The sequence below is a fragment of the Pseudofrankia coriaricola genome (assembly GCF_032027725.1).
Taxonomy (GTDB): domain Bacteria; phylum Actinomycetota; class Actinomycetes; order Frankiales; family Frankiaceae; genus Pseudofrankia.
In genome coordinates, this window is the sequence record NZ_JASNFO010000105.1 from 1 (window position 1) to 49,110 (window position 49,110).

At 73.2% G+C, this 49,110-nt stretch carries 32 protein-coding genes, 1 rRNA gene and 1 pseudogene; 9 read left to right on the forward strand and 25 right to left on the reverse strand.

The window, feature by feature from the left end; all coding sequences use genetic code 11:
• A pseudogene (locus QOZ89_RS39985) lies at positions 1 to 359 on the reverse strand (maturase); the annotation flags it as partial.
• Positions 360 to 906: 547 nt separating this feature from the next.
• Positions 907 to 2,109, reverse strand: coding sequence for a group II intron maturase-specific domain-containing protein (locus QOZ89_RS39990; RefSeq protein WP_083418737.1), 1,203 nt, complete (start codon positions 2,107 to 2,109; stop codon positions 907 to 909).
• Positions 2,110 to 2,591: 482 nt separating this feature from the next.
• Between QOZ89_RS39990 and QOZ89_RS39995 the strand changes: the two genes are divergently transcribed.
• Genes QOZ89_RS39995 through QOZ89_RS40005 form a run of 3 tightly spaced genes read left to right on the forward strand, consistent with a single transcriptional unit; the run spans position 2,592 to position 5,673 of the window.
• Positions 2,592 to 2,942 carry a hypothetical protein gene (locus tag QOZ89_RS39995; protein ID WP_198543269.1) on the forward strand — a complete coding sequence of 117 codons (351 nt, stop codon included), beginning with the start codon at positions 2,592 to 2,594 and terminating at the stop codon, positions 2,940 to 2,942.
• A gap of 26 nt (positions 2,943 to 2,968) precedes the next feature.
• The gene (locus QOZ89_RS40000) at positions 2,969 to 3,448 is read left to right on the forward strand and encodes a DUF5372 family protein (RefSeq protein ID WP_131804014.1); all 480 of its coding nucleotides are present in this window, start codon (positions 2,969 to 2,971) and stop codon (positions 3,446 to 3,448) included.
• Entirely contained in the window at positions 3,448 to 5,673 is a 2,226-nt protein-coding gene (locus QOZ89_RS40005) for a recombinase family protein (protein WP_312629306.1), read from the forward strand. The genes QOZ89_RS40000 and QOZ89_RS40005 overlap by 1 nt, the downstream gene beginning before the upstream one ends.
• Before the next feature lie 9 nt (positions 5,674 to 5,682).
• Here the strand turns inward: QOZ89_RS40005 and QOZ89_RS40010 are convergent, their stop codons facing one another.
• The 7 genes from QOZ89_RS40010 to QOZ89_RS40040 all read right to left on the reverse strand — a co-directional run bounded on the left by QOZ89_RS40010 (position 5,683) and on the right by QOZ89_RS40040 (position 17,060).
• Complete coding sequence (locus QOZ89_RS40010) at positions 5,683 to 8,646, reverse strand: ABC transporter substrate-binding protein (protein WP_312629308.1); 2,964 nt, start codon at positions 8,644 to 8,646, stop codon at positions 5,683 to 5,685.
• A 262-nt stretch (positions 8,647 to 8,908) separates the two neighbouring features.
• Positions 8,909 to 11,974, reverse strand: a complete 3,066-nt coding sequence (locus tag QOZ89_RS40015; protein WP_083418229.1) for an ABC transporter substrate-binding protein — start codon at positions 11,972 to 11,974, stop codon at positions 8,909 to 8,911.
• Positions 11,975 to 12,208: 234 nt separating this feature from the next.
• The gene (locus QOZ89_RS40020; protein WP_071047242.1) at positions 12,209 to 12,958 is read right to left on the reverse strand and encodes a VOC family protein; all 750 of its coding nucleotides are present in this window, start codon (positions 12,956 to 12,958) and stop codon (positions 12,209 to 12,211) included.
• Between the two features lie 2 nt (positions 12,959 to 12,960).
• Entirely contained in the window at positions 12,961 to 13,239 is a 279-nt protein-coding gene (locus QOZ89_RS40025; protein ID WP_312629313.1) for a hypothetical protein, read from the reverse strand.
• A gap of 131 nt (positions 13,240 to 13,370) precedes the next feature.
• The gene (locus tag QOZ89_RS40030) at positions 13,371 to 13,811 is read right to left on the reverse strand and encodes a hypothetical protein (protein WP_312629315.1); all 441 of its coding nucleotides are present in this window, start codon (positions 13,809 to 13,811) and stop codon (positions 13,371 to 13,373) included.
• Between the two features lie 138 nt (positions 13,812 to 13,949).
• Complete coding sequence (gene thrS, locus QOZ89_RS40035) at positions 13,950 to 15,941, reverse strand: threonine--tRNA ligase (protein ID WP_071047244.1); 1,992 nt, start codon at positions 15,939 to 15,941, stop codon at positions 13,950 to 13,952.
• A gap of 249 nt (positions 15,942 to 16,190) precedes the next feature.
• Positions 16,191 to 17,060: a TetR/AcrR family transcriptional regulator gene (locus QOZ89_RS40040; RefSeq protein WP_274536497.1), complete on the reverse strand. Its 870-nt coding sequence runs from the start codon at positions 17,058 to 17,060 to the stop codon at positions 16,191 to 16,193.
• Positions 17,061 to 17,497: 437 nt separating this feature from the next.
• Here QOZ89_RS40040 and panB point away from each other — a divergent pair, with 437 nt between their 5' ends.
• A complete protein-coding gene (panB, locus tag QOZ89_RS40045; RefSeq protein ID WP_241841535.1) occupies positions 17,498 to 18,565 on the forward strand; it encodes a 3-methyl-2-oxobutanoate hydroxymethyltransferase in 1,068 nt (355 codons plus the stop codon).
• Positions 18,566 to 19,316: 751 nt separating this feature from the next.
• On the opposite strand, the gene QOZ89_RS40050 is transcribed toward panB, so the two are convergent.
• Both QOZ89_RS40050 and npdG read right to left on the reverse strand, forming a co-directional pair.
• Positions 19,317 to 20,084, reverse strand: a complete 768-nt coding sequence (locus QOZ89_RS40050) for a helical backbone metal receptor (RefSeq protein WP_116271435.1) — start codon at positions 20,082 to 20,084, stop codon at positions 19,317 to 19,319.
• Positions 20,085 to 20,379: 295 nt separating this feature from the next.
• Complete coding sequence (npdG, locus tag QOZ89_RS40055; protein WP_071047246.1) at positions 20,380 to 21,060, reverse strand: NADPH-dependent F420 reductase; 681 nt, start codon at positions 21,058 to 21,060, stop codon at positions 20,380 to 20,382.
• A gap of 680 nt (positions 21,061 to 21,740) precedes the next feature.
• Here npdG and QOZ89_RS40060 point away from each other — a divergent pair.
• Positions 21,741 to 21,956, forward strand: a complete 216-nt coding sequence (locus QOZ89_RS40060) for a hypothetical protein (protein ID WP_071047247.1) — start codon at positions 21,741 to 21,743, stop codon at positions 21,954 to 21,956.
• 319 nt (positions 21,957 to 22,275) lie between these two features.
• Here QOZ89_RS40060 and QOZ89_RS40065 read toward each other — a convergent pair whose 3' ends face one another.
• Positions 22,276 to 23,469, reverse strand: a complete 1,194-nt coding sequence (locus tag QOZ89_RS40065; RefSeq protein ID WP_071047248.1) for a tyrosine recombinase — start codon at positions 23,467 to 23,469, stop codon at positions 22,276 to 22,278.
• A 419-nt stretch (positions 23,470 to 23,888) separates the two neighbouring features.
• Between QOZ89_RS40065 and QOZ89_RS40070 the strand changes: the two genes are divergently transcribed.
• Both QOZ89_RS40070 and QOZ89_RS40075 read left to right on the forward strand, forming a co-directional pair.
• Positions 23,889 to 24,557 (forward strand): hypothetical protein, encoded by a 669-nt coding sequence (locus QOZ89_RS40070; RefSeq protein WP_071047249.1) that lies wholly within the window; start codon positions 23,889 to 23,891, stop codon positions 24,555 to 24,557.
• A 2-nt stretch (positions 24,558 to 24,559) separates the two neighbouring features.
• The gene (locus tag QOZ89_RS40075) at positions 24,560 to 25,453 is read left to right on the forward strand and encodes a PKD domain-containing protein (RefSeq protein ID WP_071047250.1); all 894 of its coding nucleotides are present in this window, start codon (positions 24,560 to 24,562) and stop codon (positions 25,451 to 25,453) included.
• A gap of 234 nt (positions 25,454 to 25,687) precedes the next feature.
• On the opposite strand, the gene QOZ89_RS40080 is transcribed toward QOZ89_RS40075, so the two are convergent.
• The 6 genes from QOZ89_RS40080 to QOZ89_RS40105 all read right to left on the reverse strand — a co-directional run bounded on the left by QOZ89_RS40080 (position 25,688) and on the right by QOZ89_RS40105 (position 33,099).
• Positions 25,688 to 26,251: an NUDIX domain-containing protein gene (locus tag QOZ89_RS40080; protein ID WP_071047267.1), complete on the reverse strand. Its 564-nt coding sequence runs from the start codon at positions 26,249 to 26,251 to the stop codon at positions 25,688 to 25,690.
• Between the two features lie 170 nt (positions 26,252 to 26,421).
• Positions 26,422 to 28,158 carry a CTP synthase gene (gene pyrG, locus QOZ89_RS40085; RefSeq protein ID WP_071047251.1) on the reverse strand — a complete coding sequence of 579 codons (1,737 nt, stop codon included), beginning with the start codon at positions 28,156 to 28,158 and terminating at the stop codon, positions 26,422 to 26,424.
• 516 nt (positions 28,159 to 28,674) lie between these two features.
• Positions 28,675 to 30,420 carry a DNA repair protein RecN gene (gene recN, locus QOZ89_RS40090; protein ID WP_312629329.1) on the reverse strand — a complete coding sequence of 582 codons (1,746 nt, stop codon included), beginning with the start codon at positions 30,418 to 30,420 and terminating at the stop codon, positions 28,675 to 28,677.
• A gap of 258 nt (positions 30,421 to 30,678) precedes the next feature.
• Entirely contained in the window at positions 30,679 to 31,611 is a 933-nt protein-coding gene (locus tag QOZ89_RS40095) for an NAD kinase (protein ID WP_071047253.1), read from the reverse strand.
• A complete protein-coding gene (locus tag QOZ89_RS40100) occupies positions 31,608 to 32,693 on the reverse strand; it encodes a TlyA family RNA methyltransferase (RefSeq protein ID WP_312629332.1) in 1,086 nt (361 codons plus the stop codon). The genes QOZ89_RS40095 and QOZ89_RS40100 overlap by 4 nt, the downstream gene beginning before the upstream one ends.
• Positions 32,694 to 32,706: 13 nt before the next feature.
• The gene (locus QOZ89_RS40105; RefSeq protein WP_312629334.1) at positions 32,707 to 33,099 is read right to left on the reverse strand and encodes a hypothetical protein; all 393 of its coding nucleotides are present in this window, start codon (positions 33,097 to 33,099) and stop codon (positions 32,707 to 32,709) included.
• A 579-nt stretch (positions 33,100 to 33,678) separates the two neighbouring features.
• Here QOZ89_RS40105 and QOZ89_RS40110 point away from each other — a divergent pair.
• On the forward strand, positions 33,679 to 34,017 hold the full coding sequence (locus QOZ89_RS40110; RefSeq protein ID WP_071047268.1) for an SCP2 sterol-binding domain-containing protein: 339 nt from the start codon (positions 33,679 to 33,681) through the stop codon (positions 34,015 to 34,017).
• 211 nt (positions 34,018 to 34,228) lie between these two features.
• Here the strand turns inward: QOZ89_RS40110 and QOZ89_RS40115 are convergent, their stop codons facing one another.
• Positions 34,229 to 35,449 carry an HAD-IIA family hydrolase gene (locus tag QOZ89_RS40115; protein ID WP_397428939.1) on the reverse strand — a complete coding sequence of 407 codons (1,221 nt, stop codon included), beginning with the start codon at positions 35,447 to 35,449 and terminating at the stop codon, positions 34,229 to 34,231.
• A gap of 118 nt (positions 35,450 to 35,567) precedes the next feature.
• A complete protein-coding gene (locus QOZ89_RS40120) occupies positions 35,568 to 35,999 on the reverse strand; it encodes a tetratricopeptide repeat protein (protein WP_071047256.1) in 432 nt (143 codons plus the stop codon).
• A 588-nt stretch (positions 36,000 to 36,587) separates the two neighbouring features.
• Here QOZ89_RS40120 and QOZ89_RS40125 point away from each other — a divergent pair.
• A complete protein-coding gene (locus QOZ89_RS40125; RefSeq protein ID WP_312629337.1) occupies positions 36,588 to 37,973 on the forward strand; it encodes a DUF1015 family protein in 1,386 nt (461 codons plus the stop codon).
• Positions 37,974 to 38,229: 256 nt separating this feature from the next.
• Here the strand turns inward: QOZ89_RS40125 and QOZ89_RS40130 are convergent, their stop codons facing one another.
• The 5 genes from QOZ89_RS40130 to rrf all read right to left on the reverse strand — a co-directional run.
• Positions 38,230 to 39,483, reverse strand: a complete 1,254-nt coding sequence (locus tag QOZ89_RS40130) for a hypothetical protein (protein WP_312629339.1) — start codon at positions 39,481 to 39,483, stop codon at positions 38,230 to 38,232.
• Between the two features lie 3,318 nt (positions 39,484 to 42,801).
• Positions 42,802 to 44,217 (reverse strand): thioesterase domain-containing protein, encoded by a 1,416-nt coding sequence (locus QOZ89_RS40135; RefSeq protein WP_312629341.1) that lies wholly within the window; start codon positions 44,215 to 44,217, stop codon positions 42,802 to 42,804.
• Between the two features lie 308 nt (positions 44,218 to 44,525).
• The gene (gene argG / locus QOZ89_RS40140; protein ID WP_312629343.1) at positions 44,526 to 45,851 is read right to left on the reverse strand and encodes an argininosuccinate synthase; all 1,326 of its coding nucleotides are present in this window, start codon (positions 45,849 to 45,851) and stop codon (positions 44,526 to 44,528) included.
• 510 nt (positions 45,852 to 46,361) lie between these two features.
• Entirely contained in the window at positions 46,362 to 46,973 is a 612-nt protein-coding gene (locus tag QOZ89_RS40145; protein WP_198543104.1) for an HD domain-containing protein, read from the reverse strand.
• Positions 46,974 to 49,011: 2,038 nt separating this feature from the next.
• A 5S ribosomal RNA gene (rrf, locus tag QOZ89_RS40150) occupies positions 49,012 to 49,110 on the reverse strand; the annotation flags it as partial.

Below are 49,110 nucleotides of genomic sequence, written 5' to 3' on the forward strand. Positions count from 1 at the left end.
TCGTAGTACGCCTCCAGCAGGAGACGCACGGCCTCGGCGACCAGCTTGTCCGACCAGGTAGGCAGGCCCAGCGGGCGTTTCTTCCCGTTCTTTTTCGGGATGTGCACCCGCTTCACCGGTTTCCATCGGTAGCGCTCGCGGCGCATCGCATGGATGATGCGTTCGATGGTCGCCAGCGACATGCCGTCCACGGTCTCCCCGGTCACCCCGGGCGTCATCGCCCCCTTGTTGGAGTACAGACGCCCGTAGGCGAGCAGGTATAGGTCCGGGTTGAACAGCTGTCGGTACACCCGCTCCAGCGGCAGCCCTCTCCTTCCACGTTCACGGAGGACACCCAGGACCGTTTCGGCGCTCTGCATTACGCATACCTCCCGTCCTTGTAATGTCCAGCCACCTGTTCCCCTTCGCCCTGTCGGCATCTTTCATGCCGTCCCTGGTGGGGCGTGACTCCCACGACTACTATGGGAACTCCGTCACCTTAGGGCTCGCGCCCCTTAGGCGATCCCGTGGTACGTCCCTGCTGTACGTATCGAGCGCGACTTAGGCGTTCCACTCATCTCCTTGAATGCCCTCGCAGGGCATCGCCCACGTCCCGGAGGTTGCACCAGCCCACGGGTTCTGGCCAGCGCAGGTCGTGGCATCGGTTTCAGACGTCTTTCCGATGGGTCCGCACATCTACCGTCTGGAGATTGGAATTCAGGCAATCCAGCTTTCGCCATATCACGCGGGTTCAACGGCGGCCCGCCTTCGACGCCTTCGCGACGCCCGCCGTCTCCTGGCATGCTGCTGTCCCCCTCACCTTTCGGATCAAGGTAAGCCAGCGAACCCAAGGATCCTCCTCCGAATCCATCCCAGCTGCGCTGGGGATACAACAGAGCGCCTCACGGCGCACACCGTGCGTGCGCCTCACGACGCACACGGCTCAAGCAAGCCCGAAGGACTCGCAGGCTGCGAAGGTGCCGTTTCGACGTGCCCGTCGGTGGGTAGCCGTCGGGCGCAATGGGTGTGCACGAGGCGGTGAGCGGTGGATGCGCCCGGCGTGCCGGATTCGGGGCTGAGGGCGATCGCTTTTCGGCTGATCGCCTTTCGTGTCCCGGCAAGCCACTGTTCCCATTCCTGGGGGCTGTTGGGCTCGCTTCCGGCGTGCAAGAGCAGTCCTCGGCAGATTGGGCAGCGGCCGTGCTGCTGTGAGAGCAGCCGTAGGTTGCCCGGACTGAGCGGAGGTTTGCTCTTGCGTCGCCGTTCATTCCAGTACTCGCTCAGGTTCGGATCATCCGGGGATGCCGTTCCAGGAACGAGATGATGCCGGGCGATCGTCGTCCAGGAGAACTTCTGGAGGTAGCCGCCGGTTGCGCGGTCACCGAAGACCCAGCGGTCCTGCCTGGTGCGGTTGAAACGACCGAAGTACTGTTTGACGATCCAGTCCCTCGGCTTCTTCGGGTGGCTGTGCTTGGCCCACTTGTAAGTAAGCTTCCACATATGCGTATCCAGCGCGCTGAAAGACGCACTGGAGACACCCGACCGGTAGTATGCGGCCCATCCTTTGATAATCGGGTTCAGGCGACGGGTGACCGCTTCCGCGTTCATCCCTCGCAGGTCCCGCATCTCCGTACTAAGCCGCGCCCGGATTCGCTTCATGGCCGCCTTGCTCGGCCTGGTCAGCAGCTTGCCGTTGGAATAGCGGCGGATATGAAACCCAAGGAAGTCGAAGCCCTCCGAGATATGGACGACGCGCGTCTTGTCCTCGTTGAACCTCAGCCCTCTGGGCTCCAGCCACCCCGCAAGCCGGGCCTTGACCTCTTCGGCCTGCTCACGTGAGTGACACAGGGCGACCAGGTCGTCGGCGTACCTGACCAGGGCCGGGGAATCGCGCCTGAGCTTCCCGGCAGCAACACCGTTGGTCTCGTAGCGCACCCCGGCCGCCGCCTCCATCCCATGCAGGGCCACGTTCAGTAGGCACGGACTGATCACGCCGCCTAATGAACAGCGCTGGGTTATGCGCAGCGTTGGCTGTCGTTCCTGGTGAGGGCGCTGGTGGGGCTCGGGCGCTGCGCATAACCTGTCATGCGCGCGAAGAAGCCGCACACCTCGTCGACCCGTCGTCGACACGCCATCGTCAGGTCCAGGCGGCGAAGTACCTCACCAGGCGGCGCCAGCGGCGCCGTACCAGACCTTCGTCGAGTCCTTGTGGCCCTGGTGCCGTGACTCCGCGTCCAAACCTAAACGGACAAACCAACCATTACGGCCGGCCTCCGGTCATGCAGGCCCGGCACGATACCGATCCGCCGATCAGGATCGTCGGCGCGTTATGCGCAGCGATCCGCCCCCCAACCGAGCCCTCACCAGGCCCGACAGGCCAGCGCTGCGCATAACCCAGCGCTGTTCATTAGGCGGCTTATGCACAGCTGCACATAAACCGCCCTGAGGAGTGCCCTCCTCGGTCGGCGCGAACCGGCCGCGGTCGACCACACCTGCCTTGAGCCACCCGGCGATCTGCTCCCGTGCGGGGAACGTGCCAAGCTGCCGCAGCAGATGATCGTGGTCGATGCGGTCGAACGAGTCCACGGCACACTACTGGCATCGAGAACGTTGTGGCCGCGTTTCGTGCCTATGCGCGCGGTGACCTGTGCGCGACGGCGGCGATTGGATTGCTGGTCGCGCATGCGTGCTGGCTTTTCCGGCCGGATTTCGTCGATGGTTTTGTCGCGACGTCCGATGGATTCGCCTGGGTGGACTGGGCTGGCGCGGTAGCGGCGCTGGACGCCGGTCGGCTGCCGTGCTCGGCGGGCGAGGGCACGGTGCTGCGGGTCGCCGCGAGCATCACGGAGGGCATACCGGTGGATCTGCGGACTCTCGCTGGCCTGGACGGCCGGGCGCTTGGCCTGGTCGCCCGGGCGGTGCTCGCCGCCGGTGGCGACGGGGCGGGGGCCGCGTCGTGGTGAGCACGGGGCCGGTGACCGTGGCGCGGGTGACCCGTCCGGGTCATCCGTTCGAGGGCCGCGAGCTGCGGGTGCTGGGCCGGATGCGCCGGCACGGCGCGCTGGAGCTGATCCTCGAGCTGCCGGACGGCAGCAAGTCGATGATGCCGGCCGCCTGGACGGACCAGGCCGAGCCGGCCGCCGACGGCGGGGGCACCCCGGTCGGGGAGCCGACGCTCGGCCGGATCTGCGACCTGCTCGAGTTGACACGGGTTGTGGCTGGCCTGTTGCCTTCCGCCGTGTCGGGGGTTGTCGACGTGGATATCAGGGAGAAGGTTGAGGCCTGTCCGAGAAAGGAGGCCCCCGATGCCGTGCCGGCCAGAGCCGAGCCTTCCGTTGCCGGGGCTGCCCGCGGGCGTCCCCGACGTGGCGGTGCGGCTGCCGGCCGACGCGGTCGCGGCGGCGGTGGCGCTGCTGGGCCGGCTGATCGCGGCAGTGGCGCGGCCCTGTTCGACGGCGGCGAGCAGTGATGACGGACCTCGGTAAGATCAGCGGGCCGCATCTGCGGCGGGGCGCGGTCGTCTACCTGCGTCAGTCGAGCCTCGCCCAGGTCGAGCGCAACCGGGAGTCCACCGCCCGGCAGTACGACCTGGTCGACCGCGCGGTCGGCCTCGGCTGGCCCAAGGCCCGGGTCACAGTGATCGACGCTGACCTCGGGATCAGCGGTGCCTCGACGGCGGGCCGGTCCGGGTTCGCCGAGCTGACCGCGCAGGTCGCGCTCGGCGAGGTCGGGATCGTGCTGGTCCTCGAGGTCTCCCGGCTCGCGCGCAACAACGCTGACTGGTACCGGCTGCTGGATCTGGCCGGGATGACCGACACCCTGATCGCCGACGCCGACGGGGTCTACCACCCGGCGATGTTCAACGACCGGATGCTGCTGGGGCTGAAGGGCACCATGTCCGAGGCCGAGTTGCACATCCTGCGCGCCCGGCTCGACGGCGGGATCCGCAACAAGGCCGCCCGCGGCGAGCTGCGCCGCCCGCTGCCCGTCGGCCTCGTCTGGGCCGAGGGGCCCGGTGAGGTGCGCCTGCACCCGGACGAGGCGGTCACTGGGGTGATCGCCGCAGTCTTCGGCCGGTTCGGCGAGGTCGGCTCGGTCCGCAAGGTCTGGCTCTGGCTGCGCGAGGAGAACCTCAAACTGCCGCTGCAGCGCAACGGCTACGCCACGGCCGCCGGCGGCGAGGTCGAGTGGGTCGAGCCGACCTACCACGCCGTCCACACGATCCTGACCCACCCGGCCTACGCCGGCGCCTACGTCTACGGCCGCACCCGCAAGCATCGCTACGTCGGCCAGGACGGCACCGTGCGCACCCGCCACAAGGCGCTGCCCCGCGACCAGTGGGCCGTCCTGATCCGCGACCACCACGAAGGGTTCATCGACTGGGACACCTACGAGGCCAACCAGGCCCGCATCGGCGCCAACATCCGCCCCGAGGCCCACCAGCCCGGCACCGGCGCCGTCCGGGAGGGCGCTGCCCTGCTGCAGGGCCTGGCGACCTGCGGGACCTGCGGCCGCAAACTGACCGTGTTCTACCAGGGCCCGGCCAAGGCCACCCCGGGCTACTACTGCCAGGGCCCCGCCACGATCGTCGACGGCCGCGGCACCCGTCACCTGCACATCGGCGGGGTCGCTCTGGACGCCGCCGTCGCCGACGCGTTCCTGACCGCGCTCGCCCCCGCCGCGCTGACCGCCTGCCTCACCGCCGCCGAACAGCTCGAACACCAGCACGACGCCGCCCTCGACCAGCACCGCCGCCAACTCGAACGCGCCCGCTACCAGGCCAGCCGCGCCGAACGTCGCTACCAGGCCGTCGACCCCGACAACCGGCTCGTCGCCCGCGGGCTGGAGGCCGTCTGGGAGAAGGCCCTGACCGAACTCGCCGCCGCCGAGGCCGAGCTCGCCCGCCGCGAACAGGCCCGCCCTCGCACCCTAAGCCCCGACGAACGGGCGGACATCCTCGCGCTCGGCCAGCACCTCGACCAGGTCTTCACCGCCCCGACCACCACCGACCGCGACCGCAAACAGCTGCTGCGGACCCTGATCGACGAGGTCAAGGTCACCGTCGAGCGCGACGAGAACGCCGGCCGCACCGACCTGCTCATCCGCTGGAAAGGCGGTGCGCTGACCGAGCTGACCGTCCCCGGCCGGCGACGCCAGCCCTCGATCCGCACCGACGAGGACACCGTCGACCTGATCCGCCGCCTCGCCGTCCACTACCCCGACGCGAAGATCGCCGGCATCCTCAACCGGCAGGGCCGCCGCACCGCCCGCGGCCTGACCTTCACCGCCACCCGCGTCCAGGGCGTGCGCTTCCACTGGAACATCCCCTGCCACCAGCCCGACCCGAACCAGCCCCAGGGCCAGCTGCTCACCATCGCCGACGCCGCGAAAGAACTCCGCATCGCAGCCTCCACCCTGCACCGCTGGATCGGCGACGGCTTCGTCGCCGGCGAACAGGACACCCCCGGCGCCCCCTGGCGCATCCGCATGACCGACGAGTTGCGCGCTCTGTTCGTCGACGGCGCCCCCGACGGCTGGCTCCCCATGCTCGAAGCCACCCTCGCCCTCGGAGTCTCCCGCCAGACCGTGTTGCAACGTGTCAAGCGCGGCGAGCTCAAGGCCCTCCACGTCCGCACCGGACGGCGAAAAGGCCTACGAATACAGGTCCCGCCGCCCGCCAACGCCCTGTTCTGACCCCGACAATCAGCGAAAGGAGCAGTGTGATGATGGCTCCAAGGCGTCGTCCATGGCGGTGTTCACCGCGGGGTCGCTGAGTTCCGCGATGTTCCGGTTGTCCGTGTCGGTAATCCTGCGGCCGTCGGCCAGGTTGGTGAAAATGCCGGCGGGCGTCGGCCAGCCGGCGTTGTAGCCGAGGAGCGCCAGGCCGACGCCCTGGTCACGCATCTTCCGCGGCGAGAAGATCAGGGCGTCGTAGTCGTCCGAACCGAGCGCCGAGATCTGGAGGTTGACGCCGATTCCGGCCAGAGATTTCTTGAGGGCCTCCGCCTGGCTCTTGGACCTGCTGTCCTCGAAAACCACGATCTTGACTGGGAAGCCGTCCGGCCGCCCGCAGGCCGCGAGCTCCTGCTTCGCCTGGACGACGTCGCCCGAGCCGGCGCTCGGGTAGAGGTCGAACGTCGAGTGGTACCGCAGCGGCGGGGGGACCAGCGTCGGCGCGGCGACGGCACGCTCCGGGCCTCCACGGGCCGTGACCTGCGCCTGCCGGTCGATTGCCCAGGCGATCGCCTTACGGCAGTGGACGTTGTCGAAGGGCGTCAAGGTGGTGGTGACGCTCAGCAGACGCAAGACGCCGATAGTGACGGTCAGGCGCTGGTTGTCCCGCATCGCCGAGCCCGTCAGTGGCGTCTGCAGGGTGGCCTGCGAGGCGCCCGTCTGCCCGGCGAACACGTCCGTGTGCCCGGAGAGGATCTGCTCGTCGATGGTCTCCAGAGGAAGCCGCATGGTCACCTGGATCCGGTCCGGCAACGCCGTGTTCACCAGGTCGGTCGCCGGGTCCCACTCGGAGTTACGGACCAGCGTCAGCGACTGGCCCCGTTGGTAGAACGCGAACTTGTAGGGGCCCGACGAGACCGGGCGGTCGGCGTACTGGGCTTCGCCGTCCTTCGCCTGGGGCACCGGCGTGGACGCGGGCGTCGCCATCAGATAGTTCCAGTCTCCGAACGGCCTGGTCAGGTGAAAGACGATCGTCTGGTCGTCCGGAGTGTCGATTGATTTCAGGCCGAGCTTGTCCGGGCTCGGGTCCTGATAGGGCCCTGGATAACGGTTGTTGGGGTCGTCCAGGTACCGGGTGAGTCCCTTCAGGCCGGCGGTGACGAGCTGGGTGTCGAACAGTCGCTCGATCCCGTACTTGATGTCCCTGGACCTGATCGGCGTCCCATCCTCGAACTTGAGGCCGGCGCGCAGGGTGTACCGCCAGGTGGCCGCATCGGTGGACGTCGGGACGGCGGTGGCGAGATCGCCGATCAGGTCGGTCGTGCCCGGCTTGTAGGTCAGCAGCTGCCGGGAGTACCAGCGCTGCTGGGCCCAGCAGCTGTCGGCGTTGCTGCGCTGCGGGTCCCAGGAGTCGCAGTCGGCCGTGGCGGCCACCCGCAGGGTCCCGCCCCTGGCGGTGGACGGGCTCAGGACAGGGCCCACGACCGCGAGCGGCGGCGTGGCGCTCTCCGTGGCCGCCGCCGCCGTCGAATGGCCAGGGCCGCCGCCCTCGTTCGGGCCGTCGGCGCGTGGGATCAGCACCAGGGGAAGGACGACGGCGAGCGCGCCCACCGCGCCGGCGATCAGCATCCACCACCGCCGCCGGTGCCTGGACGACCCGCGGGCCGCCGAGGCGGCTGCGGACCGCTTCGAGACCTGCGCGGCCGGGCGGGGGGCGGACGACGCCCCGACCAGAGTCGGCTGCCCGGTGGGGACCTCCGGACCGGCGGGGCCTGGCCTGGCCGGACCGGGCCGGCTGGGCGGAGTCAGCGGGCCGGCCGGTGGCGCGGGCATGGGCACGGGCCCAGGCACGGGCCACCCCGCGGCGGGCTGCCGCTGGACGGGCGACGAGGGCGACGGGGCGGTGGGCGACGGGGCTGGCCCGGCCCCCGCGGTCGGCTGAGGGCCGCCGCCGAGCGGGATGGTCGGGCCGTCGGAAGCGCCCGCGCTCCCGCCCGTCGCCATGCCGGCGGCCGACGTGCCCGGGTGCGCGGCCGGGTGCGCGGCCGGGTGCGGGCCGGCGGTGGGCCGGGAACCGGTCGACGGGCCGTCGGCCGCGGCGCGCACGTCGTCGTCGAGCTGGACCTGCAGGTCCGACCGGGTGAGCCAGCCACGGCCCAGCACGGCGGCGGCGGCCGCGGCGAAGTCCAGGCCGAACGCCCGGGCGCTGGGATAGCGCATCGCCGGGTCCGGGGCGAGGGCGCGCAGCACGACGTTCGCGACCGGTGCCGGGACGCCCGGTGGCCGCGGTGGCGGGGCGGTCAGGCGGCGCTGCCAGAGCAGCTGCACCGGCAGTGCCCGGTCGATCGGGGGCGCGCCGGACAGAAGCTGGTACAGCACGACGCCCAGGGCGTAGATGTCGGTCGCCGGGCCCAGCTGCCCGCTGGTGATCTGCTCGGGAGCCATGTACAGCGGGGTGCCGACCTGTGCGCTGGCGGTCGCGACCGTTCCCTCCAGCATCTTCGCGACGCCGAAGTCGGTGACCTTCGCGGCGCCGGCGGCCGTGAACAGCACGTTGTCCGGCTTGATGTCGCGGTGCAGCACGCCCCGGTCGTGGGCATAGCCGAGCGCGGAGGCGACCGCGAGCCCCACGGCGCAGCCCGCCTCCGGCCGCGTGTCCTCCCGCCGCCGGGCCAGCGTGCCGCCGACCAGCTGCTCCATCACGATCAGGCAGAGGTCCGCGGTCTCGACATAGTCGTAGACCCGCACGATGTGGGGATGGTCCATGCGGCCCAGCAGCTGGCCCTCGGACGCGCCGTCCGGGCCGCCGCCGTGGGCCGGCGGGCGGGCCGGCAGCACCTTGATGGCGACGTTGTGCCGCAGGTGCCGGTGCTGGCCGGCGAGCACCAGGCCGTAGGCACCCGAGCCCAGCCGGCCCCCGATCTCCAGCCCCGGCAGCGCGGCGGCCACCGACTCCCGGTCAACGATCACGATGCCCGCCCGCGGCATGCCCATGCCCAGCCAGAAGCACCCGAACCCCGCGAACCCAACACATAATGCGCCGATGGTAGGCCGACCATCCGCGTGCCGTCGGCTAGGTCGCCTCAAACCCCGTCATCGCCGGTATGAGGATGAGCGGTGCCCAGGCAGCGCCGCGTCGACGGCGGCCACCATCAGAGGCTTGGCCGGAACGGGCCACCCTCATAGGGCGGATCGGGGACTAGCTCGACGGCAAGGTGACCGCCACCGATCGGCGGTTCCGGCGTCGCGGGCGCACTTAGCCGGTCACGCCGAGCGAGGCGAAGTCGATCACGTTGTAGGCCGGGGAATAGACGATGTTCGTCACTCGGTCGCTGTAGACGTTGAACGCCTTGTCGTAGATCAGCGGGATGTAGGCCGCCGAGTCGACGACCGCCCGGTCGACCGCCGTCCAGGCACGCTGCGCGACGCCGTCGTCGGAGGCGGCCAGGCCGGCGTCGATCCCGTCGTTCACCGTCTTCGAGTCGAGCTCCGCGTAGTTGCTGTTCCCCGCGGGAAAGATCTTGCGCCCGTCCACGATCGGGCCGAGGAAGCCGGAGGCGGACGGCCAGTCCGACCCCCAGACGGCGATCGCGAGCCCGTAGCCGTTCCTCTGCATCGTCGCCGGTACACCGAGCTCGGCCGAGTAGTACCGGTCGGCGGGGAACGCCTTGACGGTGACGCTGATCCCGACCCGCTTCAACGAGGCCGTCAGCGCGTCGGCCTGTGCCTTGTACTTGGCCGCGTCCTGGGTGACCAGGGTCGTGGCGAACCCGTCCGGGTGGCCGCACGCGGCCAGCTCCTCCCTGGCCTTCGCGACCGAGCCCCGGCCGTCCGTCGACGGGTAGAGGTCGAAGGGCTGGTAGTACCGCAGCGTCGGCGGCAGCATCGTCGTCGCCACATCGCCGGCGGTCGAGCCGCCGCGCGCCTCGATCTGGGCCTGCCTGTCCACGGCCCAGGCGACCGCCTTTCGGCAGTGGATGTTGTCGAACGGCTTCACCGTCATGGTGACGCTCAGATAGCGCAGAAAACCGTTGTGGTCGAGGCTGGTCCGCGACGAGCGCAGTGTCGGGTCGGCCACCAGCCGCGCCCGCGCCGCCTCCTGAACGCCGTTCTGGGCCGCGACGACGTCGCCGTCACCGGCCAGGATCCGGCTGTCGATGGCGTCGAGGTCGAGGCCCATCGTCTCCTCGATCCGGTCGGGCAGCGCCTTGTTCACCGGGTCGGTCGCCGGGTTCCACTGGTCGTTGCGCACCAGGACGAGTTTCTTACCGACCTCGTAGGACTCGATCTTGTACGGGCCGGACGAGACCGGGTGGTCGGTGTACCTGGCGGCGGTGTCGCGGGCGCGCGGCACCGGGGTCGTCGTCGGCATGGCCATGACGCGGTTCCAGTCGCCGAACGGCTTGTTCAGGTGGAAGACGATCGTCCTGTCGTCCGGGGTCTCGACCGACGTCAGGCCCAGCTTCTCCGGCGAGGTGTCCGTGTATGGACCGCCATACGGCGGGTTGGTCTGCAGGTAGTCGATGACATAGGTCGGGCCGCCGCTGACGACGTCGGTCGCGAACACCCGCTCGACGGCGTACTTGATGTCCCTGGAGGTGATCGGCGTCCCGTCCTCGAACCGAATCCCCTCCCTGAGGGTGTATGTCCACGTCCTGCGGTCGGTCGACCGCGCGGGCGCGGTCGCGAGGTCGCCGACCAGCTCGGTCGACATCGGCGCCCGGGTGTAGGTCAGCAGCTGACGGGAGAACCAGCGCAGCTGCGACCAGCAGTTGCCGTAGTAGGTGCGCTGGGGATCCCAGTAGTCGCAGTCGGAGTCGGCGAGCACCCGCAGCGTGCCGCCCTTCCTGGTCGACGGATGCAGCACCCGCGCCGAGGTCACCGCCGGGTCGAGCAGACCCCGCGTCGCGGAGGTCGCCGGCGACGCTGTCGCGCCCCGCGCGTCGCGGCCGGGCTTCGAGCCGGGCAGCAGGAGCAGGACGAGGACCAGCGCGAGCACGCCGGCGACCGCCGCGCCGCCGCCGGCCCATCCCCAGACGCGCCGGGAGCCACGCCGTCGCGGACGCGACCGGCGGGCGTCGTAGGGCGCCGCCCACGGGTTCCCGCCGGACGGCGCGGGCCCGCCGGCGAGGCGGGTGGCCGCCTGATCGTCCACCGGCTGCCGGGCGTCCCCCCAGTAGGACGGGGCGGGACCGCCCGGTGTCGAGGCGGCGCCGAGCCCCGGCATCGCCTGCCCGGGCTGCCCGGGCGGGTGTCCGGGCTGGGCAGCCGGGCCGGTGGGTCCGGGCCCGGCAGCCGCGTGGCCACCGCGTGCCGGCGCGGCACCCGCCAGCCCGAAGGGTGCCGGTCCCACGGGCGGCGGACCCACGGGCGGCGGGCCGGGGATGACGGGCCCGGCGCCCGGAATCGCGGCAGCCGGAGGTCCGGGCATCGCCGCCCACGGCGGCACGGCCGCGCGGCGCACCTCATCGTCCAGCCAGAGGCGCAGGCCCGAGCGGCCCAGCCAGCCGGGCCCATAGGCCGTGGTGGCGGCCGCCGCCAGGTCGAGCGCGAACGCGTGCGCGGTCGGGTGACGCCAACCCGGATCCTTGGCCAGGGCACGCAGCAGCACGGTCGTGAGCCGCAGGGGCACGCCCGCCGGGGGCGCGGGCGCCGCGGTCAGGTGGTGCTGCCAGAGCACCGCGAGCGGCAGGTTGGCGGGGAACGGCGGGACGCCGGCGAGCAGCTGGTAGAGCAGGACACCGAGGGCGTAGACGTCGGTCGGCGGTCCGAGCCGGCCGCCGATGATCTGTTCCGGCGCCATGTACAGCGGCGTTCCGACCTGGGCGCTCGCGGTGGCCGCCGAGCTCTCCAGCAGCTTCGCGATGCCGAAGTCGGTGACCTTGACGACTCCGGCCGCGTCGAACATGACGTTGTCCGACTTGATGTCGCGGTGCAGCACGCCCGCGTCGTGGGCGTAGGCGAGACCGGAGGCGACGGCCAGGCCCACCCCACAGGCGGTCTCGGCGGTGATCCCCGCCATTCGGCGGCGGGCCAGGGTGCCGCCGGCGAGGAGTTCCATCACGACCAGGCTCAGCTCGGCGGTCTCGATGTAGTCGTAGACCCGGACGATGTGCGGATGGTCCAGACGGGCGAGCAGCTGTGCCTCGGCGCCGAAACCGGAATTGCCCTCCTGGGCCGCGGGCAGCACCTTGATGGCTACCTCGCGATTGAGGCTGCGCTGGCGACCGGCGAGCACGAGGCCGAAGGCACCGGCACCCAGCCGCTCGCCGATGTCGAATCCGGGGAGCGCCGCGGCCACCGTCTGCCGGTCGACGATCACGCCGTCAGCCTCTCAGCGCCCGTCGCCCGGGCAGCAAACCGGACGTTTCTCCCAGCCCGGACCATAGTGCCGTGATCATAACGGCACAGGGAGATGTGCCGACAAGGCTCGTACAGCGGGCGAAGCCGTCGTCTTCCCGACTGTGAGCCCGACGGGCGTGTGGCGGCGGCTGGTCGGGCATGGTCAGACCCGGCGGCGACAGGCGGACGGCGGACGGCGGACGGCGCGCTCGTCCTATGGCAGCAGCCCGGTGCCTGGGTCGCGGTCCGTGATGCAGTAGGGCAGGCCGGTGGGGTCGCGCAGGGTGGTCCAGGCCGGGCCGTGGGAGTGGACGGTCGCACCGAGGTCCTGGTGGCGGCGGGTCTCGGCGGCGCGGTCGGTGGTGGCCAGGTCCAGGTGGGCGCGCATCGGGCCGTCCGGCTCGTCGAGGCGCTGGAGCAGGATCCGCAGCGGGATGCCGGCCGGGCGGGCCAGGACGCGGAACTCCGGGCGGCTGCCGGTGCGCACCTCCCAGCCGGTCTGCCCTGCCCAGAACGCGCACTCCTCATCGAACCGGCCCGCCGGGATGTCCAGGCAGACCTGGTCGACGAGCGAGGTGTGCCCCGAACCTGCCGAATCGCCGCGCGATCCGGCAGGACCCCCGGGCCACGCCACCGGCTTAGGCCGGGCGGACTCGCCCTCGTGCACCTCGCAGAACACGAACCCACCCGGTGACCGGCGGATCGCGAAGTCCTGGCCGACGCGGTGTACGTCGAGGTGCACCCGCGCCGGCCCGTCCCCCAGCCGCTGCACCCGCAGGAACGCGTCCCCGTCCGGCGGCACCAGCGTCGCGAACTCGCCGGCCTCCCCGCGCGGCGGCGACAGCGTCGTCGCCGTCACCGCCCGCCAGAACGCCACCCCCCGCTCGAACCGCTCAGCGGGAAAATCCAGGAAGGCGGTCAACCACACCGCAGAAGGAACGAGAGAGTTCTCGGTCTCGCGCATTCTCAGACCTTGATGATCTTCACCCGGGGCATGCACAACCTCTTCAGATCCTCCGGGTCCGACGTCAGGATGCTTACCGGCCCGTCGACGGCATGCGCGGTCGCTGCCACCACAGCGTCGATCGCATGCCGGTGCCCGTGCAGGCCCACACCGTGCAGTAGGTCGGTCGCCGCCATGGAAAGCTCTTCGGTTACTGGCTCCACTGTCACGTGGGACAGTGTCCAGCGGAGCGCGGCCCGGTTAGTGCCGGGAGCAACCGCTTCCACCAGGGTCATCGCCATCGTGACGACCGGGACCTTTCTGACGACGGCGAGCCCCAACCAGCCAATCATGTCACGGTCGCGCCGTACCGCACGAGAGAGCCCTTCACTGTCAAGGACGAACGTTCCGGCTCGGCCGGTCGCAGGAGGCTTCATTCGGCTTCTGTCCCGAACGTGCCTCGCTCGGCACGGGAAAGCTGCAACCACTTGGCGTGGATCTCCTCGTCCGTGATCGGACCGATCTCATCCTCGGCCGCCGCGACGAGGCTGGCGAGCCTGTCATGCTGCACCTGCCGCCGAACCGCTGCCACCACATAGGCCGACAGCCCGTCCTCGCCGCCCAGCTCCCGTACGGCCTCAGCAAGGTCGTCGGGCATCATGATCGAGTACCGCCGCGTCTCGCCCGCCATGGTCTCGATGATAGCGGCGACGTCCCACAACGTCACCGGTCTTACCTCTTCCAGCACTGTCATCAGCGCCACCTTCCACGAGGGGCCTTGTCGCGTTTCAGGGTATATCTCATTTGCGCCTTCGCAAAGGATTTTCTTCACCACAACATGACGCGCATTCATGCGTCCACGGAATAGCTCCATCCGAGCGCTCGGCCGCCTTCGATTGGCCGAGAAAGATTAATCAAGCGCTCGTCGAGCGCTCGAAAGGAAAACGCAGAAAAAAAGCGATGCCGCCGTCTCCATATCTGGAGGCGGCGGCATCGTGGCGCCGGAGTGCGGTCAGACCTGGATGCGACGGTCCACGGCGTCGACGATCTCGGCGACGGCCTCGTCGACGGGGACGCCGTTGCGCTGGGAGCCGTCGCGGTAGCGGAAGGAGACCGCGCCCTTGGCGACGTCGTCGTCGCCGGCGATGAGCATGTACGGGACCTTCTGCTTCTGCGCGTCGCGGATCTTCTTCTGCATCCGGTTGTCGGAGGAGTCGACCTCGGCCCGGATGCCCTTCGCCGACAGCTTCGCGGCGATGTCCTTCAGGTAGGGGACGTGGTCGTCGGTGATGGGGATGCCGACGGCCTGGACCGGGGCGAGCCATGGCGGCATGGCGCCGGCATAGTGCTCCAGCAGGATCGCGAAGAACCGCTCGATGGTGCCGAACAACGCCCGGTGGATCATGAAGGGGCGCTGGCGGGTGCCGTCGGCGGCCTGGTACTCCATCTCGAACCGCTGGGGCATCTGGAAATCGACCTGGATGGTCGACAGCTGCCAGGTCCGCCCGATCGCGTCCTTCGCCTGAACGGAGATCTTCGGGCCGTAGAAGGCGCCGCCACCCGGGTCCATGACCAGCTCGAGGCCCTGCTTCTCGGCGGCCTCGCGCAGCAGCTGGGTGGCTTCCACCCACTCCTCGTCGGTGCCGATCGCCTTGCCCTCGGGGCGGGTCGACAGCTCCAGGTAGAAGTCGGTGAGGCCGTAGTCGCGCAGCAGGCCGAGCACGAACTTCAGGGTGTTGTCGAGCTCGTCCGGGAGCTGGTCGCGGGCACAGAACAGATGGGCGTCGTCCTGGGTGAGCCCGCGCACGCGGGTGAGGCCGTGCACGACGCCGGACTTCTCGTACCGATAGACGGTGCCGAACTCGAACAGCCGCAGCGGCAGCTCCCGGTAGGACCGCCCACGCGACTTGAAGATCAGGATGTGCATGGGGCAGTTCATCGGCTTGAGGTAGTAGTCCGTGCCGCCGTCGAGCGACATGGGCGGGTACATGCCGTCGGCGAACCAGTCGAGGTGCCCGGAGATCTCGTAAAGGGTCGACTTGGTGATGTGCGGCGTGTTGACGAACTCGTACCCCGCCTCGATGTGCCGGCGGCGGGAGTAGTCCTCCATCACGGTGCGGATCGCGCCGCCCTTGGGGTGGAAGACCGCGAGGCCGGGGCCCAGCTCGGTCGGGAAGGAGAACAGGTCCAGCTCGGCGCCCAGGCGACGGTGGTCGCGCTTCTCCGCCTCGGCCAGCATGTGCTGGTGCTCGGCCAGCGCCTCCTTCGACTCCCAGGCGGTGCCGTAGATGCGCTGCAGCTGCGGATTCTTCTCGCTGCCCCGCCAGTAGGCCGCGGCGGACCGCTGGACCGCGAAGGCCGGGATGTGCCGGGTGGTCGGCACGTGCGGGCCGCGACAGAGATCCTTCCAGCACAGCTCGCCGGTCTTGGCGTCCAGGTTGTCGTAGATGGTGAGCTCGCCCTCGCCCACCTCGACGGACGCATCGGATGCGTCGGCCCCGTCACCCGTGCCGGACCCGGACTTCAGCCCGATGAGCTCCAGCTTGTAGGGCTCGTCGGCGAGCTCGGCGCGCGCCTCGTCATCGCTGACGACCCGGCGGGAGAACTTCTGGCCGGCCTTGACGATCTCGCGGGCGCGCTTCTCGATCGCCTTGAGGTCCTCGGCGGCGAACGGCTTCTCGACGTCGAAGTCGTAGTAGAAGCCGTTCTGGATGGGCGGGCCGATCCCCAGCTTCGCCTTCGGGAACAGGTCCTGCACCGCCTGGGCGACGACGTGCGCGGTCGAGTGCCGCACGATCGCCCGGCCGTCCGGAGAGCCGACGGTGATCGGCTCGACGACGTCGCCGTCGGCCAGGACGTAGGCAAGGTCACGCTGCCTGCCGCCGACCCGCGCGGCGATCACCGACCGGTCGGCCGCGAACAGGTCCGCCGCCGTCGTCCCGATGGTGACCACCCGATCATCCCGCTGCTCGGCATGCTGGACGGTCACACGGAGGTCGGACACCGGTTTCTCCTGGTCTGGCGCCCGGGGCCCTTGCCCGGGTCGGCGTGGGGGGTCGGTCGGAGCTTGAGGACTCGAGGGAACAGTTTCGCCCGTCGCGCGAGAGTGTCGCGCCTGTCTCGGGTGCCTGTCTCGGCAGTTTCGCCCCGCTCGCCGATGCTACTCCGGCCGGCGCGCCACCCTCCGCCGACATGACTACGCAGGGTGATACCGTGCGTCCCCTCGTCGGCTGGACAAGTCGGCCTCGGGGGCTCAGACGGCGGTGCGCTCCACCTCGACGCGGCGGTTCTCGGCGCCGGCGACCTCGTCCGAGGCCTCCGCCGGGCCGGCGCCGGCGATCTCGGGTACGCCGAGACCCGCGGCGCCGGCGTCCGCGGGCCTCGCCGGTGGGCGGGTCAGGATGCCCCCGAGCACGGTGTCGACGACCTGGGCGATCCGTGTGCCGCTTACCTCGTTGTATCCGCTGGTGTACTGCCGATAGGCGACCGGCCCGACCAGCATGTCGGTGATCAGGTTGATGTCGAGGTCGATCGGCAGCTCGCCGGCCGCGACCCCCCTGGCCAGCACCTTCTCGGCCTGCTGGCGGAACGGCTCCATCACCTGCTGGCGGTAGGTCTCGAACAGCTCCGGGTGGGCCTCCCGCTCGGCCAGCAGCCGCGGCATGATCCGGCCGGCCAGCGTCTGCAGGTTGTGCCGGCGCACGGTGTTCAGCCAGGCGACGAGGTCGTCGCGCAGCGACCCGGTGTCGACCGGTTCGGCCGTCTCCACCAGCGTCGCCAGCGCGTCGGCCACGAGTGTGTTCTTCGTCGACCAGCGCCGGTAAAGGGTCGCCTTGCCCACCTTGGCCCGCGCGGCGACGGCCTCCATCGACAGCCCCGTGAACCCGGCCGTCGCCAGTGTCTGCAGGGTCGCCTCGATGATCGCGCCGTCGGCGCGCGCGTCGCGCGGCCGGCCCGGCGGGCGGACGCCGGAGGGCGGGCGGTCTGGCCGCCCGCGCGGCCCGGGCCGCCCCACCTCCGCGGTCGTCACCGGCCGTCCGCCCATGCCGGGCTCACGGGCGCCACGCCGAGCCAGCCCGCGCGACGCCGCCCGCTGGATGTCGCTGTCACCGGTCTCCCTCACTCGCCGGTCGCCCTTGGTCAGCCGTTCACCGCCGCACCCCGGTGAAGCGACCCCCGCCGCCGAGAAGGGCCGCCCGGGCAGACATGGCGAACCAACGGAGGACCGCCCACGAGAGCGCTCTCGTGCTGGCAGGCACGGTGAACCCCCGGCCGATCGCACCCCGCCCACGACGGCCACGCTGTGCGATCGCCCATGCCACCGGCACTCCCCATTCTTTCAAGATCGGAGCGTACGGCGAGCCCGTATGTGGCGCATCCGGTTGACCCAGCGACGCGATGGCCATATGCGCAGGTCAGCGACAGGCACATGCCGAGCTGGCAAGCGGGGCCGGCCGGCCATGTGATCCACGCACCACTTTCGGCGGAGCGGTCGGCGGTGGCAGCATGTTGACCGACGCCGGGACGCGCGACGCGCCCGGACGACGCAGAGGAGGCTCCATGAGCAACTCCGCTACTCACTACCGCCCCACTTCTCCCTCGGCCCCGCCCGCAGCAGTCGCCCGTTCGGGCGCGACGGCCACACCCCGAACCTCCCAGATCAGCTCCCGGACCTCCCAGATCGGCTCCGCAAGCTCCGTCGATCCGGCAGGAACCCCGGATCCGGCAGGAACCCCGGAGGCGGCGACGCTCTACGGCGCGCCGACCACCGCCGCGACACCGGCCGGGCCCGCTCCTCAGGGGGCCGAGCAGCGGCCCGCGGCCCGCCCGCGCCGGCGCACGACGGTGCGCGACCTCGCGGCCCACAAGGACCGCGGCGAGAAGTGGGCGATGCTCACCGCCTACGACTACACCACCGCGTCGGTCTTCGACGAGGCCGAGGTGCCGGTGCTGCTCGTCGGCGACTCGGCGGCGAACGTCGTCTACGGCTACGACACGACCGTGCCGGTCAGCATCGACGAGCTGCTCCCGCTGGTGCGCGCCGTCGTCCGCGGCGCGCCGCACGCGATGGTCATCGCCGACCTGCCGTTCGGCTCCTACCAGGCCAGCCCGGCGCAGGCGCTGGAGACGGCCGCGCGGTTCCTCAAGGACGGCGGTGCGCAGGCGATCAAGCTGGAGGGCGGCGCCCGCGTCGCCCCCCAGGTCGAGCTGCTGGTGTCGGCCGGGGTGCCCGTGATGGGCCATCTGGGCCTGACCCCGCAGAGCATCAACACGCTCGGCGGCTACCGGGTGCAGGGCCGCGAGGACGCCGGCGCGGCGCTGCTGGCCGACGCGCTGGCGCTCGAGGCGGCCGGGGCCTTCGCCGTCGTGCTGGAGGTCGTGCCCTCGGACGTCGCCGCCCGGATCAGCAAGGCGCTGACGATCCCGACCGTGGGCATCGGCGCCGGCTCCGACTGCGACGCCCAGGTGCTGGTCTGGCAGGACATGGCCGGCCTGTCGGCCGGACGGGCACCGCGCTTCGTGCGCCGCTTCGCCGACCTGCGCTCGACGCTGCTCGACGCCGTGCACACCTACGTCGACGACGTCCGTGACGGCCACTACCCAACCGTCGAGTACTCGTACGACTGACGCGCGGCCCGGTCGCTGCGCGCCCGTCCGCTGCGTCAGTCTGTCGGGCGCTGAGCGCCCTCCTGGGTGGCTCTGGGTTCAGCCATATGACGGTGGCCGGCCTGGTTCCGGGCCGACGACGTGGTCGCGTTTACACAGCGCCGATGCGCCGTCACTAGTTGCGGCCGAGTGACGCTGTCGTGGCTGAGTGACGCTGAGTATTCGCCAGTCGTGGCCGGCTGGCGAGTGCTCCCCCGGCGGCCCCCGGGGTGCGGCCCCCCGGCCGCCCCCCGCCGGCCCCACGGGGCCGGGGGGGTGGGCCCCCCCGGCGGCCGGGGGGTCCCCCCCCGGGGGCCCGCCGCCGTCGTGCCCATCGTGGCTGCGTCAGCGGTGGGTGACCGTGCGGCGCGGAGGTGCGCCTTCGCGCCAGCGCGATTGCGTGCCGCTTGAACGGTACGAGTCCAAGACCGGCCTGATCCGAAACCAGATTCTTTTGTGGGAGCCGCCGGTCAGGTACGACGGCTGCCCACGAGCGCAGGGACGTGGCCAGGCGCCGGCGTGTTGTGGTCTCGTGACGTTCAAGCGGGTGGTGACCGTGCGGCGCGGAGGCGCACCTCCGCGGAGGCCCGGCCACGGAGCGAAGCGAACGTGGTTGGGCCGCAGCGGAGGTCGCCGGAGCGCCCGTGAGCGGAGGAGGACGGCGCGCGGAGGTCCCGTGGGAGCGAAGCGAGTACGGGGCCGGAGCGCGCCGCCCGGACGGAGCGAACCAATGTCACAGCGCGAGCTGGCTTCTGAGCACCGACGGCGCCTCCGCCAGGGACGGGCCGTACCAGGTGAGGTGACGGCCCGAGACGCATGCCGCGGGGGCGTCGAAGGACTCCGGGCCGTCCTCGGGGCTGAATGCGTAGGGCTCGTCAGGGAGCACGACCAGGTCGTGTGGCGGAAGGCCGGCGATGGTGACGCGCGGGTAGCGCTCCGCGTGGTCCGCCAGGACGTTGTCGACGCCGAGCCGGGCGAGCACGTCGCCGGTGAAGGTGTCACGGCCCACGGCCATCCAGGGCCGCCGCCAGATCGGGATGACGGCCCGTCGCCGAGGCCCGTCGGCCGGCTCGCGCCACGGCTCCCGCCAGACCGCGGCGGCCTCCGCCAGCCAGGACGGCCGCGCGAGTCCGCAGCCAAGCCGCAACAGCCGGTCGAGGCTGTCCAGGGCCGCGGGGACGGTCGTCGGCGCCGTCACCCACACGGCGAGCCCAGCGGCGCGCAGCGCGGTCAGGTCGCGCTCGCGGTTCTCCTCGGCGTTGGCCACCACCAGGTCGGGGGCGAGGCGGATGATGGCGTCGAGGTCAGGGTTCTTGGTGCCGCGCACCCGGGTGACGTCGAGATCACCCGGGTGCGTGCACCAGTTCGTCGCCCCGACGAGCAGGCCGGCGGCGCTGGCGGCGATCGACTCGGTGAGGCTCGGCACGAGCGACACCACCCGCTCGACCCGCGCCGGCACCGCCACCGCCAGTCCCAGGTCGTCCAGCACCGTCTCGGCCACGGCCTCACCAGCTCTCACTCGGCGCCCGCCAGCCCGCCCAGGCGCCTCGGCGTCAAGCCACGCGGTACGCGTGATGCCCTTCTCGCGGGCAATGCACACAACCCAACCACACACCGTGACAGCGCATCAGCGCAGCGCCAACGTAACCACGTCGTCGGCCCGTCCCCAGGCCGGCCACCGTCATATGCCTGAACCCGGAACCACCCAGGAGGGCGCTCAGCGCCCGACAGACTGACGCAGCGGACGGGCGCGAAGCGACCGGGCCGCGCGTCAGTCGCAGCGACCGGGCCGCGCGTCAGACGTCGGTGATGCGGATGCCGGCGTGGGCCTTGTACCGGCGGTTCATGGAGATGAGGTTCGCGGTGAACGCCTCGACCTGGCCGGCGTTGCGCAGCTTGCCGGCGTAGATGCCACGCATGCCCGGGATGCGTTCGGCGAGAGCCTGGACCAGGTCGGTGGCCGCGCGGTCGTCGCCGAGCACGAGGATGTCGGTGTCGACCTCGGCGATCGACTCGTCGGCCAGCAGCACCGCGGAGACGTGGTGGAAGGCTGCGACGACGGTGCTGTCGGGCAGCAGCGCGGCGGCCTGCTGCGCGGCGCTGCCCTCGGCGACCGGCAGCGGGTAGGCGCCGCCCTTGTCGAAGCCGAGCGGGTTCACACAGTCGATCACGATCTTGCCGGCGAGCTCCTTGCGCAGGCTCGCGAGCAGGTCGCCGTGGCCCTCCCAGGGCACCGCCACGATCACGATGTCCGCCTGCCCGGCGGTGCTCGCGTTGTCGGTGCCCTCGACCGTCCGGCCGGGCGTGGACAGCTTGGCGGCCGCCTCCTCGCCCCGCTCGGCGGACCGCGAGCCGATGACCACCTTGTGGCCGGCCGCGGCGAACCGAATGGCCAGGCCGCCGCCCTGCGGCCCGGAGCCACCGAGGATCCCGATGGACAGGGAAGAGAGGTCCTGCACGTCTTCGGATGCGCTCACGAACCCATCGTGCCCGAACCAGCTCGCACGTGCCCCAGGCCCGCTGGCCAGCCAGTGTGGACTGTGCCACCGGGTGGGACCAAGTCCGATCCCCGCGTGGCACGGCCCGCGCGCGGTCCCGTGGATCGTCGCCGCGGACGCTCGGCAAGTCGCCGAGGCCGCCGACACGGCGAGGCGAAGCGAAGCGACCGACGTCACACCCCGTCACCGCCCACGCCGTGCTGCCTCCGTGCGCCCCGGCTGGGGCCGCCGACGTGTGGTCACCGAGCACGGGAGCGCGCGGCGCGCCTCCACTGGCCAACCGGCGGACGCGGGGGACCCGGCTACCGGCGGCAAAGTCCGATGAGCGAACATAGCAGCATCAACACAACAGCTACGCCGTTGAACAGCGTTCTTTCGCGCGTGTCGGGCGGGTTTCACGGGCCTCGGCGACCGGACGAGCCCGCACAGAGGAGTGACAGTCAGTGACGATCACGTTTCCGTCGACACCCCAGGGGACCCGGCGGGAGCGCGAAGCGATCCTGCCGGGAAGGGCGACCGTCAGCAGCGGGGCGATAACGATACGTGACATGCCGCGTATCGCGTCCAACCCCCCGCGCGCGGCGGGTGAAGATGGGCCGTACCGTTCGGGTTCACATACACCAACTGGATCTTCGGAATCAGGCGGGAGAGGTCGGGCAATGGCGGACGTGTCGGTTCGCTTCGCGATGACAAACGACAGCGAAGTGGTCCTCAACCTGTCGCTTCCGCAGGCGCTACGCCTGATGGAGGCGATCGCACGCAAGGTCGGCGAGACCTTGGCCGAGCGCAGCGGACCGCCGGGAGTGGGTGGCGTCGTGCCTTCGCCGCAGTCCGCGAACGGCATGCCGAGTCTCGGCCCGTACTCGCCGTCCTGACAACCCTCGAGCCTCCTGGCCGCCGCGCGACGCCTCGTGATCGTCGCGGCAGGGTCCAGGAAGCTCTGCATGCCGATTCCTGGGGAGGCCCCCTCGGCATGACGATTGCGGCCGGGGGCGTCGTCCTCGGCGCCCTCCCTCGTCGGCGGGCAAGCATCTCGGCTGTGCCGGGCGATGTGGTCGCCCGTTGTGAGGCAGCCATCACCGAGCCCGCCGGTCCGGCCGCTCCTCCCCCGCGAGCCTGATCGCCGCCGGTCCGACCTCCCGCCCGGACCGGCGGCGCACGGCGGCGGGCAGGCCGGCCGCCCCGGGCAGCGGCTCAGACCAGCTGGCCTGGGCTCGCCCCGAGATGGTGGAGACCGGACTGGGGCGGCAGCGCCGGCCGAACGCCCGGCACGGCCGACGAGGCGGCCTCGCGGCGAGGGTCCCCGTCGTCCAGCGCCCGCGGATGCGCCGCCGCGTACACCTCCCGCAGCCGGTCCACGGTCACCAGCGTGTAGATCTGCGTCGTGCGCACCGACGCGTGGCCGAGCAGCTCCTGCACGACGCGGACGTCCGCACCGCCGTCGAGCAGGTGCGTCGCGAACGAGTGCCGCAGCACATGTGGCGACACCCCCTCGATCCCGGCGGTGACGGCCGCCGCCCGCAGGGCCGACCAGGCGCTCTGCCGGGACAGCCGGCCGCCGCGCCGGGACAGGAACACCGCCGCGCCGGACGCCGGTGTCACCAGCGTGGGCCGGCCCCGGCTGATGTAGGCCGACAGCGCCGCGACCGCGCACCGACCGAGTGGCACCACCCGGTCCCGGCCGCCCTTGCCGTGCAGCCGCACCGCCGCGGCCACCGGGTCCAGGTCAAGGTCGTCGACGTCGAGCCCGACGGCCTCCGAGATCCGCGCCCCGGTGCCGTACAGCAGCTCCAACAGCGCCGTCGAGCGCAGCCGCCGCACCATCTCCGCGGGATCCCCGGCATCCCTGACCGCGACCATGTCCTCCAGCCCGTCGTCGGCGCCGGCCCCACGCGCCTGCCCGGACTCGCGGGACTCGCCGGCCTCCTCGTCGCGGTCCGCGTCGGTGGCGGCGCCGCCGGCGGCCGCGGCCAGCACGGCCAGCACCTGGTCAACGGTGAGCGCCTTCGGCAGCCGCCTCGGCGGGGCGGGCGGGCGGATTGGTTGCGAGACGTCCTCGGCGACGTCGCCCTCCCGCGTCGCGAACCGGTGCAGCGAGCGGACGGCGACCAGCATCCGGGCGACCGACGCCGCCGCCAGCGGCGGGTGCTCGTCGCTGCCGTTGCGCAGCGCCGAGGCGAACTCGCCCAGCGTCGCCTCGTCGACGTCGGTCAGCGAGCGCACACCGCGGGCGGTCAGGTACTCCTGATAGCGGCGCAGGTCTCGCTGGTAGGCCAGCACCGAGTTGCGGGCGAGGCCGCGCTCCCCCGCCAGGTGATGGAGGTAGCGAGCGGCCAGCTCACCCGGATCCGCCGGGCAGGTCACGTCCACGGCCAACCGACGCTCCATCGGCCGGGCCCGGGCCCGGCGCCGCCTCCGGGCGAGCGGACACCGACGGCGCTGGCACCGCCCGCCGGGAGGGCGGCCATGTCGGGGCCGGACGCGCTGGGGTCGGTCGTGTTGAGATCGCGGACCTCGGCCTTCATCATCAACCCGAATAGTAGGACCTGCCACCGACAGTTCTTGACAGGAGAAGTCCGCGCAGCGTTCTCCCGGCGCTATTCTGACGGATTGTGCGGACAGCATTCGTAACGTCACGTTACGCCGCACACATCCGGTTTTCCACGACAGGCGCAGCGGCGCGCGCAACCTCGCGGCCAGCCGGGGCGTCTTCCCAGAGCGACGGCTTCGCCCCCGCCCACGGGGGCGCCCGCCGCCCGCCGCGCCCGGTCGGCGGGGCACGCGTTCGCCCGACAAGGCGGCCCATCATGATCGCCGTACGCCGAGTGGCCCTCGCGCCGGCCGACACGCCGGCCGCCGGCCGCGGGCCCTCCCGGAATCCGACGCCCCGCGTCGTGACGGGCCTCGTCGTCGGCCTCGCGCTCGCGTTGACCGGCTGCGGTTCCCACGACGAGCCGGCCGGCGCCGCGGCGCCGGCGAGGGGCGATCCCGCCCCGGGCTCCGGCCAGGCGGGTGGCCCGGCCAGCTCGCCGGGCCAGACGGCCACGGCATCACCCGGCGGCGGCGCGTCCGGGCCGGCGAGCGACTCGCAGGCGGCTGCCGCCGGCGTCGTCACCGCGTACTTCGCGGAGATCAACAGCGCCAGTCGGGCCAGCCGGGTCGCCGACGTGACCGCGACGGCGCTGCCCGGCTGCCAGGCGTGCGCCCTCGACGTCGGCGTCACCCGCGGCTTCCAGCAGCGCGGCCTGCGCGCCGACGCCGACCCCTACGAGATCACCGAGGTCACCGCCCAGCCACGGCAGGGCGTCGTGGTCACGGTGACGTTCACCGCCACGGCCCGGACCGTCGACCTGCTCGACCAGGCGGGCCGCCGGGTCGACGCGGCGGCCGGCGTACCGGCGCGCGCCGGCACCGCGGAGCTCGCGCTCACCGGCGGCGGCTGGCTCATCCAGACGATCCGCTACGCGCGGAGGTAGCCATGACGCCGCCACGATCACGCTTCGCGACACCGCGACGGCGCGCGCCGCGCCTGCTGGTCACGGCCGTCCTGATGGCCTGCTGGATGGCCGCGGCCTGGCTGCTGACGGCGGGCGGCGCGCAGGGCACGCCGACGGCGCCGTCCGTGACGGTTCCCTGCGGGGACGTGGTGTGGGCCAGCTGTGACACCCGGGCGACCGACGGCGGCTACCAGTACCGCTATCGCGGCGGCCAGCTCATCCCGGTCCCCATCGGCGGGTCGGGGCGGGGCCGCGCCGGCTGCGGCGCGACCTGCCCACCCGACCCGGCCGCCGTCTGCGACCTGCTGCTCGCCGTCGGCCCGAGCCCGGACATGACCGCACAGGAGCTGACCGACTACAACCAGGCGGTCGCGAACTGCCAGACCTGGCTCGCCGACCCCAACGGCATCCCGCTCGCCACCGTGCGCGCCCAGCTGGCCGACTACCTGCGCGAACAGCTGCTGCCGAAGCCGCTCCTGACCGTCCAGCCGAGCGGGCACAGCATCGCCGGGCTCGCGACGATCGTCTACACCCCCGTCCCGCCGGCGTACACCTTCAACGTCAACCAGCCGGTCATCGCGACGATCAGCGCCGTCCCGACCTACCGCTGGGACTTCGGCGACGGCGGGACCGGGCCGAACTCGCCCGGCCGGCCCTACGACCCGGCGATCTCGCCCCGCGACCATCCCGACGCCTATGTCACCCACGAGTACCGCCGCCCCGGCACCTACCAGATCACGCTGACGGTCACCTGGGACGGCACATTCACCGTCCCAGGCGTGGCACAGGCGTTCCCCCTCGACGCGGTGACCCTGACGGCAACGGCACCGGTGAACGTCGAGGAGGCCGCCGGCGTCCTGACCGGCAACGACTGAGTTTCTGGTTCGCTCCGTGCGGGCGCGGCGCTCCGGCCCCTTCCCTTGCTTCGCGGCGGGAAGGGACCTCCGCGCCGCGTCCTCCTCCGCTCACGGGCGCTCCGGCGACCTCGCTGCGGCCCAACCCCGATCGCTTCGCTCCGGGGCCGGGCCTCCGCGAGGCGCGCCTCCGCGCCCAGCACGGTCACCTACCGCTTGATGTCACCAACGCGAGGCGAGGCGCACGACAGCCCCTTACCCCTGGTTTCCGGGGCGGGCGGGCCAGGGGGCGTCGGGTGAGCGGAGGGTGGCGAAGCCGATGTCGCGGGCCCGCGCGGCCGCGAGGATCCCGACGACGGCCATCGCGTTGGTGATGTCGCCCTCGAGTACCCGCGTCACCGCCTCGTCCAGCGGCACCCGGGCGACCGACATCTCGGCCTCCTCGTGCACCCCGGCGTACCGCTCGGTGGCGGGGATCTCCGACAGGCCCCTCGCGAGGAACACCCGGTATGCCTCGTCGGTCATTCCCGGCGAGGCCCAGACGTCGGCGAGCACCGCCCACTGCTCGGCCCGCAGCGCGGCCTCCTCGGCGAGCTCCCGCGCCGCGGCTGTCGACGCGGGCTCGCCGGGCAGGTCGAGGATCCCCGCGGGCAGCTCCCAGAGCGGCCCGCGCACCGGGTGCCGGTACTGGCGGACCATCACGACCCGCTCGGCGTCGTCGAGCGCGACCACGCCGACGGCACCGGGGTGGACGACGACGTCGCGCTGGGAGACGTCGCCGTCGGGCATCCGCACCAGGTCGCGGCGGATCGCGATGATCCGTCCCTGGTAGGCGGTACCGCTCTCGACGACCTCGTAGCGGTGCGCGCCCGTGCCGACGGCGGCGGCCTCGCGGGAGCCCTGCCCCGGGGCTCCCGCCGCATCGGCGGCGCGGTTCCCGCCGGATCGGCTTGGCCGATCCGGGAGGTCGGCCGTCCGGGAGGCCGGGGTCACGAGGTCACCAGCGCGGCGCCGCCACCGAGGCCACCGAGGCTCGAGGGGGCCTGGCCTTCCGGCCCGGCGGCGAGGTCCACCGGCAGCACGCCGCGGCGGCGGTCGGCGTAGGCGACGGCGGCCGAGGCGAGCCCGCGGAACAGCGGGTGCGCCCTGGTCGGCCGGGAGCGGAACTCGGGGTGCGCCTGGGTGCCGACGTAGAACGGGTGCACGTCGGGGCGCAGCTCGACGACCTCGACCAGCCGGCCGTCCGGAGAGGTACCGGAGAACACCAGCCCGGCGGCGGTGAGCCGGTCCCGGTAGTCGTTGTTGACCTCGTACCGGTGGCGGTGCCGCTCGGGAACCTCGGGCACGCCGTACTCCCGGCGCGCGACCGTGCCGGGTGCGAGCTTGCACGGGTAGAGCCCGAGCCGCATCGTGCCGCCCATGTCGCGCTTGCCGGCGACGACGTCGCGCTGGTCGGCCATAGTGGCGATCACCGGGTGCGGCGTGGCCTCGTCGAACTCGGTGGAGTTCGCCCGGTCCAGGCCCGCGAGACCGCGGGCCGCCTCGATCACCATGCACTGCAGGCCCAGGCAGATCCCCAGCGTCGGGATGCCGTGCTCCCGCGTGTGCCGCAAGGCGTTGATCTTCCCCTCGATGCCGCGGACACCGAACCCACCCGGGATGATCATCCCGTCGATGCCGTCCAGCAGCGCGGCGGTGGCCTCGGGTGACGAGCACTCGTCCGAGGCGACCCAGCGGACGTCGACCCCGGCGTCCACCGCGAACCCGCCGGCGCGCAGCGCCTCCGTGACCGACAGGTAGGCGTCCGGCAGGTCGATGTACTTGCCGACCATCGCGACCGTGATCCGGTGGGTGGGCTGGTTGACCCGGCGCAGCAGGGTGTCCCATTCCGACCAGTCGACGTCCCGGAACGAGAGGCCGAGCCGGCGCACGACGTAGGCGTCGAGGCCCTCCTGGTGCAGCACCTTCGGGATCATGTAGATCGACGACGCGTCCGGCGCCCCGACGACGGCCTCGTCGTCGACGTCGCACATCAGCGCGATCTTCCTCTTCAGCGCCTCCGGCATCGGCCGGTCGGAGCGGCAGACCAGGGCGTCGGGCTGCAGGCCGATGCTGCGCAGCGCGGCGACGGAGTGCTGGGTCGGCTTGGTCTTCAGCTCGCCCGACGGGGCGAGATAGGGGACGAGGCTGACATGGACGGTCAGCGCGTTGTCCCGGCCGATCTCGTGGCGGACCTGGCGGATCGCCTCCAGGTACGGCAGCGACTCGATGTCGCCGACCGTGCCGCCGACCTCGGTGATGACGACGTCGACGTCCGGGGTCGCGAGCCGGCGGATCCGGTCCTTGATCTCGTCGGTGATGTGCGGGACGACCTGCACGGTCTGGCCCAGGTAGTCACCGCGCCGCTCGCGGGCGATGACGGCCGAGTAGACCTGCCCGGTGGTGACGTTGGCACTGCCGTCGAGGTCGACGTCGAGGAAGCGCTCGTAATGGCCGACGTCCAGGTCGGTCTCGGCGCCGTCGTCGGTGACGAAGACCTCACCGTGCTGGAACGGGTCCATCGTGCCGGGGTCGACGTTGAGATACGGGTCCAGCTTCTGCATGGTCACCCGCAGGCCCCGGGCCTTGAGCAGCCGCCCAAGGCTGGAGGCCGTCAACCCCTTGCCCAGGCTGGACGCCACCCCACCGGTGACGAAGATGTGTTTGCTGCTGCGTACCTGCGCCACGCACGCTCCCGTGGTTCGGGTCCCGGCTCCCTTTGTGGGATCCGTTATGGACCATGTCCAGCCGGCATTTCCCAGCCGGTCCACGGGACTTCACAGTAACACGCCAGCTGACCTGCCCCGTTCCTCCCACACCGTGGCCTCCATCCCGATCAGCACTCCATGAGCGACGCGAAGTGCCCCTCCGAACCAAGCGGCCGCGGATTGGTGACGTTCAGCGGCGGGCGACCGTGCGGCGCGGAGGCGCGCCTCCGCCGAGGTGCGCCTCCGCGCGAAGCGAAGTACCCCTACGAGCACCGCGGTTTCGGTTTGGTGACGTGACAGCGGCAAGCAACCGCGCTGGGCGCGGAGGCGCGCCTCGCGGAGGCCCGGCCACGAGCGAAGCGAAGTGGTCGGGCCGCAGCGAGGTCGCCGGAGCGCCCCTGAGCGCAGGAGGACGGCGCGCGGAGGTCCCGTGGGAGCGAAGCGAGTACGGGGCCGGAGCGCGCCGCCCGCACGGAGCGAACCATCAACACAGCCTCAGGGGGCGGCCTTGTCAGCGGCGGCGGCGGCGAGGAGCTCCTCGGCGTGGCCACGGGCCAGGGTCGAGTCCTCCTGGCCGGCGAGCATGCGGGACAGCTCGCGGACCCGGCCGGCGTCGTCGAGGGCGGCGACGCCGCTGCGGGTGACCGAGCCGTCGGACGCCTTGCTGACCACCAGGTGCCGGTCGGCGAACGCGGCGACCTGCGGCAGGTGGGTGATGCAGATGACCTGGTTGGTACGGGCGAGCTTCGCGAGCCGCCGGCCGATCTCGACCGCAGCCCGCCCCCCGACGCCGGCGTCGACCTCGTCGAACACCATCGTCACCCCGGCGTCGTCCGCGGCGAGCACCACCTCGATCGCGAGCATCACCCGCGACAGCTCACCGCCCGAGGCGCCCCTGTGCACCGGCCGGGCGGGAGCGCCGGGGTGCGGGACGAGGCGCAGCTCGACGTCGTCGACGCCGCCGGGACCGAACGCGATCCTCCGGCCGAACATCGGCAGGCCGTTCGGGTCGTCGCGCTGAGAGACGACCGCGACCACGCGGGCACGCGGCATGGCGAGGCCCGCGAGCTCGGCGGCGACCTTCTCGCCGAACTCGTGCGCGGCCCGGGAGCGGGCCGCCGACGCCTGGCCGGCGAGATCGGCGAGCTCGTCGAGCAGGGCGTCGCGCTCGGCGGTGAGCGCCTCGGCCGAGTCGGCGCCGCCGTCGAGCTCCAGCAGGCGGCGGCCGGCCTGCTCGGCCCAGGCCAGCACGCCGTCGACGTCGGTGCCGTGCGCGCGGGTGAGGGCGGCGAGGTCGGCGCGGCGCTCCTGCGCGGCGGCGAGACGCGCCGGGTCGGCGTCGATACCGGCGGCGTAGGAGGCGAGGTCGGCGGCCACGTCGGCGAGCAACACCGCGGCCTCGCGGATCCGGCCACCGAGGTCGGCGAGCTCCGGGTCGACGTCGGCCTCGGCGGTGACGGCCCGGCGCGCCGCGGAGACCAGGTCGACCGCGCCCGGCGAGCCGTCGCCGGCGGCCGGGTCGGCGACGAGGGCGGAGTGCGCGGTCTCGGCGGCGCGGACCAGCGCCTCGGCGTGCTCCAGACGGCGCAGCTCGCCGTCCAGCGCGACGTCCTCGCCGGGCGCCGGGGCGACCCGCTCGACGTCGGCGAGCCGGGAGCGCAGCGAATCCGCCTCGGCGGCCCGCTCACGGGAACGCTCGGTGAGGTCGGTGAGCTTCGCGCGCACCGCGGCCAGGCGTGTGTACCGCTCGCCGTAGCGGGCGAGTGGCTTCGCGACCGTCTCACCGGCGAACCGGTCGAGCGCGGCGCGCTGGGTGGACGTCTTGAGCAGCCGCTGCGCCTCGGACTGGCCGTGCACAGCGACGAGGTCCTCGGCGAGCTCGGCGAGCAGGCTCGCCGGGGCGGCGCGGCCGCCGACCTGGACCCGGGACCGGCCGTCGGCGATCAGCGTCCGGCCGATGACGAGGACGCCGTCCTCGTCGAGCTCGCCGCCGGCGTCGCGCACCCGCGCGGCCGTGGGCGAGCCCGGCGGGATGGTCAGGCGGCCCTCGACGAAGGCGCGGTCATAGCCGGGGCGGATCAGGCCGTAGTCGGCCCGTCCGCCGGTGAGCAGCCCAAGACCCTGAACAATCATCGTCTTGCCGGCGCCGGTCTCACCGGTGACCACCGTGAGGCCCGGCGCGAGATCGAGGACAGCGTCATCGATGACCCCGAGGCCACGCAGCCGAATCTCCTCGAGCACGCCCCGAACTCTAGGGCATCAGCGAGACACCCGGCACGAAGGGACATCTTGGGCACACCTTGCGCGTGTCGCTTCTGGTGGGCCGGCTCGCGAAGCGAGCGAGCCGGCCCACCAGAAGCATGCCGGACGCTCCGCGCCCGGCCGACGTGGTTCGGGGTCCCGGTGCACCGTCGGGCCCGTCGTCGGTGGGCTACAGAGCTTGGCTGAGCGGCGCTCAGCACTCACGAGCGAGCCGTCTCCCGCGTGTCCGGTCCGGCGTTAGTCGTCGAGTGTGAAGTCGTCGATGGGCTCGGACAAACCGTTCTCGCGGGCGGCACGGCCACGCCAGCCCTCGACGGGCAGGTGGAACTTCGCCACCAGCCGGTCGGTGAACGGCCGGGCATGCACGACCGCGAGCCGGACCGGCCGGCGCCCCCGCACGACCTCGACCCGCGAGTGCGGCGCCACCGGCACCGAGCGGCGCCCGTCGCAGTAGATCACCCCCGGCACGGGCGGCAGCACCTCGATCGCCACCGTCGACGTCGGGGAGAGCACCAGCGGCCGGGCGAACAGCGCGTGCGCGCTGATCGGGGCCACCAGCAGCGCGTCCACGCCGGGCCACATCACCGGCCCGCCGACGGAGAACGCGTAGGCGGTGGAGCCGGTCGGCGTCGAGCAGATCACCCCGTCGCAGCCCCAGCGCGACAGCGGCCGGCCGTCGATGCCGAGCACGCACTCCAGCATCTTGGCGCGCTCGGCCTTCTCCAGGGACATCTCGTTGAGCGCCCATCCGGAGTAGGCGACCTCGCCGCGGTAGCGGACCGTGACGTCGACCGTCATCCGCTCATCGACGTGGTAGTCCTTGCGGATGACGGCGTCGACGGCCGCCTCGAGCGCGTCGGGCTCGGCTTCGGCGAGGAAGCCGACATGGCCGAGGTTGACGCCGAGCAGCGGGATGTCGGCCGAGCGGGCGAGCTCGGCGCCGCGAAGCAGCGTGCCGTCGCCACCGAGCACGAGCACGAGCTCGACCCCGACCGCCGCGCTCTCGTCACGTGGGACGGTGCTCGGCAGGGTCAGGTCCAGGAACTCCGCCTCGTCGGCGAGCATCCGGGGCGCGATCCCGGCGGCGGCGAGCCGGTCGAGCACCCACCGGGCGCGCCGGGCCATCCCGTCGCGACGCGGGTGGGTGAGGACGAGGATCTCCCGGCTCATCGCGACGTCCCCCCGCCCACCGCGGCGGCGGCCCGGGCGGCGCGGGCGGCCTGGCCGGCCGGACCGGCCTCGATCGCCTCGGCGAGCGCCGCCGGGTTCAGCGCGGGCGCGCCGGCGGCCAGCCACAGCAGGTACTCGACGTTGCCGGCCGGCCCTGGCAGCGGGCTCGCGACCACCCCCCGCACGCCGAGCCCAAGACCGCCAGCCGCGTGGGCGATCCCCTCGACGGCCTCGGCGTGCAGCGCGACGTCGCGGACCACCCCGCCGGCGCCGAGCCGCTCGCGCCCGACCTCGAACTGCGGCTTGACGAGCAGGACGAAGTCGGCGCCGCGGGCGGCGCAGGCGACGAGCGCGGGCAGCACCAGCCGCAGCGAGATGAACGAGAGGTCGCCGACGATCAGGTCTACCGGCGCGCCGATGGCCTCAAGGGTCAGGTGCCGGGCGTTGGTCCGGTCGAGTACCTGGACGCGCGGATCGGTGCGCAGCCGCCAGTCGAGCTGCCCGTAGCCCACGTCCACGGCGACCACCGACGCCGCCCCGGCGCGCAGCAGCACGTCGGTGAACCCGCCGGTCGACGCGCCGACGTCCATCGCCCGCCGCCCGGCGACGCGCAGCGCGGGTCCCCCGCCCGGGCCCGACGTGGCGGCCGGCGTCTCCCGGCCCGCCGGCCTGTCCAGATCGCCCGGCCCGTCCAGATCGCCCGGCCCTCGCGGTGGCGCGGAGGCCCCCGGCGCGGTCTCGTCCCGCTCGGAGGCGGCTGCCGGCCCGGCCGCCGACGCGGCCGGGGGCGGCAGGGCCGCGGCGGCCTGGCCGGTCGGGTTCCGTGCTGGGGCGTCCAGCGGGGGGACGCCGAAGGCGGCGAAGGCGCCAAGCAGCTTGTGGGCGCCGCGTGAGGCGAAGCCAGGGTCGTCGCCGCCGGTGACGGCGATCGAGGTGGTGGCGTCGACGATCGTCGCCGCCTTGGTCGCGACCCGCCCGGCGACGAGCACGCGCCCGGCGGCGATCACCTCGGTGGCCTGTTCCCGTGAACGGGCAAGGCCGCGGCGGACGAGCTCGCCGTCGAGTCGCATCCTGCGTGCCACGGCTATCGCTCTCTCACCGCGGCCCGGGCCCGGGCACCGGCGGACCAGGACGTGGGGGGCCGGGACGTGGGAGGCCGCCGGGGATGGCCCGGGGCTGGCCGCCTGGCCGCCCCGGGGCACCTGCCGGGCCGGGACGTGCGGGCTCGCCCGGCCGCGCCGGCCCGCCGGGGCGGGCGGAGGCGGCGCCCCCTTGCTCGGCGTCCTCCGACGCGTCCAGTTCGGCGAGGGTGCCGACGAGCAGCCGGTTGACCTCCTCGAAGACGGCGACGTGCTCGGCGACCGGTAGCCCGGGCAGCGCCGCGAGCCCGGCGGACGCCGCCCGCACGCCCTCGTCGCCGGCCCGCCCGGCCACGGTCTCGTCAGGCGGTGCCGGGTCCGGACCGGGTGTTCCCGGCTCGGTGATCACCTGTCCAGCCTCCCGCGGTCGATGTCCGGTCGCACTGGCATGTTCTGGGATGTCCACGCGGGGCCTGGATCGACGGGCCGCGTCCGGCCGTCCCCAAAGCTCCGGCCGTCCCTAAAACTAGTGTCGCCTACGGCCGCCCGGAACTCGTGTCGCCCCAAACCCACCCGTGCGTGACCAACCAAACGGCGCGGCTCCGGCCATACGGCGCGCCCTCGCTCGGCGGCATCGCGCCGTTCACCGAGCCACACCTCGAGCTCCCCGGACTACCCGGGTACCTGCCGGATCGGCGAAGCCCCGGGACCCTGCTGGACTGACGACCCGGTTCCTGGCAAATCGACGATCTGGTAGGCCGCCGGCCCGGCAGGTCCGCCGGGAGTGCGCCGGCAGGTCCGGGCCACGGCCGCCGCCGACAAAACACCCCAGATCCGCCGCTCCCCGGGACACGACGCGCCCGGACGGCCGCCACCACCCGCGCCTGGCGGGCGAGGATGGCCCTGAGCAGGTAGGACGGTGGAGGCGCGTTTCGCCGGCCGGGCGCGGCCACCCGGATGTCCAGCAGGGCTCGAGAGGACGGTGACCGTGGCGGACCGGGAGCAGTGCGAGACCGCACTGCGCGGGCTTGCCGCCCGCCTTGACCAGCTCGCCGCGCGCGACAGCCGCCCGCCGCGCGCGCCCAACCGGACGCTCATGTGCCGGCTGCCCGACCTCGGCACGTCCTACGTCGCCGAGCTGCGGGGCGGCTGCCTGCGCGGCATCGCCGAGGGCGCCCACGCCTCGCAGATCACCTTCACGCTGAGCAGCGACGACCTGATCGCGATCACGGATGGCCAGCTCTCGGTGACCTCGGCCTGGGCAAGCGGCCGCCTTCGGGTCGAGGCCAGCGTGCGCGACCTCCTCCGCGTCCGTTCCCTCCTTTGAGACCGGCCGCGCGAGGCGCCAGTGCGTCCTCGCCCGGTCACCGACGGGAAGGACCCTTCCCGCAGTGGAAACCAGACCGTCGCGGACCGCCGCCAGCAGGCGCGCGCCCGGCCGCCTGGCCGGCGACAGCCGGCTGTCCCGGGACAGCCGTCGATCCCGGGACGGTCGTCGGGCCACGGACGGTCGTCGGGCCACGGCGGCGCGACGGCCGTCAGGCCGGGACGGCAAGGTCCGCGCAGCCACGGGGACGGTCGCTGGCTACTCGGCGCGGCGGGCGACCGGCGTCGGAGGCCGCCCAGGCGGCGAGGCAGGCGGCTCGCAACGCGTCCAGGCCGTCATCCGGCACGCGGGCGCGACCATCGGCCCCGTCACCACCCCCCGCGTCGCCGTGCGTGCCGCCGGCGGCGGTGTCCGCGCCGCGACCCCGCGCGCCGCCCTCCATGGCGCCGCCGTGCGCGCCCGACGGGCCGGCGGCCCGCTCGTGCCAGCGGAGGGTGCCGGCGTCGTCCACCTGGCACTCCCAGGCGCCGCAGCGGGCACGGCCATCGGGGGTGAGACGGGCCGGCGGGTGCGGGCGCAGCAGGCCGCGCAGGTCGTCGGCGAGCAGGGTCGGACGGTGCATGGGCCCGGTCGCGAGCAGCTCAGCCGGGGTCGCGACGCCGGTGAGCACCAGCAGCGTCGGCGTGCCTGTGCGGGCGCCGGCCTCGATGTCGGTGTCGAGCCGGTCACCGACGATGACCGGCCGGCGGGCGCCGGAGCGGCGCACCGACTCGGCGTGCATCGCCGGCTCCGGTTTGCCGGTCACCAAAGGCTCGGCGCCGGTCGCCGCCCGGACCATCGCGACCAGGGCGCCGTTGCCCGGCGCGAGGCCACGCTCCGTCGGCACGGTCAGGTCCGCGTTGCTCGCGACCCACAGCGCCCCGGCGCGCACCGCGAGCGCCGCCTCGCTCAGCCGCTGGTAGGTCAGCTCGGGATCGAACCCCTGGACGACGGCCAGCGGCTGGTCACCCGCCGACGTCACCGGGGTGAGCCCCTCGGCCGCGACCGCGGCGCGCAGCCCCTCCCCGCCGACGACCAGTACCGCCGCGCCCGCCGGCAGCCGCTCGGCGAGCACGTGCGCCGCCGCCTGCGCCGACGTGATGACCTCATCCGGGCGGGCCGGCACGCCAAACGCGGTGAGCCGGGCCGCGACCCCCTCCGGGGTACGCAGCGCGTTGTTCGTCACGTAGGCCGAACGCATCCCGCGCCCCCCGGCCGCCGCGATCGCCTCGGCGGCGTGCGGCACGGCCCCGTCTCCCCGGTAGACCACGCCGTCGAGGTCGAGCAGGGCGACGTCGAACCGCTCCGCCGGCGCGGCCGCCGAGCCGCCCAGGGGCGGCCCGTAGGCCGGGTCGATCCCCTGGCCACGGGTGAGTGTCCGCTCTCCGGCCACGGTCACCGCGCCGCGCCGCGGGCCGCCGGCCAGCGCGCGTCGTCCGCCGGCGTCAGGGTGGGAGGCATCCGTCCTGGTGGGCGACGGAATGGCCGCTCTGGGCGGCCGTCCTCGTCGGTCATACGGAGCGGGCCCGGTTCAGGAGCGCGCGGGCCCCCCGCAGCTCCCGGCCATAGTGCTGGATCTCCGGACGCATCGCCGCGGCCAGCGCCAGGTGCTCGATCGCGGTAGGCAGGTCGCCGGTGCGGCGGGCCGCCATCCCCAGGCCGAACTGGGCATAGTCGTCGGTCGGGTCCTGGTCCACGATCCAGGCGAACGTCTCCAGCGCCGCGTCGTACTGCCCGGCATCGAACTGGGCACGGGCGAGCGCCTCGCGCGCGCTGCGTGACTCCGGCTCGGCGGCGCAGGCGTGCGCCAGCAGCTGGACCGCCGCGTTGGCGTTGCCGTCTCCGTGCAGCGCGACACCGCGGGTGTACCAGTCGTACACGCTCCCGGCGGGCGAGCCCGCCGGGCCGGACTGCCGCGCGCCCTCGTCGAACTGCTCGGACATCAGCGCCTCCCAAAGACCTGCAACGCCAAACCGGTAGACCGTCATCCGCCTGGTGGGCGTCTCCGGCCGCCGCCGGTCACGCCCCTCGCCCACCCGCCCGTCAGCCCATCCGCGCCCAGCGCGGACCCGCCGAGGTCCTCCACCCGGGCCCGGGTGGAGGACCTTGCCCGTCGTCCAGTGTCTCCGCTCAGACGCGCCGCGTACGTCCCTTCGTCGCTTCTCATGCCCCAGACCCGCCTTGGCCGTCTGTGCCCCGCTTCCCTGCCCCGCTCCCGTGCCCCGCTCCCGTGCACGCCACCCGTGCCCAGCTCTCGGCCCGGGCGGTCCTGACCGCCTGGCGGTCAGGCGGCCGGCGCCTCCCCGCACGCTGTCCCCCCTCCGGCAGGACGGGGATACCGGGCCCGGCCAGGCGTCGACGGTGGGACCTCCAGCCGCGAACCGCCCCGTCAGGGGGTCGTTCGGTCCCGCCGGGGACAGGGCTCGCGCAGGGGCGCAGGGGCGCACCGGCGCCTCGGCCATGTGACCTAGGTCGCTTCACAGCCGCGCCGGCGAAGCTCCACGATCGCGCGGCCGCCGGCGGCCCCTACGATGCGGGCCATGGTTGACGACGCCGCCGCTGCCGCCGCTACCGACGTGCCCACCCCCGCCGGCCTGGTGCTCGCGCCGTTCCGCGCGGCCAGGTTCACCGCCGCCGCCGGGGCCGCCGAGAACCTGGCGGCGCTGACGTCCCCGCCGTACGACGTGATCGATGACGCGGGGGTGACGGCGCTGGAGGCAGCCGACCCGCACAACGTGGTCCGGCTGATCCTGCCCAAGGACCGCTCGGCCGGCGAGCCCGGCAGCCGCTACGCGCGCGCGGCCGAGACCCTGGCCGACTGGCTGGGCTCCGGCATCCTGGCGCGCGACGACGCGCCGGCGCTCTATGTCTACGAGGAGGAGCAGGACGGTCACCGCCAGCGCGGCCTCGTCGGCGCCGTCGCGCTCGCCGACCCGGACGCCGGGATCATCCTGCCGCACGAGAACACCATGGCCGGCCCGGTCTCCGACCGGCTGGCGCTGCAGCAGGCGACGCGGGCCAACCTCGAACCGATCTTCCTGCTCTACGAGGGCGGCGGCGAGACCAGTCGGATTGTCGCGGAGACCGTCGCCACCGAGCCGCTGCTCGCCACGGTCACCGATGACCGGGATCCCTCCCAAATCGGCGAAGGCGATTCGGGAGGTCGTGTCGCGCACCGGATCTGGGCGCTGACCGAGCCGGCCACGCTCGTCACGATCGCCGCCGACCTGCTGCCGCGCCGCGCCGTGATCGCCGACGGCCACCACCGCTATGCGACCTACCGGCACTACCAGGCCGAACGGCACGCCGCCGACGACGGCCCCGGCCCGTGGGACTTCGGTCTGACCTTCCTCGTCGACGCGACCGTCTCCGGCCCGCAGGTGCACCCGATCCACCGGGCCGTGCGCGGCCTGTCCGTCGCCGAGGCCGCTCGCCGGGCCGAAGGTGCGTTCGCCGTGCGCCACCTGACCACGGCGGGCGCGGCGGGCTCCGCCGACGTCGCGCTGCTGCTCGACGAGCTGGCCAAGGCCGGCCAGGCCGGGCACGCGTTCGCCATCACCGACGGCCGCGACGCCTACCTGCTGACCGAGCCAAGCGCCGAGGTACTGGCCCGCAGCCTGCCGGCGGACCGCTCGGCGGCCTTCCGCGGCCTGGACGTCACGGTCGCGCACCTAACGCTGATCAGCGACGTCTGGGGCCAGGAGGACAAGGTCGGCGTCGTCGACTACTTCCACGACGCCCCGGCCGCGATCGCCGCGGCGGCGGGCGGCGCCGGCACCGCGCTGCTGCTCAACCCCACCCCGGTCGCCGGCGTGACGGCGGTCGCCGGGGCCGGTGAGCGCATGCCGCGCAAGTCGACCCTTTTCACCCCCAAGCCCCGCACCGGCCTGCTCATCCGCCTCCTCGACGAGTCCTGAGCGGGTGTGGTGGGCCCCCCCCCCCCCCCCCCCCCCAACCCCCCCCCCCCCCCCCCGCGCCCCGGGGGGGGGGGGGGGGCCCCCCGCCCCCCCCCCCCCCCCCCCCCGCCACCGCACCACCCGCCACCGCACCACCCGCCACCGCACCACCCGCCACCGCACCACCCGCCACCGCCCCGCAGAAGCGCGACGAGGGCCGGCGCCGGGGGCTCCCGTTACTCAGGCGGGAGACATGCCGATGGCAGCCTGTCGTCCGCTAGTCGTCCACCTGCCCGTCGTCGGCGGGGCCCTCGGCCTTCGCCTCGGCGGAGGCCTCCTGACCCAGCGGCAGGCGCTCGGCGGCCGGGATCTCGCGCAGTCCCAGGCCGCTGAACAGCACGCTCAGGTCCGGCAGGCCACCGGGACGGGCGGCCTCGCGTCGGGCCGGCTCGGCCTCAGCGGCGGCCGGCTCACCGGTGCCGAGAAGCGCGAGCGACGAGCTCCCGTCGTCGAACAGCACCGGTGCGACGCCCTTCGCGCCGTTTGCCTCCTGGGAGTCGCCCGGGCCCGGGTCGCCCTCCGCGGAGGGCTCACCGCCCACCACCGCTGATGCCTCGCCGCTGACCGCCGCCGAGGCCTCATCGCTGATCGCCACGTCCGGGCCACCGGCTACCACGTCGCCACCGGCGGCGTCCTGGCTCGGCGTGCCCGCGCCGCCGGGCGCCACGTCACCCGAGGGCGCCACGCCACCCGAGTCAGTCTCGTCGGCCGAGGAGGCCGCCGCTCCGGACGCCGGCGTCCTGGCGGCGACCGGCTCGTCCGCGGATGTGGCCTCCTGGGCGGCGAGCTGGGTCATGAGCTCATAGGCGCGCTCGTTGGCGTCGGTCTCGTCCTCTTCGTCGATCGCCGCCGCCGCCTCGAACGCCCGCAGCGCATCCCCCGGCCGGCCCGCGTCGAGCAGCGCCTCGGCGTAGGCGTAGCGCAGCCGGGCCGTCCACGGCCGCGGCTCGCCGGGCCGGGTCGCCTCGTCATGGAGCAGGACGACCGCGGCCTCCGGTTGGCCGAGGTCACGGCGCGCGCCGGAGCCGACCATCAGCAGCTCGGCGTGCCCAGCCGGGTCGAGCGTCTCGATCGACGGGTCGCTGAGGTAGGCGATGGCCCGCTCCGGGCGGCCAAGTCCGCGCTCGGCATCCGCGATCATGGGCAGGTAACGCGGCGAGCCGTCCATCCGGCGGGCCGTGCGCAGCTCGACCAGCGCCGTCGCGTACTCCCCCGCGTGGTAGGCCGCTATGCCGGCGGCCTCCCTGGTCGCGGGCAGCCGGGCCGCGAGGCTCGCGGCCGCGCGGCCGTGCGCGAGAGCGAGCGCCGGGTCGTCGTCGAGGAACATCGCGGCGGCGACCAGGTGGCGCGCCACCACCTCGGCGAGACCGGTCGGCAGGCTGCGCAGCTCCTTGCGGACCTCCAGGTCGAGCAGCTCGGGTTGCGCCTCGTCCGGCAGCAGCGGCGCCTCGACGCGCGGCCGGGTGGTCAACGCCGGCCCCTGGCCGTGCTCTCCCGGCCCGGCCCGACGGTCCGTGGCCCGCCCGGCGCGCCGGACCGGCCGGCCCGACTCGCCTTCGTGCCCGCGCGCCCCGCGTCCGGGAGCACCCGGCCGCGCCGCGGCACCGCCTCGCGGTCCCCGGTCACTGGCCCGCGGCCCACCCTGGCCGCGCGGCGACGTCCCCCAGCCACCCTCGCGCCTGGGCCCTCTCGCCGCACCGGCCGCATCACCACGCGAGGCGCCCGCCTCGCGATGGCCGTCCATGGACGCCGGCCGGGCAGAGGCCCCGCCGCCACCCGTCTCACCGGAGGTGCCATGGCCCGCCGTGCCGCCGCCGGCCGGCGCGGACGCCGCCGTGTCGTCCTGGCTCGCCGTTGCCGGGCCGGCCGCGGTGGCCGGCGACGCCGCCAGCACGGTCGTGCCCGGCCCTGCTGGCGGCGTGCGGCCGGCAGCGGGCTCGACCGCTGTGGCCTCGCGGGCTACGGGCGCCGCGCCCTCGGCCGGCAGCGCCCAGGACGGCGGACCGGCCGGGCGACGCTCGCCACGATCACGGTCGTAGCGGGCGCCCCGGCTGTCGCCGTGCCCGCTTTCCCCCCCATGACGACGATCGTCCCGGCGGCCACGGTCCGCCCCGCCGGCGGGGCGGTCCGGGCGCCCTGTTGGCCGGTCGTACCGCTGGCCGTCTCGAGGCCCCTGCTCGGGCCGCGGCGTCCGACCATCCCGGGCGTCGCCCGCCCGGTCACGGGCACCGCCGGCGCGGGCCGCGCCGTAGCCGCCGGATCCGCCGGATCCACCCGCGCGGTCACTCCGATAGCCACCGGAACCACCGGGACGGTCACTCCGGTAGCTGGAACCGGCCGCACGGTCACCCCGGTAACCACCAGAGCCACCGGATCCGCCGGATCCGGTGGATCCGGTGGATCCACCAGAGCCGCTGGATCCGCCCGCGCGGTCATTCCGATAGCCACCGGATCCACTGGGACGGTTACCGCTGTAACCGCTGGAACCGCCCGTCCGGTCACCGCGGTAGCCAGAGCCACCCGCACGGTCACCGCTGTAGCTGGAACCGCCTGGGCGGCTACCGCCGCGGTCGGAACCACCTGTGCGGTCACCGCCGTAGCTGGAACCGCCTGTGCGAGTACCGCCATAGTTCGAACCGCCTGCGCGGTCGCCCCGATAGCTGGAACCGCCTGTGCGGTCACCGCCGTGGCCGGAACCGCCCGCCCGGTCACCGCCGTGGCCGGAACCACCTGTGCGGTCACCGCCGCGGTCCGGCCGCTCGGGGCGGTCCGTTCCTGTTCCCCTCCGGTCTGCCTGGCCCGGCCGGTCGGACCAGGCCGGCCGGCTGGGGCGCTCGGCCCGATGATCGTCCGCCCGGTCCGGCCGGCCAGCGCCCGGGGCCCGGTCGGAGCGCCCGCTCCAGGCGGGACGCTCGGAACGCTGCCCGTCTCCGCGCCCCCAGCCACCGGACTGACCAGGCCGGCCGGAACCGCCGCGACCGGCGGAGCCGTCGCCGCCGGCGTGCCCCTGTCCGCTTCCGCCACGGCTGGCCGGACGGTCGTCCCGCCGATCGCTCCGCTCGCCGCCCCGTTCGTCGCGCTCCCGCCATGGACGGCCCGGCCCCGCCGGACGGTCGCTGCCGTGGCCGTCACGCGCCGGGCCAGGACGGTGGCCCCGATCGGCCGGACCAGCTGCCTGGCCGAAGCGACGCGGGCGCTCCCCCGATCCGTTCGCATCCGCGGACCAGTGGCGCTCCGGCCGGCCGCCGGGACGCTCGGCACGGCTGTCACCGCCGGCACGGCCCGCCGTGCTCCAGCCGGTCTGGCGGGCGCCAGAAGGCCGGCCACCGGCCGCGTCATGCCCTCCCCTGCGGTCCCCCTGCCCGCCACGGGCGGACGGCCCGGCGCCACCGGACCGCTCGCGCCAGCCGGAGCCACCCCGTCCGCCGGACGGACCATCGCCGGCCGGGCGGTTACCTCCGCGGAACCCTTCTCCGCCGCGGGCGTTGGCTCCGCCACGGGCGTTGTCGCCGCCGCGGAAGCCGTCTCCACCACGCGTGCCGGACCGGTCGGCACCGCCGGCGCCCGCGTACGGCCGGCGGTCGCCCCGCTCGTCGCCGTCGCGGCGATAGGAACCTTCACGCGCTGCCGCGGGCCGGTCCGGCCGGGCACCACCGGCACCACCGCGGGGACGCTCACCGCCGCCCCATCGGGTCGCCGGGCCGCCGGCGCCGCGGCCCGCCGCCCCGCCGGAGCCTCGGTCACCGCGGAAGCCATCCCGACGCCGGTCGTCGCCCGGCCCTCCGGCTTCGGCAGGTCGCCCGCGCGACCATCCGGTCGCCTCACCATGTCCGGGAGCCTCGTCGCGCCGGTATCCCCCGGCCCGGTTCGGGCCACCGGCCGCCGAGGGCCGATGTGGCCGCTGGGCGCCCGCGCCCGCTGCCCCCCGCGCCTGGCCGCCGGCCGCGCGCCGCCCGCCCGCGCCGCCACCGGCCGAGCGGGACCAGCCACCGGCGCCGCCGTGCCCGCCACCGGCGCGGCCAGCGCGGCGCGGGGCGGGGGTGGACCCTCGGGAAGCCGACGGACGTGCTGGCTCCCCACCTGTGGGAGACGGAGGGACTGCAGAGCTCGACATCGTCATCGCTTCCGATCGGCCCACGCCATCGTGGGTTCCACTGTTGACTTCTGGTTACGTTCGTCTAGCTTCGTGACCGCGCGCCCCGCTGGGGCACCTCGCCCACACATCCCACCCGGAGGCGGGCGGTGGCGCACAGGTCCCGACGCGGCTGCCCGCACGGGCCCCTCCGCCAGCCGCGGTGGGCCGGCGGCGGCCGGTGGCTCGCCGCGGATCGGCGGGACCGGCATGGCCCTCGGAGAATGGGCCTCGGTGAATCGGTTGAGAGCCTGTGAGCATGGCCGGCACCGTGCCGGATGAAACGCCGATGCCGAGACCCGGGCGGCCCCGGCGACCGGCCACCAGCACTGACAGGCGAAATCACCTGACGGGCGGGTCGCTGATATGACACATCACCGCCGGACACCCACCCAGGCAGGTGCACCTCAGGCGGCGCTGGCGATGCGCTGTCCTCTACGGTAGTCCTCCGCTCGGGCAGGCCGTGGCCAGTGTGCTCACGGACGCCCGTAGGCCCGGCGTATCCGCGAGCTTCACGGGTGTCGTGGGCACCCACCGCGGCGACCGGAGTGGCGACGGGCCGTGCCGGCGGCCGAGGACGCCCAGACGAGGCACAGGCTGGGACCCGACGCGGCATCCCTGTCTGGGGTCCGGGCAAAGCCCCGGCCGGCCGGCTGCCTACCGCCAACCAGCGGTCGGCGAGCCGGGCGAGGCCGCCAGATCCCGATCAGGCGCGCTGGCGAGCATGGCGCGCATGTCGTCGACCAGCCGGCCGAAGAGCGGCTCGCGCAGGACGCTGTTGTGGTCGCCGACGACGGTGCGGGCCACCGCGTCGCCGGTAAGGATCTCGCCCCAGGGGCCCTCGACCGGCCGGAGGCCCGTCTCGGTATCGCGGGCATCCCACAGCAGCGCGCGTCCCAGGTAGGGCCGCGGCTTGTAGGCCATCATCAGGAACCGGGACTGGTTGAGGAAGTTGTCGGTGTGCCAGGTGTCCGGCAACTGGACGATGCCGGTCAGCGGCAGGCGGGCCAGCTGTGCGGCCCGGTCGAGCATGACGCGCAGCTTCCGGGCCGCGCCGCCGTCGCCATCCGCGTCAGGCTCGGCCTCGGCGGCCAGCGAGGGTGTCGGTGGGGGCGGGGCCTCGCCGTGCGACTCGACGAACGACCCGGACAACGTGAGCTTCACCTTCGTGGGTGGGAAACTGTCGACGATCGTGAGCAGGGCCACCTCCTCGCCGATCGCGGTGAGCTGCTGGGCCACCTCAAGCGCGATCACGCCGCCGAACGAGTGCCCGAGCAACAGGTAGGGCCCGCGAGGCCGAAGGAGCCGGATCGTGCGCGCGTGCCGACGCGCGATCGCCGCGACCGACCAGTCCGGGACGGCACGGTGCGACAGCCCGTGTGCCTGCATCGCGTAGACCGGCCGCTCGCCGGCGAAATGGGTCGCGATCCCCGCCATGACGACGGCATAGCCTCCCGCGCCCACGAAGCAGAACAGCGGCGTGCCCGCGCCGTCGGTGCGCAGCGGGAGCACGTCATGGTGGCGCAATGTGTCGATGTCGGCGTCGGCCTGCGCGACCAGTCGGGCGAGTTCGGCGACCGTGTTGGCCTGCGCGACCGCCGAGAACGGCAGCGGCACCCGGAGCTCGGACTCGATCCGCGCTGCGATCTCCTGGACGAGCGGATCGTCTCCGCCCAGCGCCCGGAAGTCGTCGTGGATGCCCACGGTCCGCAGGCCCAGCGCCCGCGCCCACACCCCGGCGACGGCCTCCTCCCAGTCGTTGCGCGGCTCGTCGCCAGCCAGGGGCGGCGGGGCCGACGGCAGCGCGGTCCGGTCGGCATCGCCCAGGACAGTGCGCGGCAGCCCGGGCACGACCACGACCGTCGCCGGAACCGCGGACTGGGGCAGCCCGGCCGCCAGCAGCGAGCGGCGGACGGCCGCCGGCGACGGCTCGCTGCCGGGTGCCGGCACCACGTAGGCGACCAGCCGGGGCGGCTCAGTCGCCCGGTCGGTCACCACCACCGCGTCGGAGACGTTCTCGGCGCCGAGCAGCGCCGCCTCGATCTCGACGGGCTCCGCCAGGTAGCCGCGCACCGCTCACCATCCCATCAGCCGCCCAGCACCCGAGACGGTATTAGAGCACCCTTTGTCGCGGGATGTCCGCCCCGGGCCGCCTCGGCAGTCGGTCCGAGAAGGGGGATCTCCGGCTCGGTCCGCCGTTCCAACGTCCGTCGTCCGAAGTCGCGTCATGCGCTGGTGGGGGTGGAGGGCTGCGGCAAGGCACCGGTGGGGGAGGAATCGTTGGTCAGCGTCGGGTGACGGTGGCGAGCCCGTCGGGCCGAGGACCCTCCGCGGGAAACCGCCCGATCTCCGCCTCTGGGCGGGACGCGAGCGGGTTCGCGCTACTCGGTCTCAAGGAGTCCCTGGACCTGGCCGGCACGGGACGCCGTCCGCGCGCCGACGCCGAGCACCTGCAGAAAGCCCTCGGAGTCCTTGTGGTCGAAGGCGCCGACCCGGCTCATCGACGCGTCCTCTTCGCTGTAGAGCGAGTGCGGGATGTCCGCCGCGCCGGCGAAGTTGACGGTGCCCCGGTAGAGCTCAAGCGTGATCGAGCCGGTGGCGAGCTGGGCGACCTCGGAGACGACCTTGCGCGCGAGCTGCGAGCCAAGGTCCTCGCCATAGGCCTGGTACAGCTGCTCGCCGAGGAAGTCCGACGCGAACTCGAAGATCTTCCTGGCCCGGCGGTCGAGGATCGTCTGCAGCAGGTACTCGTAGGCGCTGCCCAACAGCTCCATGCCGGGTGCCTCATAGACACCGCGGGACTTCACTCCGACGAAACGATTCTCAACCAGGTGCAGGTTGATGCCGACGCTGTGCCGGCCACCGATCTGGTTGGCAAGCTCAAGGACCTCCGCCGCGTCCGAGACCGCCTGGCCGGCGATCGAGACTGGACGGCCCTTCTCGAACACGACCGTGACCAGTTCCGGCTGGTCAGGGGCGTCAACCGGGCGGACACCCATGATCGGGTTGACGAAGTTGGCGCCTGTGGTCAACGACTCGAGCACGCCGGCCTCGTGCGTCAGGCCGAGCAGGTTGGCGTCGGTGGAGTATGGAGACGTGCGGGTGGCCCGGATCGGTAGGCCGTGCTTCTCGCAGTAGTCGATCATCTCCTCGCGCCCGCCGAAGGTGTCGAGGAAAGCCTGGTCGCGCCAGGGCGCGTAGACAGAGACACTGGGCGCCAGCATGTTCGGGACGAGCTGGAACCGGGCCTGGTCGTTGCCCCGGCCGGTCGCACCGTGACTGAGGATCTTGATGCCACGCTCGAGAATGTGCGGAAGCATTCCGCGGATCGTGACGTACCGGCCCAGCGGGGTCGTGTTCCAGTACCGGCCCTCATACCGGGTGAGGCCCTGGACAGCCTGAATGCCGGCCTCGCCCATCTCGGTACGCAGCGGGACGACGACAGCCTCGACCGCGCCGCAGGCCTTCATCCGCTCGGCGACGACGTCGAGGCCCTCGCTCTCGTCCGGCTGGCCGAGGTCCGCGGTGAAGCAGATGACCTTGACACCGTGCGAGGTCAGCCAGTGGGTGACCGTGCAGCTGTCAAGCCCACCCGACGCGAAGAAGGCGACGCTCTCGCCCTTGAGGTCCTTGATCTCCATGTCGTCCCGCTCCCGTCCGATGGGCCAGTTGGATCCGTGACCAGCCAGCATCAGGCCGGCCGCCATCGGCGGCTCCGGATGCCCAAGTCTCCCGCGTTCCGCCGCATCACGACGGCGGTTCCCGGCGTCCCGCCGCTCAGTGACCCTCACCAGGGCCAAGCGACGGATTACAGCCTGCCTGGCCAGCAGCCCGCGCCCCCGCCCCGGACGCTATGACCTGACCCGCACCTGCGCCCGCAATTCTATACATGCCTTCGCATGTTCATCCAACACCCGTGCGCCAGACCACCCGTCACACGACCTATGCCTGGCCGCGGAGGCCGTGCCGCATCGAGTACCCGGCGCGAACGAGCGCTGAGCGGCTCGCCCGAGAACCCGTGGCGCGACCGCTGGACCACTCGTCGGGCGGCCGAGAACTTGTCGAGCCGGCCGACTGTCAGGCCCGACGGCCGCCTGGCCCGACGGCCGTCGGGCCGTCAGCGGTCCAGTTGTCGGGCCGCCCGATCGTCGGCGATCGGCCGATGGCCATCGGCTGGGCGAGTTCCCCACGGCCCGGCCTCCCTGACCCGGCCCGGCTCAGTCGACGGCCGTGGAGCTGGATCGGCGCGGGGCCGCCATCAGATCGCGGATGAGCGGCTCGTAGTGCTCCACCGGGTTGGTCGGGTAGCCGGGGTCGAACGAGGTCTGGTCGTATTCGGCGCAGAACTCGGCGGTGAGGTCGAAGTTCGGGTTGCCGCGATGCCTGTCCCGAAAGTTCCGATCGAGCCCGAAATGCTGAAAGTAGTAGTAGCCCTGGAACTCGGTGTGGTACCGAACCATCCAGTGCAGTTCGGGCGACACGAACGGCTTCACGATGGCGGCAGCGATGTCGGCGTGGTTGTACGGGGCGAGGGTGTCGCCAATGTCGTGCAGGAGCGCACAGAGCACGTAGTCATCGTCGCGGCCAGCCCGTTCCGCCCTGGTCGCCGCCTGCAGGCTGTGGGTCAGCCGGTCCACCGCGAAGCCGCCATGCTCGCCGCCCAACAACCCCAAATGGGCGATAACCCGATCGGGCAGGCCGCGTTCCAGCTCTTCGCTGGCCTCCTCGATGATTCGCCAGTCCTGCACGGTGCCTTCGGTCATCGCCCGGAAGGACGCCCGCCTGGTCATCGGCGAGACCCGCGTGCTCGTAGTGGTCAGCTGGCTCATCAATTCCTCCACGTGACGTTGACACAGCGGCGGCCTCTTCCCACCATCCCCCTCCCGTCGCCTCTGCGTGCCCCGTTCAGGCGCACTCGCGGATCCAGGGCGACGGCATGGTACGAGCCCGTCCGCTCGGAGGCGGTACGCCCGCGCCGCGCGATCGCCGGCTCGGCTCAACGCGATGCGACTAACGCGGTCTCCCCGCAACGCAAAGGCCACCGCCCCCGGCTACGGATGCCAGGTCACGTGCGGCAGGCTGCCTCAGCCGAACGGGCCGCACCTGTCCGCGCTCGCCGATCCGCGATGGTGCGAGCGCCCGCCGGCTGCATGCGTTCCGCGGAACGGGAGACCGTCTTCGACAGCAACCCGGACACCGCGCGCCCGCGGGACCACCGTCACGCCTCGACCACGTCACCTGCGACCGCTGTCAGGCGGGCCGCGCCGGCTGGAATATGCGGGCCTCAGGGCGGGCCGCTCACCGCGCGCGTTCCGCGGAACGCGGAGATCATCGTCGGGCGCAGGTCGGGCACCGGGGACGAAGGGCGACAGGCGAGAGGCACTGAGCCCGTAGTGGTGGACGGCGGGATGCCGCCTGCTCACCGCGCGCAGTCCGCGGAGCGCGGAGACCGTCGCGGACGAGCGGGCAGAGCATCAAAATGATCGATCGGAGGCACCGATGCCCGGACTGACCGACGTGGGATGCTGTCCTTCGGCACCCGGCGATCGAGCACCGGGGAAAGCGCCGACACTTGGGTGGCGTCGGGGCCCGGTCCAACGGTGCCAGCGGCACGCGCCGTCCTTGCTGTCCAGAAGTCACCTCCGCTCCGCCCATCGTTTCGGGGAACAGAAACGCAGAGCCGAGACCGCCGAGAGCGTTCTCAGGGCCGGCGTACACGAAGGGAAGCCCGGTAGTCGCCCGGGTCGGGCCCCTCGACGCTGTTGTCAGGCCCGAGTCGGACAAGCCTGACCTCGCAGCCGGCAATCGTAGCGGTCGTAGCGGAGCTCGGATGGGTATGCAGCTCGATCGTCATCGCCGCCTGGCCGGGAACGGCCGCCGAAAGGGCCACTACCGCATCGCCCGCCCAGACGCACTGCAGACGCTCCGATGCCGGGCACCGGCTGTCCTGCCTCACGCTGACGAAAGTCAGCGTCAGCCCGCCGTCGGACGCCCGCCAGGTCTCGCCTGGCGCGAGCGTGAACTCACCACCCGTCGGGTCTGTCCGCGGAGTGGATCGAGCCGGTGGACTCGGCGTGCCAGCAGGTGTTGACGAGACCGTCCCCTCAGGTCGAGCGGGTCCGCCGGGCGAAAGGGCGGTCGACGGGACCGTCGGGGGCGGTATCGCTGGTGTCGCTGTCACAGACGGCGCGACGGAACGGCCCGCCGGCGATGCCGCTGTGTCTCCGGAGCACCCCGCCGTCAGGAGCAGTACGAGCGGAGCCCCTCCCACGAGAAATGCCGCCATCCGCCGGCCTCGGGAGCCCATCATCGGCCACCTCCACCCGTCGAGCCCGATCTCTTCGTCTTGGACGAGAGCATGACCGCGGCGGTTCCACCAGAGGCACGAAACGTCCGGCCAGCCCCGAGCCCACTAGAGCCGGGACTCATCGTCTGGCGGATAAGCCGTGGCGTTTAGGCGGCCGATGGGACCTTCCCTGGCCGCCCAGCGCCACCCCTGATCGACCAAGCCCAGGCTGAGCTCCACCGCAAGCCCCAAGTTGAGCCCACACAAGCCGAGATCCACACGGTTCCGCGGAGCGCGGTCGGGCGCTGGGGCGCCTTCGGTTGGTGGCGGGGCGGCCTGTGCCGGAGGCGGGTGGGTCGCTGTTGCGCTGTGGGGTGGTGCGCGTTCGGGCAGGTCCGTGGGCGCAGGTCGCCGGGCGGGCTGGTCGGGGTGGGCCGGGTGGTGTGTCGGGGCCGGGTCTGGAGGTGTGTGGGCCGGTGGCCGGCGGTGTGGTCGGGGGTGTGGGGGGTGTGGATATGCGGAAGGCCCGTCGTCCGCGCCAGAGTATTCTCTGGGGGACGACGGGCCTTCCGTCAATGATTGTTCGGCGGTGACCTACTCTCCCACCCGGCCTCCCGAGCAGTACCATCGGCGCTGGAGAACTTAGCTTCCGGGTTCGGAATGGGACCGGGCGTACCCTC

Bases quoted from the DNA above. Each gene is read 5' to 3' on its own strand.
- QOZ89_RS40005 (WP_312629306.1), top strand. From the start codon at position 3,448: ATGACGGACCTCGGTAAGATCAGCGGGCCGCATCTGCGGCGGGGCGCG.
- QOZ89_RS40010 (WP_312629308.1), bottom strand. From the start codon at position 8,646: ATGGGCATGCCGCGGGCGGGCATCGTGATCGTTGACCGGGAGTCGGTG.
- QOZ89_RS40020 (WP_071047242.1), bottom strand. From the start codon at position 12,958: ATGCGCGAGACCGAGAACTCTCTCGTTCCTTCTGCGGTGTGGTTGACC.
- QOZ89_RS40025 (WP_312629313.1), bottom strand. From the start codon at position 13,239: ATGGCGATGACCCTGGTGGAAGCGGTTGCTCCCGGCACTAACCGGGCC.
- QOZ89_RS40030 (WP_312629315.1), bottom strand. From the start codon at position 13,811: ATGGAGCTATTCCGTGGACGCATGAATGCGCGTCATGTTGTGGTGAAG.
- panB (WP_241841535.1), top strand. From the start codon at position 17,498: ATGAGCAACTCCGCTACTCACTACCGCCCCACTTCTCCCTCGGCCCCG.
- QOZ89_RS40060 (WP_071047247.1), top strand. From the start codon at position 21,741: ATGGCGGACGTGTCGGTTCGCTTCGCGATGACAAACGACAGCGAAGTG.
- QOZ89_RS40065 (WP_071047248.1), bottom strand. From the start codon at position 23,469: ATGGAGCGTCGGTTGGCCGTGGACGTGACCTGCCCGGCGGATCCGGGT.
- QOZ89_RS40070 (WP_071047249.1), top strand. From the start codon at position 23,889: ATGATCGCCGTACGCCGAGTGGCCCTCGCGCCGGCCGACACGCCGGCC.
- QOZ89_RS40075 (WP_071047250.1), top strand. From the start codon at position 24,560: ATGACGCCGCCACGATCACGCTTCGCGACACCGCGACGGCGCGCGCCG.
- QOZ89_RS40095 (WP_071047253.1), bottom strand. From the start codon at position 31,611: ATGAGCCGGGAGATCCTCGTCCTCACCCACCCGCGTCGCGACGGGATG.
- QOZ89_RS40120 (WP_071047256.1), bottom strand. From the start codon at position 35,999: ATGTCCGAGCAGTTCGACGAGGGCGCGCGGCAGTCCGGCCCGGCGGGC.
- QOZ89_RS40125 (WP_312629337.1), top strand. From the start codon at position 36,588: ATGCGGGCCATGGTTGACGACGCCGCCGCTGCCGCCGCTACCGACGTG.
- argG (WP_312629343.1), bottom strand. From the start codon at position 45,851: ATGGCGGCCGGCCTGATGCTGGCTGGTCACGGATCCAACTGGCCCATC.
- QOZ89_RS40145 (WP_198543104.1), bottom strand. From the start codon at position 46,973: ATGAGCCAGCTGACCACTACGAGCACGCGGGTCTCGCCGATGACCAGG.